Here is a 56594-nt window from a genome sequence, read left to right on the forward strand (position 1 = left end):
GCTGACGAGGCGGCAGACGAGCCAGATCGCGAACGAGATCGTGGTGACGTAGGGGCTGATCGGCAGGCCGCCGCCGAGGGCGAGCAGGATGCCGCCGACGACCGAGACGACGGCGAACGTCACGCTCAGCACGGGCACGAGCCGTGGGTTCACGGTGAGTCGCAACGCGGCCGCCGCGGGCGTCACGAGCAGCGAGAGCACGAGCAGCGCGCCGATGATCTGGACCGACACCGCGACCGACAGGCCGAGCACCAGCATGAACACGATGCCGAGGGTGCGGACGGGCACGCCGGCCGCCGCGGCGACGTCGGGGTCGACGCTGGCGAAGGTCAGGGGTCGCCAGATGACGACCAGCGTGACGATCACGACGGCGGAGATGGCGATCAGCCAGCCCAGCTGCGGGTTGTCGACCGACACGATCTGACCGGTCAGCAACCCGAACTTGTTGGCCGACCGTCCCCGGTAGAGCGCCAGGAAGAGGATGCCGAGACCCAGGCCGAACGGCATGAGCACCGCGATGATCGAGTTGCGTTCGCGGGCCCGGGTGCCGAGCAGACCGATCAGCAGGGCGGCGATCAGGCTGCCGACGAGCGACCCGCTGACGACGTTGACGCCGAGCAGCAGGGCGGCCGCGGCGCCCGCGAACGAGAGCTCGCTGATGCCGTGCACCGCGAAGGGCATGTTGCGGGTGATGACGAACGGGCCGATCAGTCCACCGACGAGGCCGAGCACGGCGCCGGCGATGACGCTGTTGCGCACGAGCACGAGCAATTCGCCGAAGTCCTGGAAGCTGAACAGCTGCGACCACAGGTCGGTCATCGGACGAGCCCTTCGTCGCCCGGGTGCTCGTCGACGTGGTGGTCGTGCCCGTCGTGGCTGCCGACGATCACGACGCGGCCCATGGTGCGGATCACGTCGACCGGGGTGCCGTAGAGGTCGCTCAGCACGTCGGCACGGAGCACCTCGTCGGGTGTGCCGATGCGGAACCGGCCGCCGGCGAGGTAGAGCACCCGGTCGACGACGTCCAGGATCGGGTTGACGTCGTGGGTGACGAACACGACCGCAGCGTTGCGTGCGCGCCGCTGCTCGTCGATCAGGCGCGTGACCTCGCGCTGGTGGCGCAGGTCGAGCGAGATGAGGGGCTCGTCACAGAGCAGCAGGGCCGGTTCGGCCGCGAGGGCCTGGCCGACCCGGGTGCGCTGCTGCTCGCCGCCGCTGAGGCTCGCGACCGGCGAGCTCGCGAACGACGTCGCGCCGACCTCTCGGACCAGGGTGTCGATGCGGGCGCGCTCGGCGGGTGACTCGCGGCGCGGCCCCCAACGGTGACCGGTGACGCCGAGCGCGATCATGTCGCGGGCGCGCAGGGGAGTGCCCGATTCCATCAGTCGTTGCTGCGGCACGTAGCCGATGCGCCGGTGGCCGCGCCCCACCGGCCGGCCGAGGAACTCGATGCTCCCGTCGGTCAGCTGTTGCTGCCCGAGGATCGTCCGCAGCATCGTCGTCTTGCCCGCGCCGTTGGGGCCCAGGACGGCCACGAACTCACCCGGCCGCACGTCGAGGTCGAGCCCCGACCAGAGCGTCCGGGCGCCGAACGAGACGCCCGCGCCGCGCAGGCGCAGCACGGCGTCGCCGCCGCCACCGGCCGAGGAGGCGCGGGTGGCGGCGGCGACGGAGGTCGCGCCGGAGGGGTCGGTCACCGGCCGAGTGCCTCCGAGATCGCGTCGATGTTGCTCTGTTGCCATGACACGTAGTCTTCCCCCTCGGGCAGCAGCTCGGTGACCGGCACGATGGCGACGCCCGCGTCGGTCGCGGCCTTCTCGACCTGCTCGGTCTCGGGGCTCGAGGTCTGCTCGTTGTAGGCGAGCAGGTCGACCTGACCGTCGGTGAACAGCTTCAGGGTCTCGTTGAGCACGGCGGGCGAGACGTCGTCGCCCTCCTCGATCGCCTCGGCGAACGCCTCGGGCGTCACGTTGACGAGACCCATCGCGTCGAACAGGTAGCCGGGCACGGGCTCGGTGTAGGCGACCGATTCGCCGTCGTGGGCCGTCTTGATCGACGCGGCCTGCGCCTCCAGGTCGGCGACCTTCTCGCCGAACGCCTCGGCGTTCGCGGTGAAGGTGTCGGCGTTCGCCGTGTCGACGCGGCCGAACTCGTCGGCCATGGCGGTGGCGAGCTTCGCCATGCTCGGGAGGCTGTAGAAGACGTGCTCGTTGAACGCAGCGTGGTCGTGGTCGGCGTGGTCGTCGTGCCCGGCCTCGGGGTCGAGGCCCGAGACGTCGACGGCGTTCACGACCGTGGCGTCGGTGCCGCTCGCGTCGACCATCGTGTCGACGAACGAGTCGTAGCCACCGCCGTTCTCGACGATCACGTCGGCCTTCGAGACGGCCAGCTGCGTGCGGGCGTCGGCTTCGTACGAGTGCGGGTCCTGAGAGGGATCGCTGATGATGCTCGTGACGTCGACGAGGTCCCCGCCGACGGTCTCGGCGATGTCGCCGTAGACGTTGGTCGACGTGACGACCGAGACCGCGCCTCCGTCGGCGGCCTCGGCCGAACCGGCATCGCTCGACGTCGCGCATCCGCTCAGGACGAGGGCCGCCGCGGCAGGCAGGACGATCAGGGTCGGCAGCGAGCGCATCTTCATGACCGCCACGCTATTGCTACTGATAATGATTGTCAAAACGAGGAGGCGCGCGCCACCCGAGCGCGCCTCCCCCGCTGCGCGACACCCCCTGTTCGGCACGACACCCCCTGTTCCGAGGGTGTGACGCGGAACAGGGGGTGTCGAGAGCGCTCAGGCCGAGGCGGACTCGCCGACAGCGGCGTCGTCGTCTTCGCGGCCGGGGGTCTTGAGGTTCCACTTCTTGATCACGAAGCTGAACAAGAAGTAGTAGACGACCGCGTAGCCCAGCCCGATCGGGATCAGCCAGATCGAGTTCTGCGAGATGTTGAAGTTCAGCACGTAGTCGATCAACCCCGCCGAGAACGTGAACCCGGTGTGGATGTCGAGCGCGTTGACCAGCATCATCGACGTTCCGGTCAGCACCGCGTGGATGAGGTAGAGCGGCCAGGCGACGAACATGAACGAGAACTCGAGCGGCTCGGTGATGCCCGTGATGAACGCGGTCAGCGCGGTCGACAGCATGATGCCGCCGATCAGCTTCTTCTTCTCGGGGCGCGCGTGACGCCAGATCGCGAGGGCCGCCGCGGGCAGGGCGAACATGAAGATCGGGAAGAACCCGGTCATGAAGACGCCGGCGCTCGGGTCACCGGCGAAGAAGCGGTACAGGTCGCCGCGCACGACCTCGCCGCCTGCGTTGGTGTAGTCACCGACCAGGAACCACACGACCGAGTTGAGGATGTGGTGCAGTCCCGTCGGGATCAGAAGTCGGTTGACGACGCCGTAGACCCCGCCGCCGATCACGTCGTTCGAGGCGACGGCCTGCCCGATGCCGGTGAGCGCGTTGTTGAACAGGGGGTAGATGAACGACATCACGACGCCGACGATCAGACCGGTGACCGCGGTGAGGATCGGCACCATGCGCCGCCCCGAGAAGAAGCCGAGGAAGTCGGGCAGCTTGGTCCGGTAGAAACGCTGCCAGATCATCGCCGACAGGATGCCCATCACGATGCCGCCGAGTACGCCGTAGTTGATCAGCTCGGGGTCGCCCGTCGCGGTCTCGCGACCGGCGAGCACGAGGGGCGACATCGCCTTGAACACCCCGTCGATCACCATGTAGCCGACCACGGCCGCCAGGGCGGTCGAGCCGTCGCTCTTCTTGGCCCAGCCGATGGCGATGCCGACCGCGAAGATCAGCGGCAACCAGGTGAAGACGGCCTGGCCGGCCGCGCCGATCACCGAGGCACCCGTCTCGAAGCCGGGGATCGCGCCGAGCAGGTCGGCCTGCCCGAGCCGCAGCAGGATGCCCGCGGCCGGCAGCACGGCGATCGGCAGCATGAGGCTGCGACCGAGGCGCTGCAGCACCGCGAACGCGGCCGAGCCCCTCTTCTTGGTCGGGGCCGACTCGGTCGTCGTCGTCATCAGGTGGTCCTCTCGTCGGTGAGCAGCCGTGGCGCGGGGTGGGTCGTGGGGGTGGGGCGGTGCAGGAGGCGCGGGTCGCGCAGAGCGCGTCCGGTCCTGTCCGGTCATGACCAGTGAGTGGTAGTTTCCTCAGACCGGCGGGTGGTGTCAACTAGGACGACACCCGCGTCGCCCCGAGCGACCGACCGATGGAGGAGAACAGCTCATGTCGAAAGCACAGGCCATGATCGACGGACTCGGCGGCGCCGACAACATCGAAGAGATCGAGGGCTGCATCACGCGCCTCCGCACCGACGTGCGGGACGTCTCGCTCGTCGACGACGCCGCCCTCAAGGCCGCCGGAGCGACCGCCGTCGTCCACGCCGGTGGCAGTGTCCAGGTGATCGTCGGCACGATCGCCGACTCGCTCGCTGAAGACATCAACGACCTGCTGCCGTGACCACGGTCGTCTCGCCGGTCGCCGGCCGGGTGACGGCGCTCGCCGAGGTGCCCGACGCCGTGTTCGCCGGGCAGCTCGTGGGCGCGGGTGTCGCGGTCGAGCCGAGCGCGCCTCCTGCCGGTGACGGCGCTGACGCCGGCGCGGGCGCTCGCGTCTTGGTCGTCTCACCGATCGCGGGCGAAATCGTCAAACTGCACCCGCACGCGTTCGTCGTCGTCGCCGAATCCGGCACGGGTGTGCTCGTGCACGTCGGCATCGACACCGTGAAACTCGGCGGCTCGGGCTTCGAACTCGCCGTCGCCGAGGGCGCGACCGTCGCGGCGGGCGACCTCGTCGTCCGCTTCGACCCGGCCGTCGTGGCCGAGGCGGGCTACTCGGCCGTCGTCCCGGTCGTCGTGCTCGACAGCGCCCCCGACAGCGTCTCGCAGCAGGCCGTCGGCACGACCGTCAACTCGGGGGAGCCCCTCTTCTACCTCTGAGGCCGACGCGGCGGGGCCAGGAGTCAGGCGGGTGACGTGCCCGACGCGACGTGCATCTGCAGCCGGTAGCGATCCGAGCGGTACCAGCTCTTGGCGTGTTCGAGCGGGACGTCGCCGGCGAACGAGACCCGGTCGAAGTACAACACCGGGGCACCCTCACGCGTGCCGAGCAGGGTCGCGACGTCGGCGTCCGCCCCCTCGGCGCTGACCGTCTGGGTCGCCCGGGTGATCGGCGTCGAGTAGTCGCCGTCGAGCGTGCGGTAGAGCGACCTGCTGAGGTCGTGGTCGAGCAGGCCGGGCAGGCGCTCGACCGGATACCAGCCGTCGTCGATGCTGACCGGCACGCCGTCGGCCAGGCGCAGGCGTTTGATGTGGAACGCCGGGGCACCGGTCTCGAGCCCGAGGGCCGCAGCCGTCTCGGTCGGGGGTGTCGTCTCGGCTTTGACCAGCACGACGGTGCTCGGCACGTGGCCCAGTTTGGTCATCTCGTCGGTGAACGAGGCGAGGTGCAGGGTCGACTGCACGACACGGTGCGCCACGAAGGTGCCCTTGCCGCGCACCCTCGTCAACCAGCCCTCGTTCACGAGCTGCCCCACGGCCTCGCGGACCGTGATGCGGCTGACGCCGTACTCGAGCATGAGCTGGCGCTCGCTCGGGATGGCCGAGCCGGGCTGCGATCCGGCCGCGAGGCGCTGCACGATGGAGCGCAACTGCTCGTGCTTCGGCACGGCTCCGTCGGTGATGTGGTCGGTCATGGGCCCTTCGTCGGTCGAACCCGAGGGTGGTCCCATCTGGTCATGACCGGTCGTCCTGCACTTGACGCTAGTGCACACCGACGGACCGGGGCGATGCCCGGGCCCCTCGCGGTGTACTTCTCAGGAACGGACGAGGAGGCGCGGCGTCAGTCGAGCAGCAGCGCCGGCTCTTCGAGGACGCTCGCGACGTCGGCCACGAACCGGCTGGCGACGTCGCCGTCGACCACGCGGTGGTCGAAGCTCGCCCCGATCGTCGTCACCATGCGCGAGCGCACCTCGCCGTCGACCACCCAGGCCTTGGGCTTGATCGTGCCGAGCGCGACGATCGCGACCTCGCCCGGGTTGAGGATCGGCGTGCCGGTGTCCATGCCGAAGACGCCGATGTTGGTGATGGTGATCGTGCCGTCCTTCATGTCGGCCGGCGTCGTCTTGCCGTCGCGGGCGGTCAGGGTCAGTTGCTCGAGGGCCTGGGCCAGTTCGAGCAGGCTCATCGACTGGGCCTCTTTGACGTTCGGCACGATCAGGCCGCGAGGGGTCGCCGCAGCGATGCCGAGGTTGACGAAGTGCCGCACGAGGATCTCGCGGTCGGTCCAGGCCGAGTTGACCATGGGGTTGCGACGCACGGCCCAGATGATCGCCTTGGCCATGATCAGCAGCGGCGAGACCTTGACGCCGGCGAACTGCGGCGAGGCCTTGAGCCGCTTGACGAACTCCATCGTGCGGGTCGCGTCGACGTCGACGAACAGGCTGACGTGCGGGGCCGTGAACGCCGAGGAGGTCATGGCTGCGGCGATGGCCTTGCGGACGCCCTTGACGGGGATGCGCTCGATGCGCTCCTCGCCCCATTCGGGCGTCTCGATGTTGCGGAAGACGCTGGCCTGCTGGGCGTGACGAATCACGTCGTCACGCGTGACCTCGCCGGCGAGACCGGTGGGCTGCACGACGGCCAGGTCGACCTCGAGGTCTTTGGCCAGCTTGCGGATCGGCGGCTTGGCGATGATCGGCAGGGCCTGGGCGGCGGGCACCGAGGTGGTGGGTCGGCGACGGGCCTGCTCGGCGACGCGCAGCTGCCGGGCGTCGACCTCGGTCTGCGAGGGGCGGCGGCGGCGGGTCGCGCCGTGACCGCCCGCGGCACCGTAGCCGACGAGCACGGCACCCGAACCCGAGTCGGCCGGGGCGTCGGGAGCGTGCTCCACCGAGCCCGTGTCGCCGTCGGCGCTGACCGCGTCGGCCGAGCGGGCCGGAGCGGCGGGCGCGGGGGCAGCGGGCTCGGCCTGGCGGGCCCGCTGGGCCGACAGCGCCTCTTCACCTCGCGACACGATCTGTGCCGTGCGGGCCAGTCCGCCCGATTCGAGCGACTCGGACTCGGCGGCTCGGCCCGACGGGGTCGCGGGCGCCGAGGAGTCGCCGACCCGGATGATCGGGGTGCCGACGTCGACCGTCGTCCCGGGCTCGACCAGGATGCTCTCGACCACGCCGGCGTAGGGGGAGGGCAACTCGACGAGGGATTTCGCGGTCTCGATCTCGACGAGCACCTGGTTGATCTCGACGCTGTCGCCCGGGGCGACCTTCCACTCGACGATCTCGGCCTCGGTCAGGCCCTCGCCGACGTCGGGCAGGGTGAATTCGCTGGTCATGTCGTGACTCCTAGTAGGCCAGGGCCCGGTCGACCGCTTCGAGCACGCGGTCGGCGTCGGGCAGGTACTGCGTCTCGAGCTTGGCGGGCGGGAAGGGGGTGTCGAAGCCGCTCACGCGGAGCACCGGCGCCTGGAGCGAGTAGAAGGCCTTCTCGGCCACGGTGGCGGCGATCTCGGACCCGACGCTGACGAAACCGGGTGCTTCTTGCGCGACGACGAGCCGTCCGGTCTTGCGGACCGACTCGAGGATCGGCCCGTAGTCGACGGGAGAGAGCGACCTCAGGTCGACGACCTCGGCCGAGACGCCCTCGGCGGCGGCGATCTCGGCGGCCTGCAGCAGCACGCTGACCATGGCGCCGTGCCCGAGCAGAGTGACCTCGGTGCCCGTCCGGACGACCCGGCTGGCGTGCAGCGGGGCCTGGGGATCGCTCAGGTCGACCTCGCCCTTGGGCCAGTACCGGCTCTTGGGTTCGAAGAACATGACGGGGTCGTTCGACGCGATCGCCTCTTGGATCATCCAGTAGGCGTCGTGCGGGGTGCTCGGGCTGACGACGCGCAGACCCGCCGTGTGGGCGAAGTACGCCTCGGGGCTCTCCTGGTGGTGCTCGACCGCGCCGATGTGCCCGCCGTAGGGCACCCGGATCACGACGGGCATGGTGACGGCTCCCTCGTGTCGGTTCGTCATCTTGGCGAGTTGCGACGTGATCTGGTCGAAGCCGGGGTAGATGAAGCCGTCGAACTGGATCTCGCAGACCGGGCGGAACCCGCCCATCGCAAGTCCGATCGCGGTGCCCACGATTCCCGACTCGGCGAGCGGCGTGTCGATGACGCGCTTCTCACCGAATTCGGCCTGCAGGCCCTCGGTCACGCGGAAGACGCCGCCGAGCGTGCCGATGTCCTCGCCCATCAGCAGCACGCGGGGGTCGTCGGCCATGGCCTGGCGTAGCCCGGCGTTGATGGCCTTGCCGAGCGGCATGGTCTGGACGGAGGCTCGGGTCGGCTCGATCGTGCCGGTCGGGTCCTCGACGGTGTCGGTCATGATGCCCCCTCGTCGGTGGTCACGGTGTCGCCCGCGCCGAAGCTCTGCTCGTAGGTCGCCAGCCACTGTTTCTGCTCGGTCATGAGCGGGTGCGGCTCGGAGTACACGTGGTCGAAGATGAGACCGCGGTCGGGGTTCGGCAGCGTGACCGTCCGCCGTCGGACGTCGGCGCCGAGATCGTCGCACTCGGTCTCGAGGTCGGCGAAGAACGCGTCACCCTCGCCGCGGCCGCGGAGGAACGCCTCGAACCGTGTGATCGGGTCACGAGCGATCCACGACTGCAGCTCGTCGTCGGTGCGGTACTTGGTGGGGTCGTCGGACGACGTGTGCGCCCCGACCCGATAGGTCAAGGCCTCGATGAAGCGGGGGCCGCCACCGGCGCGGGCGGCCTCGAGGTCGCGACGGCTGACGGCATAGCTCGCGAGCACGTCGTTGCCGTCCACCTGCGTGCCGGGGATGCCGAAGCCGCCCGCGCGGGCGACGAGGGGCGTGCGCGACTGACGGGAGACGGGCACGCTGATCGCCCACTGGTTGTTCTGCAGGAAGAACAGCTCGGGTGTCTGGAAGCTCGCGGCGAAGACCAGCGCCTCGCTGACGTCGCCCTGGCTCGTGGCGCCGTCGCCGAAGAAGGTCACCACGGCCTGGTCGACCTCGGGGTCGCCCGTGCCGCTCTTGCCGTCGAGCCCGAGGCCCATGGCGAAACCGGTCGCGTGCAACGTCTGCGAGCCGATGACGAGCGTGTAGACGTGGAAGTTCTGGTGCTCTGCCGGGTTCCAGCCGCCGTGCGTGTGTCCGCGCAGCAGACGCAGGATGTCGACCGGATCGACCCCGCGGGACAGGGCCACGGCGTGCTCGCGGTACGACGGGAAGAGGTGGTCCTGAGGGCGGGTGGCATGGGCCAGGCCGACCTGCGCGCCCTCTTGCCCGTGGCTGGGGACCCAGAGGGCGAGCTGGCCCTGACGGGCGAGTGCGGCGGCTTCGCGGTCGAAGCGGCGCGTGAGCACCATGTCGCGGTGCAGGGCGCGGAGACCGTCGTCGCCCAGGGCGTCGACGTACGGGCGGAACTCGTCGGCCGCGGCGGACTCGACCACCTCGCCCGACGGCGACAGGAGCTGGACGGGCGGCGGCGCGTCGGTCGCTTCGGAGGAAGACATGGCGTCCAATCTATTCCGCGGCATATGCCGTCACCGGGATGTGAGGTCGACGATCTGTTGGGCGGCGTGCAGCAGCTTGTCGACCGAGGACGGTTCGCCGATCGTGACCCGGACGCCCTCGCCCGCGAAGGGTCGCACGACGACCCCGTGGTCGGCGAACACCTGGGCGGCGGCGGCCGTGTGCTCGCCCGTGGCGAGCCAGACGAAGTTGCCCTGGGCCTCGGGGACCGACCAGCCCTGGTCGATCAGGGCGCGTCGCACCTGGTCGCGCAGCAGGACGATGCGATCGACCCGGCCGAGCAGCTCGTCGGCGTGGTCGAGCGAGGCGAGTGCCGCGGCGGCTCCCTGCTCGGTGACGGCGAGGGGGATGGCCGTGGCTCGCGCGGCGTCGAGCAGGTAGGAGGCGCCGATCGCGTAACCCACGCGCAGTGCGGCCAACCCGTACGCCTTCGAGAACGTGCGCAGCAAAACGAGGTTCGGGTGCAGTTCGGTGAGCGTCTCGCCGTCGACCGCGGTGCTGTCGGTGACGAACTCGGCGTAGGCCTCGTCGAGCAGCACGAGCACGTCGCCCGGCACCGCGGCCATGAACGTCTCGAACTCGCCCGCCGACACCGTGGTGCCCGTCGGGTTGTTGGGGGAGCACACGATGACGACCCGGGTGCGGTCGGTGACGGCTGCGGCCATGGCCGGGAGGTCGTGGCCGCCGTCGGCCCGCAGTGGCACCTGGACGCTCGTCGCGCCGGCCACCGTGACGAGCCCCGGATACGCCTCGAACGAGCGCCACGCGTAGACGACCTCGTCGCCGACCGACGCCGCCGCGAGCACGAACTGGGCGAGCAACGAGACCGACCCCGCGCCGACGTGCACCTCGTCGACGGTGACGCCGAAACGCGTGGCCAGGGCCGTCCGCAGGGCAGCGGCCGAGGCGTCGGGGTAGCGGTTGAGCGAGACCGCGCCGCGGACGGCCTCGACGACCGACGGGAGGGGCTCGAACGGGTTCTCGTTCGACGACAGCTTGAAGGCGTCGGGGGACGCCTGCTTGCCTTGGCGGTAGGGCGGCAGGGCGGCGATCTCGGGACGGAGTCGGACGGGAGTGGTCACGCGGCCAGCCTATGGGCCTCGGCCCGGGTCGCGTCAGGGCACCGCGCCTCCTCGGGGGATCCGGTCGGGCACTACCGCCCGTGGACGAGAGGTCGGCATGATGGGGGCATGACCCGTTTCGTCGTCAGGCTGCTCATCAACGCGGTGGCCCTGTGGCTCACCACGCTGCTCGTGTCGGGGGTGTCGGTGACGCCCTACGGCGCAGGGGGCACCCTCGAGACGATCGTGACCTTCTTGTTGCTCGCCCTGGTGTTCGGTGTGGTCAACGGCGTCGTCGGCACGGCGATCCGCGTGGTGGCGTTCCCCTTGTACATCTTGACCCTCGGCTTGATCGCGCTCGTCGTGAACGGCCTGCTGCTGCTGATCGTGGCCTGGATCTCCGGCCTCTTCGGATTCGGGTTGACCATCGACGGCTTCTGGTGGGGCGTGCTCGGTGCCATCGTCCTCGCCGTGTTCGCCTGGGCCATCGGAGTCGTCGTCCGCCCCGTGGTCGGGCGGGGTGACCGGGCACGGTGAACCGGTTCCGCATCTGCTTCGTCTGCACGGGCAACATCTGCCGCTCGCCGATGGCCGAGTCCGTGCTGCTCTCGCTCGCCGCCGACGCCGGTCTCGCGGACAGGGTCGAGGTCACGAGCGCGGGCACGGGCGACTGGCACGTCGGCGAGGGAGCCGATCCTCGCACCGTCCAGGCCCTGGAGCGCCGCGGCTACGATGGTTCGCGGCACCGGGCGAAGCAGTTCGAGGCCGACGACTTCGCGCACCACGACCTCGTGGTGGCGTTCGATCGCGGCCACGAGAGGATTCTCCGGGCCTGGGCAGGCGACGACGCCGACCGCTCGAAGGTGCAGCTGCTGCTCACGTTCGCTCCCGACGCCGCGTCGGCGGGTGGCGGTCTCGACGTCCCCGACCCGTATTACTCCGACGCAGGACTCTTCGACGAGGTGCTCGACATGGTCGAGCACGCCTGCTCGGCCCTCTTCCGCCAGATCGAACCCGCACTCCGCAAGGGACAGTCATGACGTTGCCTCCTCAGCCCCTCAGCCCGCTCGACGGCCGCTACCGCTCGTCGGTCGGCGCGTTGGGCGACCACCTCAGCGAGGCGGGGCTGAACCGGGCCCGCGTGCACGTCGAGGTCGAGTGGCTGATCGCCCAGACCGATCGGGGCGCCTTCGGCTCGACCCCCCTCGACGACGACCAGAAGCGCGCGGTGCGGGCCGTCGTCACGGACTTCGGCCAGCCCGAGATCGACGAGCTCGCCGGTCTCGAGGCGACCACCCGCCACGACGTCAAGGCGGTCGAGTACTTCGTGCGGGCCCGTCTGGCCGAGCTCGGGCTCGACGGCATCGCCGAGCTCACCCACTTCGCCTGCACGAGCGAGGACATCAACAACCTCTCGTACGCGGTGACGGTGAAGGCGGCCCTGTTCGACGTCTGGTTGCCGGCCTTCGACGCCGTCCTCGCCGCCCTGACGACCTGGGCGACCGATGCCCGTGACGTGCCGATGCTGGCCCACACCCACGGTCAGCCGGCCACACCGACGACCGTCGGCAAGGAGTTCGCCGTCTTCGCCCACCGCCTCCAGCGCCTCCGGAAGCAGATCGTGGGCACGGAGTTCCTCGGCAAGTTCAGCGGGGCCACCGGCACGTTCTCCGCGCACGTCGTCGCCGATCCAGAGCTCGACTGGCCCGAGACCGCCCGGGCCTTCGTCGAGGACTCCCTGGGGCTGACCGTCAACCCGTTGACGACCCAGATCGAGTCGCACGACTGGCAGGCCGAGCTGTACTCGCGCGTCTCTCACGCCAACCGCGTGCTGCACAACCTCGCCACCGACGTGTGGTCCTACATCTCGATGGGCTACTTCACGCAGATCCCGCAGGCGGGTGCGACCGGGTCGTCCACCATGCCCCACAAGATCAACCCGATCCGCTTCGAGAACGCCGAGGCGAATCTCGAGATCTCGTCGGCGCTCTTCGACTCGCTGGCGTCGACCCTGGTCACGAGCCGTCAGCAACGCGACCTCACCGACTCGTCCGCCCAGCGCAACATCGGCGTCGCCTTCGGCCACTCGATGCTCGCCCTCGACAACCTCCGTCGCGGTCTCGGCGAGATCGCCGTCGGTTCGGTGGCGCTCGAGGCCGATCTCGACAGCAACTGGGAGGTCCTCGCCGAGGCCATCCAGACCGTGATCCGCGCCGAGGTCGTCGCCGGGCGGTCGTCCATCGACGACCCCTACGCGATGCTGAAAGAGCTCACTCGCGGCAAGCGCGTCGGCCAGGCCGAGCTGGTCGCCTTCGTCGAGGGTCTCGACGTGTCCGAGGGGGCCAAGCAGCGCCTCGTGGCGTTGACCCCGGCGACCTATACGGGCATCGCCTCGCAGCTGGTCGACCGCCTGGCCTGAGCCGAGGAGGCGCGGGTCGGCCGACGAGGACGACCCGCCTCACCGGCGCGCCCTCGAGCAGGCGCTGGGCGGATCGTGCCGGTGTCAGTGGCCGCGGGGCTTGTCGGCGTCGTCGATCTCGTGTCGCTCGTCGTCGTTCGGCTTGGCCGCGAGGGCGAGCATGGCGATGACGACGAGCGCGACGATGAAGCCGATGCAGAGGAAGATCAGCGCCAGCTGCAGGTCGCGGGTCGTCATCAGGACGACGAGTCCGACGAACACGGCGAAGATCGCCGACAGCCCGAGGAACTCGGCGGGGCGGAACCGGTCGCGCCAGGTGGGGTGGGTCATGACGTGTGTGCCTTGTCGTCAGGGGTGTCGGCATCGGCCGGATGCCCGGTCTGCCATTTGAGCGAGAGGCCGGCGATCACGAGGAAGACGCCGACCAGGGCGCCGTAGGCGCCCAGGATGCCGACGAGCACGGTCGAGGACGTCAGTTCGCCCTCGATCTGCTCGATGCCGCCGAGCTGCTGGCTGTAGTCGGGCGGGACGACGAGGAAGACGACGGCCAGGGCCAGGGTCAGCACGCCGACGGTCGTCCAGTCGCGGGCGAGCGGGGAGCGACGCCGACGACGCAGCCCGGCCAGCAGTTCGAGGACGCCCGTCAGCACGGCCCAGGCCGTCACGAACGCGACGAGCACGGGCAGGTCTCCGTGCGAGAAGACGAGGCAGAGGGCGCCGATCACGGCCCCGACGACGCCCTGCAGGACGGCGATGGTGCGGCTCGAACGATCGGTGAGTCGCAGGGTGGACCCCACCGCGAGGACGGCGCCTCCGACCACAGCCGCCGCCCCGAAGGTCAGCAGGCCCACCTGGGGCGAATGGTCGGGGTTGAACGTGATGGCCGCGGCGGCCGCGAGGGCCGGAACGGCACGCAGCACCGGGACGGGCCAGTACGCGAAGAGCGACGGGTCGACGCCCCGGTTCGAGGGGTCGGACGACGCCACGGGGGCGGTCGCGCCGGAGTCGTGGTGCGCAGGCGACACGAGACCTCTTTCACGGGTGGGGGACCCGCAGAGTTTACCGCGCGCTCCTGAACGCCAGGCGGCGGCGGACCCAGCCGGGACCGGCGGTCTCCCGACACCTTCCCAGCCCACGCCGTTACGTTCGCACCATCTGCGGGCCACGACCGGTCCCTCCATCCGGCTGAGAAGTCGACCAGCCGCGGGAGCCCGATGACCGCCACCGTCCCCACGACCACTCGAACCGCCCACCCCCGCATCGTCCATGCGCCGGCAGGTGCGGCACCCGCCGGGTTCCGTCCCACCGTCGCCGGCCAGGTGGGCAAGCCGACCAGCACCTACTCGAGCCTGCTCAAGTCCGTGCGCGAGGCGGGTCTGCTCAAGCGTCGCACCGGCTTCTACGTCACGGTCTTCGTCGTGCTCGTGGCCTGCCTCGGTGGGGCCGCCACCGGCTTCGTCCTGCTGGGCTCGAGCTGGTTCCAGCTGTTGATCGCCGGGGCCCTGGGCATCATCCTCACGCAGTTCGCCTTCCTCACGCACGAGGCGGCGCACCGCCAGGTGTTCGAGTCGGGCACGCGCAACGACAAGGTCGGCCGCGTGCTCGCCGCCGGGGTCGTGGGCATCAGCTACGCGTGGTGGATGACGAAGCACAGCCGTCACCACGCCAACCCGAACACCAAGGGCAAAGACCCCGACATCGCGTTCGACACGATCTCGTTCCTCGAAGAGGACGCGGCGAAGCAGCGCGGAGTGCTCGGCTTCATCACGCGCCGCCAGGGGTACTTCTTCTTCCCGCTGCTGCTCGGCGAGGGCGTCAACCTGCACGTGACGTCGTTCCGCACGCTGCTCGGTCGCGACAAGATCGAGGGCCGGGCGCTCGAGATCACGCTGATCGCCGTGCGACTCGTCGCCTACTTCGGCGTCGTCTTCTGGTTCCTCCCGCTCGGGATGGCCTTCGCCTTCATCGGCGTGCAGATGGCCGTCTTCGGTCTCTACATGGGGTCGTCGTTCGCCCCCAACCACAAGGGCATGCCGATCATCCCCGAGGGTGCCAAGGTCGACTTCCTCAGCAAGCAGGTGCTCACCTCGCGCAACATCACGGGCCGGCACTCGACCGCGTTCATGGGCGGGTTGAACTACCAGATCGAGCACCACCTCTTCCCGAGCATGGCGCGACCGAACCTGCGCGCGGCCAGCGCCCTGGTGAAGGCGCACTGCGCCGAGCACGGCATCCCCTACACCGAGACGACGATCGGCAAGTCGTACGCGATCGTCATCAGGTACCTGAACCGCGTCGGGCTCTCGGCCCGCGACCCGTTCGACTGCCCGGCGGCGTACGCCCTGCGTCCGCGCTAGGCGCCGACGAACACGAGCACGAGCGCAGGAGGCGCGGGCCGGGTCAGGCTGACCGGCTCGCGCCTTCGTCGTCCTCGAAGGCGTGTCGGCGGGGCGAGCCAGGGCTCGACCTCACGCGGCTCACGTGGGCCAGGCGGCCAGCTGCCAGCCCAACCAGGGCGAGAAGGCGAAGGGGGCGGCCGCGACGGCGTCGCGGAGCTCGCCGGGCTCGACCCACGCCCACTCGGCGACCTCGTCGGGTGAGGGATCGGGCAGGCCGACGGCGCGGGCCGTGAACACCGGGCAGATCTCGTTCTCGACCACGCCCGAGGCGTCGGTGGCCAGGTAGCGGAACTCGGGCAGGATCACCTCGACGTCACGCACCTCCATGCCGAGCTCTTGGTGGGCGCGCCGCATCAGCGCCTCGGCCGGAGTCTCGCCGGGGGCGGGGTGGCCGCAGAACGAGTTCGTCCAGACGCCGGGCCAGGTCTTCTTGCTCAGCGCGCGGCGGGTGACGAGGACGCGGCCGAGGTCGTCGGTGACGTGGCAGCTGAAGGCCAGATGCAACGGCGTCGTGGCGGTGTGCACCGTCGCCTTCGCCGTGGTGCCGACGGGCGTGCCCTGGTCGTCGAGCAGCACCACGAGCTCGTCGTGCGTGCCCGCCCGGTCACCGGGCGTCGGCTGGGGATGCGTCGGGGTCTCTCGGGTCATGAGAGGTAGTCTGCCCTGGTGGACAGTGATCACCTGCACGCAGGCACGCGGGCGAGACACGATCGTGTCGACGCCGTCCTCGACGACTTCTTCGCGATGGCCAAGCGCCGCGCCGAATCGGTGGGCTGGCGTTACGTCGACCTCTGGTCGGTTCTCGAGCGGAACAGCGCCGGCGGAAAACGGTTCCGGCCCCGCATGGTCTTCACGGTCTACGACGCCCTCGGGGGTGCCGACGACGAGGCGGTCGCCCGTGTCGGCGCGGCCTTCGAGCTGCTGCACACCGCCTTGATCGTCCACGACGACGTGATCGACCGCGACTTCTCGAGACGCGGAATCCCCAACGTGTCGGGCAGTTACCGCGACACGGCGACGACGGCGGGCATCCCGACCCCCGCGGCCGAACACCGGGGCATGTCGGCCGCCGTCATCGCCGGCGACCTGGCCCTGACCGGTGCCAGCCGCATGCTGCTCGGCATCGGCTGCGCCCATCACGTCCGCACCCGCCTGCTCGATCTGCTCGACGAGGCGATCTTCGTCAGCGCGGGCGGCGAGATGGTCGACGTCGAGTTCTCGTTGGCCGCCGAACTCCCGACGGTGGACGAGATCCTCGAGATGGAGCGTGCCAAGACGGCCGTCTACTCCTTCGAGGCGCCGCTGCAGGCGGGCGCCGTCCTGGCGGAGGCGAGCGAGGCCGTCGTCACGGCCGTCGGCGACTTCGGTCGCGAGGTCGGCGTCGCCTACCAGGTGGTCGACGACCTGCTCGGGGTCTTCGGCACCGAAGAGGCCACCGGCAAGACCACGAGGGGCGACCTGCGCGAGGGCAAGCGCACGGTGCTCGTCGCCCACGCCGCGACCACCGACGAGTGGTTCTCGATCCAGCCCTTCATCGGCAAGGCCGACCTCAGCGAGGCCGAGGCCGAACACGTCCGCGGACGTCTCGAGGCCAGCGGTGCCCGTGCCTTCGCCGAGGGACTCGTCGAAGAGCACGCCCGCCGGGCGCTGGACGTGCTCGACCGCGACGAGGTGCCCGAGGCCCTGCGAGAGGCGCTGACGCCGGTCGTGCAGGACGTCCTCGAGAGGGTGCGATGACTGGTCTGTCGCTGTACGACTCCGTGGCGGACGCGACCGCGGGCGGCGTGATCCGCCACTATTCGACGTCGTTCGGCCTGGCCTCGCGCCTCCTCGGCGGTGGGGTGCGCCAGCACGTCGAGAACGTCTACGCGCTCGTGCGCGTCGCCGACGAGATCGTCGACGGCCCCGCGACCGAGGCCGGTCTGGGTGCCGAGGCGGCGGGCCGGCTGCTCGACGGCTTCGAGGCCGAGACCGAGCGAGCCCTGGTCGAGGGGTTCAGCCCCAACCTCGTCGTGCACGCGTTCGCCCGCACGGCCCGCTCCACCGGTTTCGGCGCCGAGCTCACCGCCCCCTTCTTCGCCTCGATGCGGGCCGATCTGCGTGCCCGCGAGCACGACCAGGCCTCGTTCGACGCGTACGTGTACGGCTCGGCCGAGGTCGTCGGCCTGATGTGCCTGAAGGCGTTCCTGCAGGGGCACGCCTTCCCGCCGAGCACGGTCGCCGAGCTCGAAGAGGGTGCCCGGCGCCTGGGCGCGGCGTTCCAGAAGGTGAACTTCCTGAGAGACCTGGCAGCCGACTTCGAGCAGCTCGGCCGCAGCTACTTCCCCGGGGTCGACGTGACCACGTTCGACGAGCAGACCAAGACGAGACTGGTGCGAGACATCGACGACGACCTCCGCGTGAGCGGCGAGATCATCCCCGTGCTGCCGACGAGTTCCCGTCGGGCGGTGGCGCTGGCCCACGGCCTGTTCGCCGAGCTGAACCGACGTCTCGAGGCGACCCCCGCCTCCTCGCTGGTCCGGGCGCGCGTGCGCGTACCGAACCCGGTCAAGTTGCGCATCGCGGCGGGTGCCGCCGCCGGTCGCGTCACGCGACTGCCCGAGGCCCGCGCATGAGCGGCGCATCGGCCGGTCGGGGTGCCACCGGTGCCGGCACGGGCGCGTCCGACACGTCGCACGGTCTGAGCGTCACCCGGCACGGCCGCCGCGTCGTCGTGATCGGTGGCGGCATCAGCGGCCTGGCATCGGCCGCACTGCTCGCCCGAGAGGGGCACGAGGTCACGCTCCTCGAGAAGAACGACGAGGTGGGTGGCCGCGCCGGCTCCTGGAGCCACGAGGGTTTCCGCTTCGACCTCGGTCCGAGCTGGTACCTCATGCCCGAGGTCTTCGACCACTTCTTCCGGCTGATGGGCACGTCGGCGGCCGAGCGCCTCGACCTCGTCGAGCTCGACCCGGGTTACCGGGTGCTCTTCGAGCCGACGCCCGACGACCCCGCGGCCAGCGCGCCGATCGACGTGCCGCGCGGGCTCGAGCAGAACGTCGAACTCTTCGACCGGGTAGAGCCCGGCAGCGGCGAACGCATGCGCCGGTACCTGCGGTCGGCCCGCGACACCTACGAGATCGCCAAGCGGCGGTTCCTCTACACGAGCTTCGGCAGCCTCACGCCGCTGCTGAGGGGTGACGTGCTGGTGCGCCTGCCCAAGCTGGCGCGGCTCTTGCTGACGAGCCTCGACTCGTACGCGTCCCGCACGGTCACCGACCCGCGCCTCCGTCAGATCCTCGGGTATCCCGCCGTGTTCCTCGGTTCGTCCCCCTTCGACACCCCGAGCATGTACCACTTGATGAGCACGCTCGACCTCGACGACGGGGTCCTCTACCCGCAGGGCGGGCTGATCTCGGTGATCGAGGCGATCCGCGACGTGGCCGTCGAGGCCGGGGTGACCATCGTGACGGGTGCCACCGTGACGCGCATCGTCACCCAGCCCCTCGGAGCCGAGGGAGCCGCCCTGCCTCGGGGGTCGAAGGCGACCGCCGAAGCGACCGGGGTCGACTGGGCGGATGCCGCGGGTGACGAGCACCGCGCCGACGCCGACCTCGTGGTGAGCGCCGCCGACCTGCACCACACCGAGACGCGACTGCTGCCCCGCGAGCTGCGGACGTACGACGAGACGTACTGGGCGAAGAAGAACCCCGGGCCGAGCGCCCTGCTGATGTACCTGGGCGTCGAAGGAGAGATCCCCGAGCTCGAGCACCACACCCTGCTCTTCGCCCGGGACTGGCACGAGAACTTCGAGCGGATCTTCGGTGCCGACAAGCGCATCCCCGACCCGCCGTCGCTCTACGTCTGCAAGCCGAGCACGGTCGACCCCTCGACGGCTCCGGCCGGTCACACGAACCTCTTCGTCCTGGTGCCGCTGCCCGCCGACCCGGCGCTCGGCTCCGGCGACCTCGACGGGGACGGCGATCCGATGATCGAGCGTCTCGCCGACGGTGTCATCGCCCAGATCGCCGAGTGGGCGAAGGTGCCCGACCTCGCCTCGCGGGTGGTGGTCCGACGCACCCGCGGCCCTCGTGACTTCGTCGACGACGTCAACGCCTGGAGCGGCAGCATGCTCGGCCCCGCGCACACGCTCGCCCAGAGCGCCCTGTTCCGCACGGGCAACGTCTCGACGCGCGTCGATTCGCTGTTCTACGCGGGCGGTTCGGTCCGCCCGGGCATCGGTCTGCCGATGTGCCTGATCAGCGCCGAAGTGCTGCTGAAGAACCTGCGAGGCGACACGAGCACCGAGCCGCTGCCCGAGCCGTCGACGACCGAACCGTCGCCCGCCGAGTCCGCCGCCGACTGATGGGCTTCGTCTACCTCGCGGCGTTGCTCGTGTCGCTCCTCGGCATGGTCGTCCTCGACCGGCGGTTCACTCTCTTCTTCTGGCGCGACGTGCCCCGGGCAGCGGTGACGCTGCTGGTCGGCGTCGGCTTCTTCTTGATCTGGGACATCGTCGGCATCGACCTCGGCATCTTCTTCCGGGGCGAGACCTCGTTCATGACCGGAGTCCTCGTGGCGCCCGAGCTGCCGCTCGAAGAGGTCTTCTTCCTGACCCTGCTGTGCTACCTGACCATGAACCTGCTGGCCGGGACCCGCATCCTCGCGGCGACGGTGCTCGACCGTCGCGCCCCAGGGGTCCCGGCGGACGGTGCACGGTCGTGACCTACTGGGCCGTCAACGCGGTCTTCCTGGCGATCGTCGCCGTGGTCGGCCTGCTGGCGCTGGTGACCGCAGCGGTGCGCGGGCGAGCCGTACGCGCCTCCTCGTCCCCGGCCCTGACGTCGCGGCGGCGTCGCGAGCGTCTGCTGGGGGCCGGTCTCGCGACCGGGGTGCTGCTCGTGATGACCGCGGTGTTCGACAACGTCATGATCGGCATCGGACTGGTCGGGTACGACGCCACCCGGATCAGCGGCGTCTTCGTCGGCATCGCCCCGCTCGAGGACTTCGCCTACGCCGTCGCGGCGCTCGTGCTGCTGCCGTCGGTGTGGGTGCTGCTCGGCGGTCCGAAGACGCCCCGGGTGCCCGTGACTCGGGCGGCCGCGACAGCCGAGGAGGCGCGCTCGTGACCACGGTCAAGGCCCTGTTCGTCTCGTCCCGGCCCCTGAGCTGGATCAACACGGCGTTCCCGTTCGCCGCGGCGTACGTGCTGACGTCGCTGCTCGGCGGCGGCGGTGGCGTGGACTGGACCGTCCTCGTCGTCGGCGCCCTGTACTTCCTCGTCCCGTACAACCTCGCGATGTACGGCATCAACGACGTCTTCGACTACGAGAGCGACCTGCACAACCCGCGCAAGGGCGGCGTCGAGGGGGCGCTGCTCGACCGGAGCCTGCACCGCACGACGTTGCGTGCCGCGGTGATCACGAACCTGCCCTTCCTGGTGTTCCTCGTGATGGTCGGAGGCCCCGCCAGTTGGCTCGTCCTGGCCGTCAGCGTCTTCGCCGTCATCGCCTACTCGGCCCCCGGGCTGCGCTTCAAGGAGCGCCCGTTCGTCGACTCCGTCACCTCGAGCACCCACTTCGTCAGCCCGGCCGTCTACGGGCTCGTGTTGGCCGGGGCGGCGTTCACACCCGAACTGTGGGCGCTGCTCGGCGCGTTCTTCCTCTGGGGCGTCGCGAGTCACGCGTTCGGCGCCGTGCAGGACGTGCTGGCCGACCGCGAGGGCGGCATCTCGTCGATCGCGACCGGGATCGGTGCCCGCGCCACGGTGCGCCTCTCGGTGGTCGCGTACCTGCTGGCCGGCGTGCTGCTGACCTTCACCGAATGGCCGGGCCCCCTCGCGGCCCTCTTGACGTTGCCCTACGCGATCAGCTGCGCACCGTGGTGGAACGTGACCGACGACCGGGCAGAAGAGGTCAACCGCGGTTGGCGTCGCTTCCTGGCGCTCAACTTCGTCAGTGGGTTCGTCGTGACGATGCTGATGATCTGGTGGGTGTTCCTGCGGGGCTGATGCCGCGCCTCCTGCGGTCGTCGCACGCCGCAGCCGGGTGCGGTACGAGGCTCAGAGCCCGTCGGCCCGGTCGGCCCGGTCCGTCGGGTCGGGTCGCCAGCCGAGGTTGACCGCCACCGTGCGGAGGAACCGCACGGTGGTCGCGTGGGCACCCGGCTCGGCCCCCTGGACGGCCTCGTCACGGATGCCCTCGACGACGTCGACCAGCTTGTGGTGTGCGAGGCCTCCGCGCTCGGTGAGGGTGTAGCGGCCACCACCGACTCCGTCGGTCGCGAGGCTCACCCAGCCGCTCTCGACCAGTTCGGCCAGGTGGTCGGCGCTCGACTCGCCCGTGCTCGGGTCGAGGAAGGGCGCGACGGCACCGTCGAGGGCGGCGCGCGTCGCCGGGCCGCGGTCGAGCAGGGCGAGCAGCTGCCACTGGCGGCGGGTGACCCCGTGCTCGTCGAGCACCTCGTCGAAGCGCCGGTCGATCAACCCGTCGACGAGCGTCAGCCAGAAGCCGATCGGGCGTCCCCGGCCCACGGCCAGGTCGTCGTCGACGCTGCCGAGGTCGAAGGGTGCGGGTGTGTCGTCGGCCGGCGGGGTGACCTCGCCTCCGTCTGCGGAACGTCGTCGGTCCATGGACGGCACCGTACACCGCGCGGACCTCCGCCTCGAGAGGGATCTTCCGATGGATTCACCTGCCCGAAAGCCAACGGCAAGGCCGCGGCCTTACATTCGAGCCGTGACCACCTCGAGCGCCGTCGCGCCTGCTCCACTCGCCACGCGGCTGCACCGCCGTCGAGCACGCGTGCAGGCGCATCCGCGTGGCCTGCTCTACGGCTTCGTCGCCGTCCACGCCGCCGTCTTCCTGGTGTTGACGCCACTGATGATCGGCGGCGGGGTCAGCGGCGACCTCCCCCTCTACCGCCTCTGGGCGACCGGGGCCCTGAGTGACGGCGTCTGGCCGGTCCTCGACTTCTCCTGGGTCTACCCGGCCGGGGCGATCGTGCCGATCGTGCTGCCGAACGTCTTCGGCGAGCAGCACTATCAGTTCGTCTGGCTGGCACTGTTGACCACCCTCGACGCCGTCGCGCTCTGGCTGCTGACCGACCGCGGTCGGTGGACGGTCGACAACGAGGCCGCCTGGTGGTGGCTGCTCGTGACGCTCCTGCTCGCCCCGGTGGCGTTCCTGCGGCTCGAAGGCTTCAGCGCGCCCTTGGTCGTCGCCGCCCTGATGCTGCTGTCGAGGCGTCCCCGTGTGGCCGGCCTGTTGCTGGCCGTGGCGACCTGGATCAAGGTCTGGCCGGCGGCCGTCGTCGCGGCCGTCGTCGTCGGTTCGAGACACCGCGTGGTCGTGGTGCGCGCCGGTGTGCTGGTCACCATGGTCGTCGTGTCGTGCGTCCTGCTCGGCCGTGGAACGGACGACATCACGAGCTTCGTCACGATGCAGTCGGGGCGGGCCCTCCAGCTCGAGTCGACGCTCGCGACGCCGTGGCTCTGGATGGCGATGCTGCGCGTCCCCGGCGCCTCCGTCTACCAGAACGTCGCCCTCGCCACCCGCGAGGTGATGGGACCGGGCGACACCTGGATGATCAACGACAGCACCCAGGTCATGCTCGCCGTCCTGATGCTGCTGGCCGGTGTCCTGGCCGTGGCCACCTTCGGCCTGCCCGTGTCGGGTGGGTTCCGGAGGCGCGGGCCGGCGGCGTCCGCCGGTCCCGTGACCGTCGTCGTGGCTCGTGACCGCGGCGGCGAGTTCGGCACGGTGCTGCTCGGCGCCCTGACCCTCACGCTCGCCTTCGTCGTGTTCAACAAGGTGGGCTCACCGCAGTACCTGCTCTGGATCGTGCCGATCGTCGCCGTCGGCTACTCCGCGCGCCCCGAGGCGTTCCGCACGCCGGCCGTGTTGACCGCCTGGGCCTCGGGGCTCACGACGCTCGTCTTCCCGATCCTCTACCGGCCTCTCATCGAGCTCAACCCGCTGGCGGTGCTGGTGCTCGGCGCCCGCAACAGCCTGCTCGTCGTCCTGTTCTGCTGGTGCACGGCGCGACTCGTGCGGCTGGCGGTCGTCATGGTGCGCAGCGAGGCGTTCGAGGTGCGGGTCCCCCTGGTGGCGACCAGCGCCTCCTGACGGCTGTGCCTGACGGCTGTGCCTGACCGCTGTGCCTGACCGCTGTGCCTGACCGCTGTGCCTGACGGCTCGTCCCCGGGTGTCGGGCAGGCGGTGTCGTCCCCCGGTGGCTCGCCAATCTGGGCCGTGTGCTCCGTCTCGTGCCAGCGTGGAGGGCCTACCTGCCACCACGAGCCAAGGAGCACTCATGAAAGGCAAGATCCTCTTCGTCGCAGGAGCGGCCGTCGGGTACGTCCTCGGAGCCCGCGCGGGCCGCGGCGCCTACGTCAAGATCAAGGACCAGGCCGAGAGCCTGTGGGAGAACCCGACCGTCCAGAAGGGCGTGCAGCAGGCCGAGGGCTTCGTGAAGGAGAACGCTCCGGTCGTCGCCAAGAAGGCCCAGGACGTCGCGAACGACGCCGCCCACGCGGTCGGTGCCAAGGCGAAGTCCGTCTCGGGCAAGGGCTCGGACGCCACCGACAAGGCCGCCGCCAAGGCGACCGAGGCGGCGCGCAAGGCCGCCGACAAGGTGAACGAGAAGGCCGACGACGTCACGAAGCAGACCTCGGGCACCAGCCCCGACGACGACAAGCTGCCGGGGGTGACGGTCGGTGAGTGACCTGAAAGCACCCGAACAGAGCACCAAGCGGTCACTCGGCTCGTTGATCGGCAGCCTGCCTGAGCTGATCTCGCGCCTGATCCGCGGCGAGATCGCGCTCGCCAAGACCGAGCTCGCGACCAAGGCCAAAGAAGCCGGGGTGGGTGTCGGGCTGTTGGTCGGTGCCGCGTTGTTCGGTTTCTTCCTGCTCGCCGTCCTCATCACGGCCGGCGTCCTGGGTCTGTCGACCGTCGTCGCCCCGTGGCTCGCGGCGCTGATCGTGGCCGCCGTCCTGCTCGTGATCACCGCGGTGTTGGCGCTGCTCGGCGTCAAGGCCCTCAAGAAGGGCGTGCCGCCGACCCCCGAGAAGGCCGTCGCCAGCGTGAAGGCCGACGTCAGCGCGTTGAAAGGGCAGGGCAGCCATGACCCCGAGAAACACTGACGCCGGCGGTGGGGACGCGCACGGCAAGGGCGACCGGCCCGACCCCCGTGCCGAGCTCGCCGAGGCCCGCGCGGCCGAGGAGCGCGCCGACGCCCACGGCAGCACGTCGCCCGACAAGGACGCCGAGAACGCCACCGGGCCCCGCCCCGGCGCGAGCATTCCCGAGATCGAGCTCGACCTCGCCCGCACCCGTGAAGAGTTCGCGGCCACGCTCGACGCCATCGAAGACAAGTTGAGCGTCCCCGCGCACGCCCGTCGACTGAAGGCGAGTGTCAAGCGGCGGCTCGACAGCGACCCGAAGCCCGTCGTGGCAGCTGCTGCCGCAGGCACCGTGGGCGTCGTGGCTCTCGTCGCCGGCATCGTCAAGACGATCAGGCGCTGACCGGTGGCCCAGAAGAGCACCGAACGCGAGCAACAGTCGCCCGACGAGGAGGACTCGCGCAAGCCGCAGGACCTCACCGACATCTCGAAACCGTCGTGGGGCTACCTGTTGGGCAAGACCTTCCGTGAATTCACGCGAGACCAGTGCACCGACCTCGCCGCCGCGCTCACGTACTACGCCGTGCTCGCGATCTTCCCGGCGCTGCTGGCGATCGTCTCGTTGCTCGGCGTGGTGGGGCAAGCGGATTCGACCGCCAAGACCCTGCTCGACCTCGTCTCGCAGTTCGGCTCGCCGCAGGTAGCAGACCTGCTCCGCGACCCGATCATGCAGCTCACCGGTTCGCCGGCCGCCGGGGTCGCCCTCGTCGTCGGTGTGCTCGGCGCGCTCTGGTCGGCGTCCGGTTACGTCGGGGCGTTCGGGCGGGCGATGAACCGCGTCTACGGCATCGACGAGGGGCGACCGATCTGGAAGCTCCGTCCGACCATGCTCGGCGTCACGGCGTTCACGGTCGTGCTGATCGTGGTCGCCGCGCTCATCCTGGTCATCAGCGGCCCCGTGGCCAGGACGGTCGGCGACCTCGTCGGGCTGGGCAGCACCGCGGTCTTCGTGTGGGACATCGCGAAGCTCCCGATCCTCGCGATGATCGCCATCGTGATCGTCGCGGTGCTCTATTACTGGGCGCCGAACGTCAAGCAGCCGAAGTTCAAGTGGATGAGCCTCGGGTCGCTCGTGGCGCTGGTCATCTGGACGGTCGCATCCGTGGGATTCGCGTTCTACATCGCGAACTTCTCGAACTACAACAAGACCTACGGCTCGCTCGGCGCGGTCATCGTCTTCCTGCTGTGGCTCTGGATCACCAACAACGCCCTGCTCTTCGGGGCCGAGTTCGACGCCGAGCTCGAGCGCGGTCGCGAGTTGCAGGCCGGCCTCCGGGCCGAGCGCGACATCCTGCTGCCGCCCCGCGACACCGCCCAGAGCGAGAAGAAGGCCGCGGCCCTCGCCAAGGACGAGCTCGCCGGCATGCGTCTGCGCCAGGCCGCCGCGGCGACGATCGAACGGAACGGCGACGAGGTGCCCGAGCCGGACGGCGAAGGCGGCTCCGAGGCGTCCGAGTCGGACCGCAAGAAAGACGAGCGCGCCGAAGACGAGCGCTCGAAACGCGACCGTTCGAAGGGCGACCGCGACGACTAGGTGACCTCCGCGCAGGACGCGACCCGCGCCTCCTCGGCTCTCATGAGCTCAGGAGGCGCGGGTCGTCTCTCGTGCGGCGGCATCGGTCACCCGGCTGGCACCGGTCACCGCCTGGCGAACGTCGTAGCCGGCGTGCCGAACCCGAACCGCGCGTGTGTGTCTAGCGTGCCGAACCCGACCTGCGCGTGTGCGTCGAGCGTGCCGAACCCGACCATGCGGCGGCGACACGCCGCCCGTCAGGTTCTTCGGACGGCGTGTCGTTCTCGGATGGTCGCGAATTGCACACCGGGGTGGAGGTGCCGTGCGTCGGAGGGGTGGGTCAGAACGAGAAGCCGAGCTCGGCGGGGTAGTCGCCTCGGGCGGTGAGGGTGGTGGCGGCGTCGCGCAGGTGCGAGAGCGTCAGGCCCATCGTGGTCGGACCGAAGCTGACCCGTGAGACACCGAGTTCGGCCAGGCGGGCGAGCGGAACGGAGGACGGGTTCGAGATGACGCTGACCTTGCCGTGGATCTGGTCGAGGGCGGCCATCACGAGGTCTTCGGTGCCCAGGCCGAGGACGAACGCGCAGTCGGCCCCGGCGTCCAGGTAGGCGTTGGCTCGGGTGATCGCGTCGTCGAACGAGTCGGGGTCACCTGCCAGGGCGTCGACCCGGGCGTTGATCACGATCGGCACACCGGCGCGGTCACCGGCCCGGCGGGCGGCGGCGATCTTCGAGACCTGGGTGTCGATGTCGTAGAGCGGCGCCTTGGCCTGGCCGATGCTGTCCTCGATGTTGAGGCCGGCGGCGCCTTCTTCGATGAGGCGGAAGACGTTGTCGAGCGTGCCGGCGGCATCGGTCGCGTAGGCCTTCTCGAAGTCGACCGAGACGGGAAGGTCGACCGACCGGATCACGATGCGCGCGGCGGCCAGCATGTCGTCGACGTCGAGACCCTCGCCGTCCTCGACGCCGTGCGCCTCGCTGATCGAGTGGGAGGCGGTGGCCAGTGCCTTGACGCCCGGCGCACTCGCGACGATGCGCGCGGTGATGCTGTCCCAGACGTTCGTGACGATCAGCGGGTCACCGGGGACGTGCAAGGAACGGAGGAGTTCGGCCTTCTCGGCCGTGCTGGAGATCGACATGCCCCCAGCCAACCAGCCCGGGCTGTCCGGCACCAGCCCGGGCACGCTCCCTCGAGATGTCACGACGTGCCGCTCACCTCTGAACCTGAGCGGCACGTCCTGACACCTCGCGTCTCCTCCCCACCTCTCCTCGTGCAGGGAGAACTCACAGGCGCGGTTGGCCTCCACCGGCATGCGTCGGGGGCGGCCACGCTCGAGGGGTGCCGCTCGACCTTCCTTCCCCGCTGGTGGACCGGGCGTTCGCCGTCGCCGAGGCCCGGGCGCTGGGTGTGGGTCCGGACCGACTGCGCCGGGCCGACCTCAGGGCACCCCATCACGGTGTGCGCACCCGCCGGACGGCCGTCGGCCTGGCGGATCGCTGCCGAGACCTCGTCCCCGTGCTTCCGCCGGGGACGGTCTTCAGCCACACCACGGCGTTGGCCTTGTGGCAGCTACCCCTGCCCCGGGGACTCGACGTCGAGGGAGGGCCGCTGCACGTCGAGTCGACGGGCGGCGGTCGGGTCCGCCGGGCCGGGGTGATCGGGCACATCGGGCGCGTCGACACGGTGGGCAGGTCCGAGTACCGGGTACGGGGTCTGCCGGTCGTCGACCCGCTGACGGCCTGGGCCCAGTCGGCCGTGGGTCTCCCTCTCGAAGACCTCGTGACCGTCGCGGACGCCCTGGCGGGACGGTGGTCGCCGTTCGCCCCGGCCCGGGGAATTCCCTTCGGGCAGCTGTCCGACCGCGTGACGGCCTGGGGATCTCGCCGGAACGCGTCCGTGCTGCGTGGCGCGTTGGCGCTGGCGCGCCCCGGGGTGTGGTCGCCGCAAGAGACCCGGATGCGCCTGCTGTTGGAACGAGCGGGTGTGACCGGCCTGGTGCCGAACCACCCGGTGGACGACGAGCACGACCGGCTCGTCGGCATAGCGGATCTCGCCGACGTCTCCGCCCGAGTGGCCATCGAGTACCAGGGCGACCACCACCGCACCGATCGAGACACGTACCGCAGTGACCTGCAGCGACGCGAGGACTTCGAGGACGCGGGTTGGCGGCAGGTGCAGGCCTCGGATGACGACCTCGGCCCGCGCTCGGCGGTGTTCGTGGCCCGGGTGCAGCGGCTCGTCATCGGGCGGGGCGGGAGCCCTGCAGGGGACGAGATGTCACGACGTGCCGCTCACGATCAAAGGTGAGCGGCACGTCGTGACATCTCGCGGAATGCCGCGGCGCGCGGCCAGGAACTGCTAGTCGCGGCGCAGGACGAGCTCGCTGAGGGGCAGGCGCTCGCGGGGGGCGGTCTCGCGCTCGGCGAGGGCCTCGATCAGCTTGTCGGCCTCGTCGACGACGCCGACGGCCGTGACGGTGACGGGCTTCAGGTTGTCGGTCAGGCCGAACGCGGCGACGATCTCGTCCCATTCGACGCCGGCCATCTGGTGCGTGTGGAAGCCCTCGGCGTGGGCCTGGACGCTCAGGTGGGCGATGGCCTGGCCGAGGTCGTACTCGGCCCACTGACGCACCTCGCCGTCGACGGTCGAGGTCTCGGCGACGGCGACGACGAGCGCCGACGCGTTGCCCGCCCAGGCGGCGTTGAATCCCATGAGGGCCTTGACGATGGTGTCGAACGTGGCCGTGCCGCGGCGGCCGACGACGAAGCGGCGAGGCTGCGTGTTCGCGGCGGACGGTGCCCAGCGTGCGGCCTCGAGCAGGGCGTCGAGCTGACGGTCCGAGATCTCGGCGGTCGGGTCGAACGAGCGGGGGCTCCAGCGCTCATCGAGCAGCGGCACGAGCGGCGCGCTCGTCTCGGCGGTGCGGAGGGTGGTCGGGGCGGCGGTGGTCTCGGAGATCGACATGGCGACGCTTTCTTCTCGGAACGGTGTGAGGGGTCGAGGCGCGTCATCGAGCCACGGTCAGCACAACTCCGTGTGCGCACGCATGATTCCCGTGGGGGTGACAGATCGTCAGGAGGCGCGGGTCGCCTCGGCGAGGACGGCCGCCACCCGGCCGGGCACGGTCTCGTCCTGCAGGCTCGTCGTGTCGCCGAGCGGGCGGCCGTCGACGATGTCGGCCAGCAGCCGCCGCATGATCTTGCCCGAGCGGGTCTTGGGCAGGTCGGGCACGACGAGCACGGTGGCGGGCTTCGCGATCGGCCCGATCTGGTCGGCCACGTGGGCACGCAGCGCGGGGGAGAGCGACCCCGAGAGCGGAGCCCACACCGCCGGCTCGGCGGCGTCCCCGGCGTCTCGCACCGCGCCTCCTTCCGGTCGCGCGGACGGCACCACGAAGGCGGCGATCGCCTGACCGGTGCGCGCGTCGGCCACGCCGACCACGGCCGCCTCGGCGACGGCCGGGTGCGCGACGAGGGACGACTCGATCTCGATGGTCGACAGACGGTGACCCGACACGTTGATCACGTCGTCGACCCGGCCCAGCAGCCAGATGTCGCCGTCCGCGTCGTACTTCGCGCCGTCGCCCGAGAAGAACCAGCCCTGCCGCCAGTACGTGGCCCAGTAGCTGTCGCGGTAGCGCTCGGGGTCACCCCACACGGTGCGGGCCAGCGCTGGCCCGGTCTGCTGCACGACGAGGTAGCCGCCGCTGCCGTTCGGCACGCGCTCGCCGGCGTCGTCGACCACCGCGGTCGACAGCCCGGGCAGGGCCCGCAGCGACGAGCCCGGCTTGAGGGTGTCGGCGCCGGGCAGCGGGGCCATGACGGCGGCCCCCGTCTCGGACTGCCACCAGGTGTCGACGATCGGGCAGCGGCCGCGGCCGAACTGCTCGTGGAACCACACCCACGCCTCGGGGTTGATGGCCTCGCCCACCGTGCCGAGCAGGCGGAGCGACGACAGGTCGTAGCGGTCGGGCAGCCCCTCGGGGAACCAGGACGACAGCGTCCGCACCAGCGTGGGCGCCGTGTAGTAGGTGGTGACGCCGTAGCGCTCGATGATCTCGAGGTGTCGGGCGGGGTGCGGGGTGTCGGGCGTGCCCTCGTAGATGACCTGGGTCAGGCCGTTCGACAGCGGGCCGTAGATCTCGTAGGTGTGCGCCGTGACCCAGGCGAGGTCGGCCGTGCACCAGTGCACGTCGTCGGGTTTGGCGTCGAAGACGGCCCAGTGGGTCCAGTTCGCCTGCGTCAGGTAACCGCCGCTCGTGTGCACGAGCCCTTTGGGCTTGCCCGTCGTACCGCTCGTGTACATGATGAACAGCGGCGTCTCGGCGTCGAAGAACTCGGGCTCGTCGGTGTCGGGCTGTGGGTCGACGACGTCGTGCCACCAGAGGTCGCGGCCCTCGGTCCAGGGCACGTCGGGCGTCCGGTCACCGGTCCGTCGGACGACGAGCACGTGCTCGATCTCGTTGTCACCGCTGACGGCGTGGTCGGCGTTCGCCTTGACCGGAACGGCGGCCCCGCGACGGAACTGCCCGTCGGTCGTCACCAGCAGCTTGGCGCGGGTGTCTTCGACCCGGAACTTCAGGGCCTCGCCCGAGAAGCCGCCGAACACGAGCGAGTGGATCGCCCCGAGCCGCGCGATCGCCAGCGTCACGACGATCGTCTCGGCGATGACCGGCAGGTAGACCACCACCCGGTCGCCCCTGCCGACGCCCAGCGACCGCAGGCCGTTCGCCGCCTTGACGACCTCGCGCTGCAGCTGCGCGTAGGTGATGTCGCGGCGGTCGCCGGGCTCGCCCTCGACGTGCAGGGCGACCTTGTCGCCGAGGCCTGCATCGACGTGGCGGTCGACGCAGTTCACGGCGACGTTGAGTGTTCCGTCGGCGAACCAGGTGGCCTCGGGCACCGTGAGCTCGCCGTCCGGCCCCTCGGAGACGGGTTTCCAGGTGTGGGCGACCGTCCACGGCGTGTGCCAGTCGAGCCGCTGCGACGCCTCGGCCCAGAACGCGACCGGGTCGGCGGCGGCTCGCGCGTGCTCGGCGGACGTGACGTTGGCCCCCTCGACGAGTGCAGGAGGCGCGGTGAAGGTCCGTCGCTCGTCGAGCAGGTTCGAGATGGTGTCGCTGGTGGCCATGGGTTCCACGCTACGGGCGGCACGGCGGCGGCGGCTGCCTCGCGGCAACGCTGCGTAACGCGCGCACGATCGGGAGGGTGGGGACGAGGCGCCGCGGGTCGGCCCCGGGCACCGGCCGACCTAGGATGGTCCGCGACCCGCCGCCGCCCGCCTGGAGGACCACTCGTGACCAAGGCCCCCACCGTGTACGACGTGGCCGCTCACGCCGGCGTGTCGATCGCCACGGTGTCGAGGGTGCTGCGCCGTCCCGACGACGTGCGCCCCGAGACCCGCGGACGGGTGCTCGAGTCGGTGCGGGCGCTCGGTTACGTGCCGAGCGGCGCGGCCCGCGGTCTCGCCGGTCGACGGACGGGCGTGCTCGGGCTCTTCCTGCCGGGCCACGACGGCATCGACGGCCCGGAGCCCGACTGGGCGCGGGTGGCCGACGCGACCCGCATCCCGCTGATCGACGACCGTGAGGGAGCGGGGGCGTCCCACCCCACGCAGGCGCGTCCCGGTGTGACGACCCACGCCGCGCCTCCAGGGCCGGACCACGGCTCGAACCCGGCGAACCTCTATTTCGACGAGGTGCTCCGCGGCGCCGAGGTCGAGGCCTGGCGGCGTGGTTTCGCCCTGATGGTGGCCGCCGGCCGCGGGTCGAGCCGTGAGGTGATGGTGAACGACATCGCAGGCCGCGTCGACGGGCTCGCCGTGTTGGCCCAGACCGTGCCGGGCGACCTGCTCGCGCACGTGTCGCGGCGCATCCCCGTCGTGGTGTTGGCCGATTCCCGCCCGGGCGACGAGCTCGACCACGTCGGCGTCGACAACGTCGCCGGCATGCACGCCCTGACCGACTTCGTCCTCGGCACGCACGGGGCACGAGACGTGGCCTACGTCGCCGGCCCGTCCGACTCGCCCGACGAGCTCGACCGTCACGCCGGTTTCGACCGGGCCCTCGCGGCCCATCGGGAGTCGGGCGCGCGCGTCGCCGCCCGGGTCGAACCGGGCGAGTTCTCCCGCGCCGGTGGTCGCCGGGCGGCGGCGGCCCTGCTGGCGGCCGGAGAGCTGCCGCGGGCCGTCCTCTGCGCGAACGACCAATCGGCCCTCGGCGTCCTCGACGTCTTCGTCGAGCAGGGCGTCGACGTCCCCGGCCGCGTGCTCGTGACGGGTTTCGACGGTATCGACGCCGGCCGGTTCTCCCGACCCCGCCTGACCACGGTGCGTCAGCCGATGGGTGAGCTCGGCCGTCTGGCCGTGCGGGCGGTCGTGCAGCGCCTCACCGACCCCGGCGCGCCCCCGCAGCGAATCACGCTGCCGGTCGAGGTGTTGCTGCGCGAGAGCTGTCCCGCGCTCTGAGTGACGCCCGCCCGCGGTCGCCGCGCCGCGCCTCCTGCCTGGCGAGATGTCACGACGCGCCGCTCACGTCTGGAGGTGAACGGCACGTCGTGACAGCTCGGCAGCCCTACCGGAGCCCGCCCTGCCCGGTGTCGGCCCCGGTGACGCTGCCGTCGTCGGGCCCGAAGACGAAATAGTGCACACGGTCGGCGTCGACCCCGTGGCCGATCAGGGCCGCGCGGGCGATCGCCATGAACGGCAACGGCCCGCACAGGAACACCCGGTGCGACGCGGTCAGGTCGACCCGGGCGAGGTCGATCGGGTCGAGGTAGACGCCCGGCCCGTCGATGGAGGCCGCGGCCAGCGCGCTGAGTGCCGAGAGCGCCCCCTGTGTGTAACTGACCCGCAGCGTCGCGTTCGGCATCGACGCGACCAGCGCCTCGAGCTCGACCCGGTGGGCGTGCCGCTCGGGTGTGCGCTCGAAGTGCAGGGCCGTCACGACGCGGTCCGGCTCGGTGCGGGCCAGGTGGTCGAGCATGCCGAGCACGGGGGTGCAGCCGATGCCGGCCGAGACGAAGAGCAGCGGGGCGTCGTCGAGGTCGTCGATCGTCAGTGAGCCGATCGGGGGCGAGACGCTCACCACGTCGCCCACCCGCAGCTCGTGCATGAGGTGCGACGAGACCTCGCCGTCGGGCGCGGGCGGTTCGCCGGCCAGCAGCCGGGCGCTGATGCGCCACTGCTCGTCGTGCCCGCCGCGCAGGCTGTACTGCCGGATCTGACGCGCACCGTCGGCCAGCCGCACCTGCACCGACGCGAACTGGCCGGCACGGTACCGCGGCAGCGCCTCGCTGTCGGCCGAGACGAGGGTGAGCGCGACGACGTCCTCGGCCTCGACTCGGTGCTCGGTGACGAGGGCCTCGCGCCACTCGTCGCCGGGCTCGAGGTCGGACTGCCGGTAGATCGCCTCGACCGTCGTCGCCATCTCGTCGCGGGCCTGGTGGTACACGGCCGCCCAGGCGTCGGCCACCTCGGGCGTCAGGTCCGGGCCGAGAGCCTGCGCGAACGCCTCGCCGAGATGCCGCTCGAACAGGTCGTACTCGTCGCGCGTCACGCCGAGCGCCGCGTGTCGCTGTGCCAGCCGCGAGACGATCTCGCCGGGTGTCGCGGGAGCCAGGGTCGGCGCACCGGCCTGGCGGGCGGTGTCGACGCCGGACGGCCGGCCACCCGAGGAGGCGCGGTGCCGGTCGGTGCCCGCCTCGCGCCCCGACCCCGGGGCCGCGTCGAGCACGGCCTCGGCCAGGGCCACGATCGTCCGGGCGAGTTCGCGTTGCTGCCTGCCCTGCGCGAGGTCGCCCCGGTTGAATCGGTCGCGCAACAGGTCGGGTCGTGAGGCGAACAGGCGGCGGTAGAAGTCGTCGGCGATGTCGTGCGCCCGCTCGGCGACCGCGGGCACGGAGGCGCGCAGCGCTCGCAGCTGGGTCGTGCTGGCCATGCGGGTCCCTCCGGTCGGCCGCGGCACCGCGACCGGTGCCCGACGCCGATTCTGGCGTGCGGGCCCTGGCATCCCCTGACGGTTGGCTCGGCGTCGAACGATCTCGCGCCTCCTCGTCCGGCCTTCTGCTTGCGCAGCGGTTATGTATGCGCTTACAGTGGGCCCAGCTCACCTCGACGACGAATGAGAGAACGTGGCGATGACGCACGCGAAACCCCCTCGGCGACACCCGCGCCGACGCCTCCGCACCCTCGGGGCCCTGGCAGCCGCCACGGCCGCCGTGCTCGTGGCCACCGGCTGCAGCATCCAGATCCGCAGCCAGCCCGACCCCAGCATCGGGGCCGACACCATGCTGATCAACGCCGACAAGGGCAACCCGCAGTTCGAGCGCAACTTCAACCCGTTCCTCACGAACAAGCGCACGGCCTCGACCTGGATCTACGAGCCCCTGCTCGAGATCAACCCGCTCGACGGCGAGATCACGCCCTGGCTCGCCAGCGAGACCGTCCTGCCCGACGCACGCACGATCGACATGACGATCCGCGACGGCGTCGAGTGGTCCGACGGCACGCCGATGACCCCGGCCGACGTCGTCTACACCTTCGACCTGATCAAGGCCGACCCGACGCTCGACCTCAAGGGTGCCTGGCAGCACATCGACACGATCGAGCAGCAGGGCGAGCACGTGGTCTTCCACCTGCAGACCGACGACGTCCCGGCGATGGAGATCATCGGCCAGACGACGATCGTCCCCGAGCACCTGTGGAAGGACGTCGACGACCCCACGACCTTCCGCAACCCCGACCCGGTCGGTACCGGACCGTTCACACTCGGCAACTACTCGCCGCAGCAGTACTCGATGGACAAGAACCCGACCTACTGGCAGGCCGACGAGATCGAGATCGGGCATCTGATCCTGCCCGCGACGAACAATCAGCTCGACACCGTCACCCGCGGTTACGACTGGTCGTACTCGTTCATCAGCGACGTCGAGGGGACCTGGGGTGCCGCCAGCCCCGACAACCAGTTCTGGTTCCCGCCGGGCGGCGTGATCGGGCTCGTGCCCAACCTCACCAAGGCGCCCTTCGACGACGTCAACCTGCGTCGCGGCATCGCGCTGGCCCTCGACCGGGGCCCCATCGCCGAGTCCGCCACCGAGGGTTACCTCGAGCCGGCCGGTCAGACCGGGCTCATCCTGCCGAACCAGCAGGACGACCTCGACCCGTCGATCCCGAACGCCGGCGTGATCGAACAGGACGTCGACGGTGCCCTCGCGGCGTTCGCCGAGTCGGGTTACACGCAGCAGGGCGACCGGCTCGTCGGCCCCGACGGGCAGCAGCTGAAGATCACCATCTTGACCGCCAACGGGTACACCGACTGGCTGCGAGCCGTCCAGGAGGTGCGGAGCCAGTTGGGTGCGATCGGCATCGACGTGCAGATCCAGGCTCCTCAACCTGCCGGTTACCAGTCCGCCATCGCGAACGGTGAGTTCGACATGGCGATGGGCGGCATGGGCAACGGCAACGTCTACCAGGCGTACAACAACCTGCTCAACAGCCAGTTCGCGACCCCGGTCGGCGAGACCACGGCGGCCAACTTCGAGCGGTTCAGCGACCCGGCGGTCGACCGGTTGCTCGACGACTGGAAGGCCACGACCGACCCCGAGCAGCAGAAGCAGTACGCGTACCAGCTGCAGAACGTCGTCTACGACCAGCTGCCCGTGATCGGCCTGTACTACGGCGGTCTCTGGGGCCTGTTCAACGACTCGAAGTTCACCGGCTGGCCCTCCGCCGAGAACCCGTACATGGCCCCGCAGAACTACGACCAGGCCCCGCTGCTGATCTTCACGAAGCTCAAGCGCGTCTCGACCGAAGGGGACGACAAGTGAAGTACGCAGCCCAGAAGCTCGGCCTCTTCGTCCTCACCCTGTGGGCGGCGGTCACGCTGAACTTCATCCTGCCGCGGCTGATGCCCGGGAGCCCGACCGACGCCGCCATCGCCAAACTGTCGCAGAACGGTCCCGTCAGCGACGCGACCCGCGCAGCGATCGAGGCCCAGCTCGGGGTGCCGAGCGGCAACGTGCTGCAGCAGTACGTCAGCTACCTCGGTCAGGTCGTGCGTCTCGACTTCGGCACGAGCTACACGTTCTTCCCCGAGACCGTCGGCCACCTGGTCGGCCAGGCCCTGCCGTTCACGCTGATCCTGGTGGGGGTCTGCACGATCATCGCGTTCGTGCTCGGCACCCTGATCGGCGTCGCGGCGGCCTGGAAGCGCGGCACCTGGCTCGACTCCCTGCCGACCCTGTCGGGCAGTTTCATGAGCACCTTCCCGTACTTCTGGACGGCCCTGCTGTTGCTCTTCTTCCTGGGCTACGTCCTGCACTGGTTCCCGACGACGGGCGCCTACGGCGCGACGACCACGCCCGGCTTCACACCCGCCTTCGTCGGCGACGCGCTGCAGCACGCGGTGCTGCCGGCCATCACGATCCTGCTGACGAGCCTCGGCGGCTGGATCCTCGGCATGCGCAACGCGATGATCTCGACCCTCGGCGACGACTACGTCACCTTCGCCGAGGCCAACGGTCTGAAGGGCCGCACGGTCGCCGTCCGCTACGCCGCGCGCAACGCGATCCTGCCGAACCTGACCGGCTTCGGCCTCGCCCTCGGTGGCGTGGTCGGCGGTTCGATCCTCGTCGAGCAGGTGTTCGGCTACCCCGGCATCGGCTACCTGCTGTTCAACGCCGTCATCGGCCAGGACTACCCCCTGATGCAGGCCCTCTTCCTGATGATCACGGTCAGCGTGCTCGTCGCCAACTTCCTCGTCGACATCTTGTACGGCGTGCTCGACCCAAGGACCCGCCGATGACCTCCACCGTGTCCGTCCACCTGCCAGAGGGCGCGCCCCCCACCGGCCCCGCCGAGCAGAAGGCGCCCAGCCGTTGGCTCACCATGGGCCGCATGGCCGCGACCATCTGGTCGAACCCCAAGGCGAAGATCGGCGTCGTCATCTTCGGCCTGTTCGTCCTGGTCGCGATCTTCGCCCCGCTGTTGGCCCCCTACGGCGGCAGCGAGAACGGCTTCGAGCGCAACGCCGACGCGAGCTGGGCCCATTGGATGGGCACGACCGCGGCCGGTGAGGACGTCCTGAGCCAACTGATCTACGGCGCCCGCATCAGTGTCTTCGTCGGCGTCGTGGCCGGTGTGCTGTCGACCCTCGTCGCCGTCGCGATCGGACTGAGCTGGGGCTACATGAAGGGCTTCGGCGGTGACGTCGTCGGGTTCGTCGTGAACCTGTTCCTGGTGATCCCGGGGCTGCCCCTGATGATCGTCATCGCGGCCTACCTGCAGAACGGCGGCATCGCGGTCATCCTCGCGGTGATCGTCATCACCGGCTGGGCCTGGGGTGCGCGCGTCCTGCGCAGTCAGACGCAGTCACTGCGCTCACGTGACTTCGTCACCGCGGCGCGGTTCTCGGGCGAGAGCTCGGGGCGCATCGTCTTCCGCGAGATCCTGCCCAACATGACTTCGCTCATCACCGGGTCGTTCTTCGGCGCGGCGACCAGCGCGATCCTCGCCGAGGCCGGCCTCGAGTTCTTGGGGCTGGGCGACTCGTCCATCGTGAGCTGGGGCACGATCCTCTACTGGGCGCAGAACTCGAACGCCCTGCTGACCGGCCAGTGGATACTCCTCTTCGCACCGGGCCTCTGCATCGCCCTGCTCGCGATGAGCCTGACCTTGATCAACTTCGGCGTCGACGCCGTCGGCAACCCCCGACTTCGTGAAGGCGCGAAGCAGAAGAAGGAGGCGCGCAAGTGACCGCCACGGACCTCACCGACCAGCCCACCGCCTCCTCGGCCTCGTCCTCCGCCGGCGACGTGCTGCTGGACGTCCGCGACCTCAGCGTCGTCTACGAGAGCGCCGGCGCCACGCCGGTGCAGGCGGTCGACCACGTGTCGTTCCAGCTGAAGCGCGGCGAGTTCGTCGGCCTGGTCGGCGAGTCCGGCTCGGGCAAGTCGACGCTCGGCTACGCGCTGACCCGGCTGCAGAAGCCTCCGGCACGCACCAACGGCGGCAGCATCTGGTTCGACGGCGCCGACGTGCGCGACCTGGGCGCCGAGGCCCTGCGTCAGCAGCGGCAGGGCGGTTTCGCGATGGTGCTGCAGTCGGGCATGAACGCGCTGAACCCGGTGCGCACCATCCGCAACCACTTCGTCGACGTCTTCAAGGCCCACGGCCACGTGCCTCGCGATCGCTGGCACAGCCGCGCCGCCGAGCTGGTCGCGAAGGTCGAGCTCGACCCGGGCGTCCTCGCGCGGTTCCCCGGCGAGCTGTCCGGCGGCATGCGTCAGCGCGTCTCGATCGCCCTCGCCTTGTCGCTCGAGCCGCAGCTGATGGTCTTCGACGAGCCGACCACCGCCCTCGACGTGCTCGTGCAGCACGCCGTGATGGACACGATCATCTCGCTGCAGCAGAGCGAGGGCTTCACGGCCGTGCTGATCAGCCACGACCTCGGCATCGTGCTCGAGTCGGCACAGCGCGTGCTCGTGATGCACGAGGGGCGCATCGTCGAGGACGGTCGCTCGGCCGACGTGCTCGCCGACCCGCAGGACGACTACACGCGCATGCTGCTGTCGCACTACGCCGACCCGCGCGCCGAGGTCGTCTCGCTGCCCGGCTTCGAGGACCGCTCGGTCCGTCGGGCCCGGGGTGACCGCCGCGTCGACACGACGACCTCGGTGCCGACCGTCGCCACGCGTGGCCGGCGCACGGCGCAGCACGCGATCACCGTGAGCGGCGTGACCAAGACCTACGCGCCTCCTCGTCGGGGGGACGACCCCGTGCGAGCCGTCCGCGACGTGTCGTTCACGCTCGAATCGGGTCAGTCGCTCGCCCTCGTCGGGCAGAGCGGGTCGGGCAAGAGCACGATCGCGAAGCTCGTCACCGGCGTCGAGAAGCCGACCAGCGGCAGCGTCACGTTCGGCGACACCGACGTGACCCGCCTGCGCGGCCGCGCCCTGCGCAGCTTCCGCAGCGACGTGCAGATGGTCTTCCAAGACCCCTACGCCGCGCTCAACCCGCTGCACACGGTCGAGTACACACTGACCCGACCGGTCGTGAACTACACGGGCCTCGAGGGTCAGGAGGCGCGGCGCCGGGTGCTCGAGCTGCTCGAGACGGTCGGTCTGACGCCGGTCGAGCAGTTCGCGGCCAAGCTGCCGCACCAGCTCTCGGGTGGGCAGCGGCAGCGTGTCGTGATCGCCCGGGCGCTCGCGAGCGACCCGCAGGTGATCATCGCCGACGAGCCGGTGTCGATGCTCGACGTCTCGCTGCGGGCCGGTGTGCTCGCGTTGCTCGAGGACCTGCGCGAGCAGTGGGGCGTCTCGATGCTCTACATCACGCACGACCTGCTGAGTGCGCGCCTGATCACCGACGACATCATGGTGCTGAACCAGGGCGCCGTGGTGGAGCGGGGGCACACAGCCGAGGTGCTGCAGCGGCCGACCGACCCCTACACGGTGAGGCTGCTCGACGCCGTGCCGAACCCGCGCCGCTCGCACCGCGCCTCCTGACACCCCCTCTCGCTCCATCCGAAAGGAACCATCCTGTGCTGACCTTCCCCGACGGCTTCCTGTGGGGTGCCGCGACCGCGGCGCACCAGATCGAGGGCAACAACGTCAACAGCAACTGGTGGGTGCACGAGCACACGCCGGGCACGACCATCGTCGAGCCGAGCGGTGACGCCGCCGACAGCTACAACCGCTTTCGCGACGACATCCGGTTGCTCGCCGAGCTGGGGCTGAACAGCTACCGGTTCAGCATCGAATGGGCCCGCATCGAACCGGAGCGCGGTGTCGTGAGCAAGGCGCAGATCGCGCACTACCGCCGCATGGTCGAGACCTGTCACGAGTTCGGCATCGAGCCGATCGTCACGCTGATGCACTTCACCGTGCCGCGCTGGTTCGAGCGCGACGGCTTCTGGCGGGCACCCGACGCCGCCGACCTGTTCGCGCGCTACACCGAGCTCGCCCTGCCGGTCGTCGCAGAAGGCGTCGAGTACGTCTGCACGATCAACGAGCCGAACATCGCCGCGATGCTGGCCGGCGGTGAGGACGCCTCGAACCTGGTCGCCTACGGGCTGCCGAACCCTGACCTCGAGGTCGCCGATGCTCTGCTCGCGTCGCACAAGCGCAGCCGTGAGGTGCTGTCACAGCTGCCGCGAATCAAGTCGGGTTGGACCGTCGCGACCCAGGCGTTCAAGGCCGTCGACGAGCCCGGTGCCGCCGAGAGGACGCGCGAGTACGGCTACGTGCGCGACGACTGGTACAGCGAGATGGCGGCGGGCGACGACTTCGTCGGCGTGCAGGCCTACACGCAGACCTTCGTCGGGCCCGAGGGTCCGCGGCCGGTCGCCGAGGGGCTCGAGACGACGCTGACCGGCTGGGAGTTCTACCCGCCGGCCGCCGCCGAGGGCATCCGCAGCGCGTGGGAGCTCTCGGGCCACGTGCCCGTGATGGTCACCGAGAACGGCATCGCCACGGCCGACGACACCCGCCGTATCGCTTACACGCAGGGTGCCCTCGAGCACGTCCACGACACCATCGACGAGGGCATCGAGGTGCTGGGGTACCAGCACTGGAGCGCCCTCGACAACTACGAGTGGGCCAGTGGGTTCCGCCCGACCTTCGGCCTGATCGGCTGGGACCGCGAGACCTTCGAGCGCACCCCGAAGCCGAGCGCGCACTGGTACGGCGGGGTCGCCCGGGCGAACGGACTCGAGCGGGCCTGAGCCTGCTGCCGAGATGTCACGACGTGCCGCTCAACGGTGAAGGTGAGCGGCACGTCGTGACGTTTCGGCGGGGTGCGCGTCCTAGAAGTAGGTGATGCCGTGCAGCGGGCGATCGGGCAGCAACATGGCTCGGAGCTTCTGCACGGCGCCCTTGCGCCGCTCGCGCACGAGGCCCGCGGCGGCCAGCGTGACCGGGTCGAACCCGCCGAGCCAGAGCGAACCGAGCGTCGCGACGTCGAGCTCGAGGTCGGCCCGGCGCACGGCCGCCTTCTTGACGGTGGCGTCGCCGCCCTCGCTCGTCACCCGATAGGTGCCGGACGCATGGCCGAGCGCGTCGCCGATGGCGATCGTGACGACGCCGTCGGCCGCCCAGGGACGTGCCTGCAGGGCGGCCACCGGGTCGAGGACGCGGAACCACAGGTGGTCCTCGTCGTGGCTGATCGTCAGGGCTCGACCGTCGACCAGGGCGTGGGACAGCGGGTCGTGTTGCGGGGCGTTCGAGTACCGGACGACCTGGACCAGGTCGACCGCGAGCAGCAGCTGCCAGAGGCCGAGGTAGGCGTCGTCGGTTGCGGCCACGAGGTCGACGACGACGAGGACCTGTGTGCCCGGGGCACCCGGCCCCCCGCCCGCCGACTCGACCCGGTAGGTGACGTAGCCGTCGACGGTGCCGGTCGCGTCGCGGTGCACGGCGGCCCGGACGCCGGGGTCGGGGGTGCCGTCGGCGCGCGCCCGACCGAGCGCGTGGTCCCAGGCGCCTTCGTGGCGGTCGATCGAGCCGGGGTTGCGGACGTGGAACCGGGCGAAGACCTCGGGTGCCACGTCGGCCAGTGACGCGAGGGTGACGAGGTCGGTGCTGCCCTCGGGCTCGCTGAGCAATCCGCCGGCACGCCGCACGTCGACCTCGATCGTGCGTTCGCGGACCCCCACGCCGAAGCCGAAGCGACGGTAGATCGACGCCTCGCTCGCGGTGAGGGCGGCGACCGGGGTGCCGGCGGCCTTGGCGCGGGCGAGGTCGTCGGTCATCATGCGGCGGAGGATGCCCTTGCGCCGGTGGGTCGGCTGGACGGTGACGCCGGCGACCAGGTCGGCCTCGACCAGGCGGCCGCCACCGACGTGCAGGGTCTTGTCGAACGAGGCGAAGGTGGCCACGGGGCGACCTTCGGCGTCGAGCGAGCCGGGCTGGGCCTCGCGACGGTACACGCCCGTGAGGCGTCGGCCGTCGGCGTCGAGTCGGCGGGCGGCACGGCCGAGGGCGGCCTCGTCGGAGGACGCCTCGTGGAAGCCCATCGACTCGGCGGCGAGCCAGCCGGCGGTGTCGCCGTCGGCACGGGGCGCCTCGGCAGACGCCTCGGGGTCGAGCGCGGCCGCGAACGTGCGGAGGTCGTAGTCGTCGTCGAGGGTGGTCACCCGATCAGCCTACGGAGGACCGCCGACCTTGTCGTCGTCCGCAGGGCGGAGACGTGACGGCCCGGTCGTCAGTCGATCGCGCGCTGGACGGCCTTGACGGGCAGCATGAGCACGAGCCCGGCGAGCAGCACGAGCGCGATGCCGACGATCCCGAACCGGGTGTCGCCCGTGGCGCTGACGAACAGGGTGAAGAGTCCCGGTGCCAGGAAGCTCACCGCTCGCCCGGTCGTGGCGTAGAGCCCGAAGATCTCGCCCTCGCGGCCCGGCGGCGTGATGCGGGCGAGGAACGACCGGCTGGCCGACTGGATCGGTCCGACGAACAGGGCCAGGGCCAGGCCGAACACCCAGAAGAGGTTCGTCGCCGTGCCGATGGCGAGCACGGCGAAGGCGGCGGCGACGAGACCGAACAACGACCCGACGATGATCGCCTTCGCCCCCAGCCGGTCGTCGAGCCAGCCGCCGACGAACGTGCCGACCCCCGCCACCAGGTTGGCCCCGACGGCGAAGTAGATGACCATGCTCGGCGAGAAGCCGAACACCTGCGCGGCGATGATCGCGCCGAAGGTGAACACGGCGGCGAGGCCGTCGCGGAACACCGCGCTCGCGACGAGGAACAGCAGCACCTGACGGTTGGTGCGCCACAGCCTCGCGATGGTGGAGCCGAGGAGGCGGTACGAGCGCCACAGTCCCACCCGCGCGCGTGCGGCGGTGGCGGGCAGCTCGGGCACCGACAGCAGGACCGGCACGGCGAACACGGCGAACCACACCGCGGCGACGACGATCGCGAGGCGGACGTCCCACGCGCCTCCCGCCGTTCCCGTCGGGACGCCGAACACGCCCCCACGCCCGGCGACCCCGAAGCTCTGCAGGAACGCGACGAGCAGCAATAGCAACAGCACGATGCCGCCGACGTAGCCGAGACCCCATCCGAAGCCCGACACCTTGCCGATCGTCTTCGGGGTCGAGACCTGCACGAGCATGGCGTTGTAGTTGACGCTCGCGAACTCGAAGAAAAGGTTGCCGACGGCGAGCAGGGCGGCGCCGAAGACGAGGAGGTCGGGCACCGGTGCGACGAACACCATCGCGACCATGGCGAGCACGACCAGGCCGGTGTTGACGGCGAGCCAGAGCTTGCGTCGGCCCGACCCGTCGCTGCGCTGGCCGAGCACGGGGGCGAGCAGGGCGATCAGCACGCCCGCGATCGTGAGGGCCGTCGAGATGACGGTCGCGTTGTCCGCCTTCGCGAGCACGAGCGCGGGGTTGCGGGCGTCGTCGCCGGCGGCTGCCACGACGGCCGGGTCGACGAACGCGCCGCTCGCCAGGTAGGTGCTGAAGACGAACGAGGTGACGACGGCGTTGAAGGCTGCCGAGCCCCAGTCCCAGAGGGCCCACGAGACCACGCGGCGGCGCGGGATCGGGTCGGTGTCGGCGAGCGTCTGCGCTGCGGTCATGGGGGTCAACTTAGTGGGCGTCCGTGACGGATCGGCGCCGCGCCTCCTTCGCGGGCCCGGTGCTGCACCCCCCGTCCGGGACTTGAGTCATTCTGGCTCAACTTTCAGCTTCACAGCTTGACCTCTGCGTGCTGGTGAGTAAAGTTGAGCCAGGCCGACTCAAGGCCGGCCCCCAAGGCTTTCGTCACACCGCACCACGAAGGAGAAATCGCACATGGCACGTGCAGTAGGAATCGACCTCGGTACCACCAACTCGGTCGTCAGCGTCCTCGAGGGCGGCGAGCCCACCGTCATCGCGAACGCCGAGGGTCTGCGCACGACCCCCTCGGTCGTCGCCTTCACGAAGGACGGCGAGGTGCTGGTCGGCGAGACCGCCAAGCGCCAGGCCGTCACCAACGTCGACCGCACCATCGCGTCGGTCAAGCGTCACGTCGGCACCGACTGGAAGGTCGAGATCGACGACAAGAAGTACACGCCGCAAGAGATCAGTGCCCGCATCCTGGGCAAGCTGAAGCGTGACGCCGAGCAGTACCTCGGCGAAGAGGTCACCGACGCGGTCGTGACCGTCCCCGCGTACTTCAACGACTCCGAGCGCCAGGCCACGAAAGAGGCCGGCGAGATCGCGGGCCTCAACGTCCTGCGCATCATCAACGAGCCGACGGCCGCCGCTCTGGCCTACGGCCTGGACAAGGGCAAGGAAGACGAGCTCATCCTGGTCTTCGACCTCGGTGGCGGAACGTTCGACGTCTCCCTGCTCGAGGTGGGCAAGGACGAGGACTTCTCGACGATCCAGGTGCGCAGTACCTCGGGTGACAACCGCCTCGGTGGCGACGACTGGGACAACCGCATCGTCGACCACCTCATCAAGAAGTTCAAGGACGCCCACGGCGTCGACCTGTCGACCGACAAGATCGCCAAGCAGCGCCTCAAAGAGGCTGCCGAGCAAGCCAAGAAAGAACTGTCGTCGAGCACCTCGACCAGCATCCAGCTGCCGTACCTCACGCTGACGGCGGACGGCCCGCTCAACCTCGACGAGACGATCTCGCGCTCGCAGTTCGAGCAGTGGACGAGCGACCTGCTCGACCGCACCAAGAAGCCGTTCAACGACGTCATCAAAGAAGCGGGTGTGAAGGTGGGCGACATCGCCCACGTCGTCCTCGTCGGTGGTTCGACCCGCATGCCGGCCGTCACCGAGGTCGTCAAGCAGCTCACCGGTGGCCAGGAGCCCAACAAGGGCGTCAACCCCGACGAGGTCGTGGCCGTGGGTGCCGCTCTGCAGGCCGGTGTCCTGAAGGGTGAGCGCAAGGACGTCCTGCTCATCGACGTCACCCCGCTGAGCCTCGGCATCGAGACCAAGGGTGGCGCGATGACCAAGCTCATCGAGCGCAACACCGCGATCCCCACCAAGCGCAGCGAGACCTTCACGACGGCCGACGACAACCAGCCGTCCGTCGCGATCCAGGTGTTCCAGGGCGAGCGCGAGTTCACGCGGGACAACAAGAACCTCGGCACCTTCGAACTCACCGGCATCGCACCGGCTCCGCGTGGTGTGCCGCAGATCGAGGTCACGTTCGACATCGACGCCAACGGCATCGTGCACGTGTCCGCGAAAGACAAGGGCACCGGCAAAGAGCAGTCGATGGTCATCTCGGGTGGCTCGTCGCTGTCCAAGGACGACATCGAGCGCATGGTCCGCGAGGCCGAAGAGAACGCCGCCGAAGACAAGGCGCGTCGCGAGGCCAACGAGACCCGCAACTCGGCCGAGCAGCTCGTCTACTCGATCGAGAAGCTGATCAAGGAGAACGACGAGAAGCTTCCCGCCGACGTCAAGTCCGAGGTCCAGGCCGACGTCGACTCGCTCAAGTCGGCTCTCGCCGGTGACGACGAGTCCGCCGTCAAGCCCGCGTTCGACAAGCTGAACGAGAGCCAGCAGAAGCTCGGCCAGGCGATCTACTCGCAGAGCCAGGCCGACCAGGCCGGCGACACGGGTGCCGCCGGTGGAGAGGGTGCTCCCGCCGACGGTCAGGCCCAGGGCGACGACGAGGACATCGTCGACGCCGAGGTCGTGGACGACGACGACAACGACAAGAAGTAGAGGCGGTCGGCATGACTGACGAGAACAAGAAGCCCGACGACGAGCCGCGTCCCGCGACTCCGTCCGAGGACGGTGGCACGGCCGACGTCGTCGACCCCGACGAGCTCATCGACGCCGAGGCACCCGATGTCGAGACCCCGGCCGACGCCGAGGCCCCGGCCGGGGCCAAGGCCGCGGCAGACGAGATGGCCGATGCACCCCAGGGCACCGAGACGCTCAGCGCCGACGACGAGGCCATCCTCGACGCGGCGAGTGCCGATCTCGTCGCCGACATGCGTCAAGACATGCTGCGTGCCCAGGCCGAGCTGGTGAACTTCCGGAGGCGCGTCGAGCGTGACCGCGAGGCCAACCGCGAGGCCGTGGTCGCCGAGGTCGTCCGCTCGCTCCTGCCGGCGCTCGACGACCTGGCCCGTGCCGAACAGCACGGCGACCTCGCCGAGGGCCCGATGACCGTCATCGCGCAGAAGATCCGAGGGGGGCTCGACAAGTTCGGCCTGACGCAGATCGGTGCCAAGGGCGACGTCTTCGACCCCAGCAAGCACGACGCACTGGTCCAGCTGCCGAGCGCCGACGTCACGGTCAACACCGTCGCCGACGTCATCGAGCCGGGCTACACGATCGGCGACCGGGTCATCCGGGCCGCCAAGGTCGCGGTGCACACCCCTCAGTGACACCCCGGTGACGGGCGGCCCACGGTCGCTCGTCACCGCCCCCGCGACGTGAGTCGCGACCGGCGGTGGGCTCCTCGACGAGGTGCCCACCGCCTCCCCCGTTCTCTTCCGGTCGCTGCCAGGCAGCGACCTCCAGTCAAGGAAGGAGGTGCCGCATGGCGAGTCAGGACTGGTTCGACAAGGACTTCTACGCCGTCCTCGGTGTCTCCAAAGACGTCACGCCCGCCGAGCTCAAGAAGGTCTACCGCAAGCTCGCCCGCAAGTACCATCCCGACTCCAACCCGGGCGACGCGGCCAGCGAGGCCCGGTTCAAAGAGATCAGCGAGGCCAACTCGGTGCTCTCCGACCCCGAGCAGCGTCGCGAGTACGACCAGGTGCGGGCCATGGGAAACGGCGCGCGGTTCACGGCCGGCAGCGGCGGTGCCGGTGCGGGCGGCGGCTTCGAGGACGTCTTCGGCGGCATGTTCAACCAGGGTGGCCAGCGCACGCAGTTCCGGCAGGGCGGTGGCGGTGGCTTCGACGACATCTTCGGCGGCATGTTCGGTGGTGGCGGCTTCGGTCAGACCAGCGGCGGGTACCGCGGCTTCGGTGGGCCTCAGAAGGGCCGTGACATGACGGCGACCACGACCCTCGACTTCCAGACCGCGATCGTCGGCGAGACGATCTCGCTGCAGTCCTCGAACGGCAAACCGATGAAGGTCCGCATCCCCGCGGGGGTGCACGACGGCCAGAAGATCAAGCTGCGCGGCCGGGGCGAGAAGAGCCCCGACGGCGGCGAAGCCGGCGACATGGTGCTGACCGTCGCCGTCCGCAAGCACCCCGTGTTCGAACTGGACGGCAAGAACCTTCGGCTCGACGTGCCCGTCACGTTCGCCGAGGCGACCCTCGGCGCGACCATCGAGGTGCCGACGCTCGGAGGCGACCCGGTGCGACTGCGCGTCGCACCGGGCACCCCCTCGGGACGCGTGCTGCGCGTCAAGGGGCGCGGCGTGCACGCGAAGGACGGCGTGGGTGACCTGCTCGCCACCGTCCAGGTCGCTGTGCCCGCCCACCTCAACGAGAAGGCGCGCGAGGCCGTCGAGGCGCTGGCCGCCGCATTGCCGTCCGAGAACCCCCGCGACGACCTGATCGCCCGGGCGCGGGCCTGACGAGACCGACCCGACCAGCGCCTCCCCGGCGGCAGGTCACGAGCGACGAGACAGGAGACGAGATGGACCGACCGGACCCCACCCAGTGGCCGATGGACGAGCACTCGCCCCTCTTCGCCATCGCGACGGCCGCCGAGCTCTCGGGCCTGCACGCGCAGACCCTGCGGCAGTACGACCGGCTCGGCCTGGTCGTACCGCAGCGGACGGCGGGCAAGTCGCGCCGGTACTCGATGCGTGACGTCGTGCAGTTGCGCGAGATCGCACGGCTCGGTGGTGAGGGCATCTCGCTCGAGGGCATCAAGCGCATCCTCGAGCTCGAGAACCAGGTCACCGCGCTGCAGTCCCGCGTGCGTGAACTCGAACGGGCTCTGGCCGACGAGATGGTCAACCGTCCCGGCGCCCGGATCTTCGCCGCCGGTGAGAGCGGCGTCGTCCCGCTGCGCCACGGCACCCGTCCGTCCCGTCAGACCTCGGTCGTCGTCTGGCGTCCCCTCCGCTGACGCGAACGGCCGGCCCCGAGACGTGTCTCGACGTGCCGCTCACCGTCGGCGGTGGGCGGCACGTCGTGGCTCGTCCCGTCGCCCGGCTAGCGTTGCCGGATGATCGACTTCGAGCAGCTGCGCCGGTGGCCCGACATCGAGGCCCCCGAACTCGTCGCGCACGACGCCACCGACCGTCTGCTGCTCGACACCGCGGACGAGGCGCTCCCCGCCCACCCCGATGCCGTCACCGTGATCGGTGACCGCTACGGCGCCCTGACTCTCGGGGTCGCGACCCTGCTGCCCGGTGCGCGCATTCGAGTGCACCAGGACGCCCTCTCGGGCGAACTCGCGCTCGACGCCAACGCCGAGCGCCTCGGGGTGGTCCCGACGTGGTCGCACCACGGGCTCGACGCGGCCCTGCTCGAGGGCGCCCGGACGGTGCTGCTGCAGTTGCCCCGAGGGCTCGACGCCCTCGACGAGATCGCCGGCCTCCTCGCCCGACACGCGCACCCCGACGTGCGCGTCTATGCCGGGGGACGCGTCAAGCACATGACGCTCACGATGAACGACGTCCTCTCGCGCCATCTCGGCGAGGTGTCCGCCGGCCGAGCCCGCCAGAAGTCGCGGATTCTCACCGCGACGCACCCCACACGAGGAGGCGCGCTCGGCTGGCCGCGCACGTCGCGTCACGGCGACGTGGTCGTCGTCGCACACGGTGCGGCGTTCGCGGGCACCTCGATCGACGTCGGCACCCGAGCGCTGCTGGCCGTCCTCGATCGTGCGGCACATGCGGCTCGCGACGTCGTCGACCTGGGGTGCGGCACGGGAGTGCTCGCCGCTTCTTTCGCACTCGCGCGACCGGGGGTGCGGGTGGTCGCGACCGACCAGTCCTGGGCAGCGGTCGAGTCCGCGCAAGCCACGATGCGGGCCACCGGCGTAGCCGATCGTGTGACGGTGTCGCGCGACGACGCCGGTTCGTCGCTGCCCGAGGCCTCGGCCGACGTCGTGCTGTTGAACCCGCCGTTCCATGTCGGGGCCACGGTGCACACGGCGATCTCCCGCAAGCTCTTCGAGGCGGCAGCTCGCCTGCTGCGCCCGGGTGGTGAGCTGTGGTGCGTGTGGAACTCACCGCTCGGTCATCGACCGGTGCTCGAGCGCGTGGTGGGGGCGACCACCCAGATCGCTCGTGACCCGAGGTTCACGGTCACACGGTCGATCCGTCGGGGCTGACGAGGCCCCGGCTCGTCAGGGGGCGTCGGCCTCGTCGAGGCGCAGGGAGGCGTCGATGTAGGCGAGCAGCGCCTGCGCGTAGGCGTCTTCGGCGCCGGAGGCGCGGTGCCGGTGGTCCATGTCGGCCCCCGTGGGCCGGGTGACCACCTCGTAGACGGTTCCGCCTCCGTCGTCGTCGACGTGTCGGATGAGCCCACGGAACACCGGGCCGAGCAGGTCGCGCAGCTGATCCTCTCGGGGCAGCCAGAGGCTGTCGTCGGCGGCGACCGAGTCGAGCGCCCACTCGGTGGTGCCGTTGAAGCCGAGCACGGTGCCGGTGGGGTACTCGTGGGCTTCGATGGTCATCTCGCTGAGCGTGAAGACATCGCCATCGAATCCGGGGGTCTCGATGACGAAGCGGTCGCCGGTGCGGGGTCGCCAGCGCAATCCGGCGTCGCGCAGGCGGCGGGCGAGGACGTGGTCGAGCATCGGCCCATGATGCACCGTCGAGGTGGGAACGGCCGTCGTGCGGCCGTCCCACCCGACGGGTCACTCCGCGGCGGGTTCTGCCGCCGCGGTGACGGTGTTGTCCTGGCCTTGATCGTCCACGGTCGGGGCCGGGCCGGCATGAGTGACGGTGTCGTGGTCGCCGGCAAGTTGCACGCTCTCGACGTCCCGGACCGAGACGGTCACGTCGGTGCCCTCGATGACGAGCGTGCCGACCTCGTCGAGCACGACGGTTCCGGATGTCCCGACGATCGAGACGAGGTCGCAACTGCTCGTGTCGAGCGGGGGAGCGGCGTCGTCGGTGCTGCCGAGGTCGATCAGCATGAATCCGTCGTCGCAGGTGCCCACGGTGGCGGCGTCGACGGTGTCGCTGGCCGTCGGGCTGGGCGTCCGATCGGTCTCGGTCGAGGAGCAAGCCGACATCAAGAAGATGGCCGCGACGGCGGAGAGGGCTGCGGGGGTCGTACCGCGTCGGAGGAGAACGCTGACCATCAGCGGGCCGTGACGGTGTTGTCGGCGGTTCCGTTGTCGTTGACGACCGGTTCGGCACCGGTGTGGCTGACGGTGTTGCCGTCGCCGGCGAAGTCGACGGTGCCGACGCTGCCGGCCGTGACGGTGATGCCGGTGCCCTCGACGACGAGATGGTTGACGTCGGTGAGGGTGACGGTGCCGCCGCTGCCGATGACGTCCACGCTGTCGCACGCCTCGCTGAAGGTGACGTCGGTGGTCTTCTCGTCGAGGACGACGGAGGCGTTGCCGTCGATGCAGGTCTCGGTGACGAAGGGGCTGGTCGTCGACTCGGCGAGCGGGGTGCTCGAGTCGGACGCGTCGGGCGTCGTGTCGGAGTTGCTCGTGCAGCCGGCGACGCCGGAGGCGAGGGTTGCGCCGACCAGGGCGGCGAGAGCGGCGGCGCGGAGGCGAGGCGCGTGCATGGGGAGCCTTTCGGATTGGGGGCGGGGTGGGCCGCCGAGCCCGGGTGGGCTGTGTGGTCGTCCCGGGCTCGGCGGCGTGGTGGTGGTGTTAGTTGCCGCTGCTGTTCCAGGAGAAGCCGGTGATGGGGGTGCCGGTCTGGCCGTCGAGGGCTTTCTGGGTGATGTTCAGCGAGTAGTGGTGGTTCGGACCCCAGGTGCGGGTGAAGGACCAGTTGCCCTGGGCGTCGGCTTCGACCGTGCGGTAGACGGTCGTGCTCTTGGCGGAGCTGACGGTCACCCGCGCGTAGGGGGTGGCGGTGCCGGTGAAGGTGGCCGCTACTCCGTTGTCGTAGGTGTCACCGATCGCGGGGCTCGTCAGGACGAGGGGGGCGAAGACGGGTGCCATGACGGTGACCGTGGTGGTGCTGGTGGTCTTGTCGGGGTTGGTCTGGGTGACCTTGATGGCGTAGTCGTTCGAGGGCCCCCAGTTGCGGGCGGGGAGCGCCCAGGTGCCGTCGGCCGTGACCTTCGTCTGCCCCATGGGGACGTTCCAGTTGTTCTTCGCGTTCACGGCCTTGATGGTGGCGCCGGGGGTGCCGGTGCCGGTGAGGATGTTCTTGCCGGGACGGTAGGTGGCGCCGTCGCTGTGGCTGGTGACGGCGACCGGGACGTTGACGACGGCAGGCTTCAGGTGGACCGTCGTCCGCTGGGTCTGGGTGCCCTTGGTGGCGACGAAGGTGATGTCGTAGCCGGCGCCCGTGGGCCCGAGGTAGCGGTCGAAGGACCAGGTCGTGCCGAGACCGGTCTCGGCGCGACCCATCGGGGTGCCCCACTGGTTCGTGGCGGTGATGGTGGTGCCGGGGGCTGCGGTGCCGGTGAACGTGGTGGTGCCGACGGCGTAGGTGCTGTTGTTCTTGGGGCTCGACACCTGGAAGGCGAGGGTGCCGGCGTAGACGAGCTTCAGCGACACCGTCTGCGGGGCGCCGGTCGGGGGCGTGGCGACGAAGGTCAGGTCGTAGCCGGTCGTGGTGGGGCCGAGGTTGCGGTTGAAGGACCAGGTGCCGTCGGTCGCGGTCGTGGCGCCCATGACGGTGCCCCACTGGTTCGTGGCGCGGATCGTGGAGCCGACGGGGGCGGTGCCGCGGAACGTGGTCAGGCCCGGGGCGTAGGTCTGCCCGTTGACGTGGCTGGTGACGCTCAGGGGCTGCTCCACCGCGACCCGGGTGATCGTGTGGGTCACGGTCTGGACGTCGTCGCCGGCGGTCTGGGTGACGACGAGGGTGCTGACGCCCATTCCGAGGCCGCGGGTCGGGGTGATGGTCCATGTGCCGTCCTTGACGACGCCGGTCCCGATGACTTTCTTCGCGTTGTAGCCGATGGTGACGGTGGCGCCCTCTTGGCCGGTACCGCTGAAGGTGGGGCGGCTCGTGGTGACGGTGCTGCCGGCCGCAGGGCTCACGACCGTCGGTGCGACGATCACCGGGAGCTTTTCGTTGTCGGGGTTGAGGGTCACCGTGGAGCGGGTGGTGTTGTTGCCCTTGCCGCTCTGAGTCACTTCGAGGACGCGCTTGCGGTTGTTGACGTTCGTGGTCTTCAGGGTCCAGGCGCCGTTGGTGGGAACGGTCGTGGCGCCGAGGATCGTCTCGGTGCCCTGCTCGCGGACGGTCACGGTCGCGCCGGCCTCGCCCGTGCCGGTCATCGTGACGGGACCGGTGTCGTGTGCGGCGCCGTCGACGGGGGACGTGATCGACACGGCCGGGCCGTAGGCGACGGCCAGGCTGATCTCACCGGCGGCCGTGCCGTCGATCTCTTGCTGGATCGTGACGGGGTGGTCCCCACCCGCGTTCGGGGCGGGGATCTCAGCCGTCCACGTGCTGTCGCCGCTCGCCGATGCTTCGGTGCGAGCGATCTCGGTGCCGGCCGCGTCACGAACCACGATCGTCGCCCCCGGTTCTGCCGTGCCGGACACGACGGCGTTCTGGGTGTGATCGGCGGGGAACGACACCGATGCCATGAGAGAGGCGACATCGAGCTTCGCATCGACGTAGATCGGTTCGGTCGTGGTGCCGTCTTTCCGCGCCTCGACCCGGAACAAGTTCGATCCGGGCTCGAGGCCGGTCACTTTCGCCGACCAGTACCCCGTATCGTCGGCATACCCCGACGGCAAGTAGTTGACCAGGATGGTCGAGCCGGGCACGGCGTGTCCAGAGATGACAGCGCTGCGGGTCGAGGAGTCAACGGATTCGACATGAGCCGAGAAGGGAGCGGCGAGGGCAGTGATATTGAGTGCCCCTTGTGCAACGAAGCCGCCGCCGAATTCTGGTGCGCGACGAACCGTCAGCTGACCCCCGGTCAGTTTCGTTCCCGGCACGACCGTGGAGGCGACGCGAAGCCTGAACGCGAGGTAATAGCCCTCTGTGCCCCAATGCAAGTTGTCACCCGATGCGCTCGTTCCCCATGCCTGCAAGGACTTCTTGTCCGAGGCGATCCGGATGCGGCTCGTCCTCGCTTCATCGCGTGCGCCGGTCGAGCTGTCTCGGATCTCGGCATCTTCGATCGTGGTGCCGACGGGTGCCGTCAAGTAGCCGATCCCGTGCACGTCCGTCCCGCGGAACTTCATGGCGATCCAGGTGGAAACGGTGCCGACATAGACATTTGTCGGCGATGCCGCGCCCGGGGCTTGGGGCACGGTGATCGCGTTGGTACCATCGGCGGCTGGCGGGGTCGCAGCTGTCGCGGCTGGGCCGAAGGCGAGGCCCGTCACGATGGTGGCTGCGGCGAGCCCGAAGGCTCCAGTGGTCTTGAGGGTCTTCTTCATGAAGTGATTGGTCCTTACAGGTGGGGCATGTGTCACGATGTTCATGCTCTGTGAAATACAATACATGAAATGTAGACGACACGGCCTGTGACTGCATCTCGCGCTGCCGCACCGTGTGTCGCTGGGTCGCCGAGCCCGGGCGTGCTGTGTGGTCGTCCCGGGCTCGGCGGCGTTGTGATGGTGCGAGGCGTGACGTGACCGTGCTCGTCTCGACCGCCGGGTGGTGTCAGTTGCCGCTGCTGTTCCAGGCGAAGCCGGTGATGGGGGTGCCGGTCTGGCCGTCGAGCGCTTTCTGGGTGATGGTCAGCAGGTAGTCGTGGTCGGGGCCCCAGGTGCGGGTGAAGGACCAGTTGCCTTGGGCGTCTGCTTCGACCGTGCGGAAGGTGGTGTCGCTCGTGGCAGAGCTGACGGCTACGGTCGCGAAGGGGGTGGCGGTGCCGGTGAAGGTCGCCGCCACGTCGTTGTCGTAGGTGTCACCGACTGCGGGGCTCGTCAGGACGAGGGGAGCGAAGACGGGTGCTGTGACGTTGACCGTGGTGGTGCTCGTGGTCTTGTCGGGGTTGGTCTGGGTGACCTTGATGGCGTAGTCGTTCGACGGGCCCCAGTTGCGCTCGGGGAGCGCCCAGGTGCCGTCGGCGTCGACCTTCGTCTGCCCCATGGGGACGTTCCAGTTGTTCTTCGCGTTCACGGCCTTGACGGTGGCGCCGGGGGTGCCGGTGCCGGTGAGGATGTTCTTGCCGGGGCGGTAGGTGGCGCCGTCGGCGTGGCTGGTGACGGCGACCGGGACGTTGGTGAGGGCGGAGTTCAGGTGCAGCGTCGTCCGCTGGGTCTGGGTGCCCTTGGTGGCGACGAAGGTGATGTCGTAGCCGGCGCCCGTGGGCCCGAGGTAGCGGTCGAAGGACCAGGTCGTGCCGAGACCGGTCTCGGCGCGACCCATCGGGGTGCCCCACTGGTTCGTGGCGGTGATGGTGGTGCCGGGGGCTGCGGTGCCGGTGAACGTGGTGGTGCCGACGGCGTAGGTGCTGTTGTTCTTGGGGCTCGACACCTGGAAGGCGAGGGTGCCGGCGTAGATGAGCTTCAGCGACACCGTCTGCGGGGCGCCGGTCGGGGGCGTGGCGACGAAGGTGATGTCGTAACCGGTCGTGGTCGGGCCGAGGTTGCGGACGAAGGACCAGGTGCCGTCGGTCGCGGTCGTGGCGCCCATGACGGTGCCCCATTGGTTCGTGGCGCGGATCGTGGAGCCGACGGGGGCGGTGCCGCGGAACGTGGTCTTGCCGGGGATGTAGGTCTGCTCGCTGGCGTGGCTGGTGACGCGCAGGGGCTGCTCGGCGGCGACCCGGGTGATCGTGTGGGTCACGGTCTGGACGTCGTCGCCGGCGGTCTGGGTGACGACGAGGGTGCTGACGCCCATGCCGAGGCCGCGGGTCGGGGCGATGGTCCATTTCCCGTCCTCGACGACACCGGTTCCGATGATGCTCTTCGCGTTGTAGCCGATCGTGACGACGGCGCCCTCTTGGCCGGTACCGCTGAACGTGGGGCGGCTCGTGGTGACGGTGCTGCCGGCCGCAGGGCTCACGACCGTCGGTGCGACGATCACCGGGAGCTTTTCGTTGTCGGGGTTCAGGGTCACCGTGGAGCGGGTGGTGTTGTTGCCCTTGCCGCTCTGAGTCACTTCGAGGACGTGCTTGTAGTCGTCGAGGGTCGTGGTCTTCAGCGTCCAGGTGCCACCTGCCGAGGCGGTCGTGGCACCGAGGATCGCCTCGGTGCCCTGCTCGCGGACGGTCACGGTCGCGCCGGCCTCGCCCGTGCCACTCATCGTGACGAGACCGCCGTCGTGGGCGGCACCGTCGACGGGGGACGTGATCGACACGGCCGGGCCGTAGGCGACGGTCAGGCTGAGGTTGCCGTTCGGCTCGCCGTCGACTTCCTGGTGGGCAGTCAGGGTGTACTTGCCGCCGACACCGGGCGCGGTGACGGGGGTCGACCACGTGCCGTCCGTGGCGGTTGTGGTCCGGGCGACCTCGTGGCCCGAGGTATTCGTGAGGACGACTTGCGAACCCGCCTGGGCGGTGCCCGACGCGATGACCTCCGCGTCGATCTCAGCGGGCATCGAAACCGTACCGCCGAGAGGCGCGACACGGAGGTCGACGTTGATCACGGCCGAGTCGGTCTTGAGGCCGTTCGCGAACTGCTCGACGGTCACCGGGTTCGAGCCCAGGGTGAGGCCGCCGACGGTCGCCGTCCAGACGCCGTCGTCGCCGACCAGGGTCTCCGTCTTGCCGTTGAGCACGATCAACGAACCGGGGTCTCCCTGGCCGGTCAGTTGCGACGAACGGCCGGGGATGTCGATGGTGGTCGGGGTGGCGGACATGCCGGCCGTGAAGACGGGGACGTCGGTACGGTCCTGCGTGATCCCGAGAACTCCGACGATGGTCAGGTCGCCGCCGCTCAGTTCGGACTGAGGCGGTGCCGTCGGCGAGACGCGCAGTTTCACCTTCAGGTAGAGCCCGTTCGATCCCCAGAAGAGAGACGTGGGGGCGAGCCACTCCCGCGATTTGATCGTGGCGGTCCTGCCGTTGTTCGCGATGCGGACGGAGTCCTCGAGGACGTCGTTCTTGTTCCAGCGCGCTTCGATGGCTTCGATGGTCGTGCCCTCTGGCGCGGTGAACGATCCGTAGCCAAGCAGGGTGGGATACGTCAACTTGACGTCGATCCAGTCGGAGACGTCACCCGGGCGGGTCGGGCTCCCGGTGATGGCCGCACTGTTCGTGTACGTCGTCGTGGCAGCTCTCGAGTTCGGGGCCGTCGGTGTGAGAGGCGCCTCGGCAGGCGCAGGCGCAGTCGCAGGTGTCGGCGAGGCGGGTGCCTCGGAGGGGTCGCGCTCGTCGGAATCGTCGTCGGCCCTCTGCTCGGCCGGGGCCTCTTCGAGGGGGCCTCGCTCGGTGGTGTCGTCGGCGGGGGTCGGTGTGGCGGGTGCCTCGGTGGACACGGATGCCGGGGCGGGTGCGGCCATGCTGGGGGAGCTGGTGGCCACGGTGCCGAGCGCTGCCGCTGCGG

Annotated in this window: 53 protein-coding genes (2 of these 53 only partly in view); 29 read left to right on the top strand and 24 right to left on the bottom strand. The window is 70.3% G+C overall.

Translation table 11 applies throughout. From position 1 onward, the window contains the following. The 4 genes from HRF36_RS14605 to HRF36_RS14620 form a co-directional block, all read right to left on the bottom strand. Positions 1-819, bottom strand: the 5' portion of a protein-coding gene (locus tag HRF36_RS14605) for a metal ABC transporter permease (protein WP_173211135.1). The gene continues 72 nt to the left of window position 1, outside the view; 819 of the gene's 891 nt are visible here — the first part of the coding sequence; its start codon is at positions 817-819; its stop codon lies beyond the left edge, outside the window. Beyond that, positions 816-1697 carry a metal ABC transporter ATP-binding protein gene (locus HRF36_RS14610; protein WP_371740213.1) on the bottom strand — a complete coding sequence of 294 codons (882 nt, stop codon included), beginning with the start codon at positions 1695-1697 and terminating at the stop codon, positions 816-818. The genes HRF36_RS14605 and HRF36_RS14610 overlap by 4 nt, the downstream gene beginning before the upstream one ends. Further along, on the bottom strand, positions 1694-2641 hold the full coding sequence (locus HRF36_RS14615) for a metal ABC transporter solute-binding protein, Zn/Mn family (RefSeq protein ID WP_173211139.1): 948 nt from the start codon (positions 2639-2641) through the stop codon (positions 1694-1696). The genes HRF36_RS14610 and HRF36_RS14615 overlap by 4 nt, the downstream gene beginning before the upstream one ends. A gap of 150 nt (positions 2642-2791) precedes the next feature. Beyond that, entirely contained in the window at positions 2792-4039 is a 1248-nt protein-coding gene (locus HRF36_RS14620) for a PTS transporter subunit EIIC (RefSeq protein WP_173211141.1), read from the bottom strand. A 205-nt stretch (positions 4040-4244) separates the two neighbouring features. Between HRF36_RS14620 and HRF36_RS14625 the strand changes: the two genes are divergently transcribed. After that, positions 4245-4478 (top strand): glucose PTS transporter subunit EIIB, encoded by a 234-nt coding sequence (locus HRF36_RS14625; protein ID WP_043594109.1) that lies wholly within the window; start codon positions 4245-4247, stop codon positions 4476-4478. After that, positions 4475-4957, top strand: a complete 483-nt coding sequence (locus HRF36_RS14630) for a PTS glucose transporter subunit IIA (protein ID WP_173211143.1) — start codon at positions 4475-4477, stop codon at positions 4955-4957. Before HRF36_RS14625 ends, HRF36_RS14630 begins: the two co-directional genes overlap by 4 nt. Positions 4958-4980: 23 nt before the next feature. Here the strand turns inward: HRF36_RS14630 and HRF36_RS14635 are convergent, their stop codons facing one another. From HRF36_RS14635 to HRF36_RS14655, 5 genes are all read right to left on the bottom strand, one after another. After that, positions 4981-5712 (bottom strand): GntR family transcriptional regulator, encoded by a 732-nt coding sequence (locus HRF36_RS14635; protein ID WP_173211145.1) that lies wholly within the window; start codon positions 5710-5712, stop codon positions 4981-4983. A 146-nt stretch (positions 5713-5858) separates the two neighbouring features. Then, on the bottom strand, positions 5859-7349 hold the full coding sequence (locus HRF36_RS14640) for a dihydrolipoamide acetyltransferase family protein (protein ID WP_173211147.1): 1491 nt from the start codon (positions 7347-7349) through the stop codon (positions 5859-5861). Positions 7350-7359: 10 nt separating this feature from the next. Continuing rightward, positions 7360-8388 carry an alpha-ketoacid dehydrogenase subunit beta gene (locus tag HRF36_RS14645; RefSeq protein ID WP_254281386.1) on the bottom strand — a complete coding sequence of 343 codons (1029 nt, stop codon included), beginning with the start codon at positions 8386-8388 and terminating at the stop codon, positions 7360-7362. Further along, a complete protein-coding gene (locus HRF36_RS14650) occupies positions 8385-9542 on the bottom strand; it encodes a thiamine pyrophosphate-dependent dehydrogenase E1 component subunit alpha (protein WP_173211149.1) in 1158 nt (385 codons plus the stop codon). The genes HRF36_RS14645 and HRF36_RS14650 overlap by 4 nt, the downstream gene beginning before the upstream one ends. 30 nt (positions 9543-9572) lie before the next feature. Beyond that, entirely contained in the window at positions 9573-10643 is a 1071-nt protein-coding gene (locus tag HRF36_RS14655; RefSeq protein ID WP_173211151.1) for a histidinol-phosphate transaminase, read from the bottom strand. A gap of 108 nt (positions 10644-10751) precedes the next feature. Between HRF36_RS14655 and HRF36_RS14660 the strand changes: the two genes are divergently transcribed. Genes HRF36_RS14660 through purB form a run of 3 tightly spaced genes read left to right on the top strand, consistent with a single transcriptional unit; the run spans position 10752 to position 13041 of the window. Further along, complete coding sequence (locus HRF36_RS14660) at positions 10752-11159, top strand: phage holin family protein (protein ID WP_173211152.1); 408 nt, start codon at positions 10752-10754, stop codon at positions 11157-11159. 50 nt (positions 11160-11209) lie between these two features. Further along, a complete protein-coding gene (locus HRF36_RS14665) occupies positions 11210-11662 on the top strand; it encodes a low molecular weight protein-tyrosine-phosphatase (RefSeq protein WP_173211318.1) in 453 nt (150 codons plus the stop codon). Next, positions 11659-13041, top strand: a complete 1383-nt coding sequence (gene purB, locus HRF36_RS14670) for an adenylosuccinate lyase (RefSeq protein WP_173211154.1) — start codon at positions 11659-11661, stop codon at positions 13039-13041. Before HRF36_RS14665 ends, purB begins: the two co-directional genes overlap by 4 nt. 84 nt (positions 13042-13125) lie before the next feature. On the opposite strand, the gene HRF36_RS14675 is transcribed toward purB, so the two are convergent. Both HRF36_RS14675 and HRF36_RS14680 read right to left on the bottom strand, forming a co-directional pair. Beyond that, positions 13126-13371, bottom strand: coding sequence for a hypothetical protein (locus HRF36_RS14675; protein WP_173211156.1), 246 nt, complete (start codon positions 13369-13371; stop codon positions 13126-13128). Then, positions 13368-14066: a DUF308 domain-containing protein gene (locus HRF36_RS14680; protein ID WP_371740214.1), complete on the bottom strand. Its 699-nt coding sequence runs from the start codon at positions 14064-14066 to the stop codon at positions 13368-13370. The genes HRF36_RS14675 and HRF36_RS14680 overlap by 4 nt, the downstream gene beginning before the upstream one ends. A gap of 189 nt (positions 14067-14255) precedes the next feature. Between HRF36_RS14680 and HRF36_RS14685 the strand changes: the two genes are divergently transcribed. Beyond that, entirely contained in the window at positions 14256-15398 is a 1143-nt protein-coding gene (locus HRF36_RS14685; RefSeq protein WP_173211160.1) for an acyl-CoA desaturase, read from the top strand. A gap of 120 nt (positions 15399-15518) precedes the next feature. Here the strand turns inward: HRF36_RS14685 and idi are convergent, their stop codons facing one another. Then, the gene (idi, locus tag HRF36_RS14690) at positions 15519-16088 is read right to left on the bottom strand and encodes an isopentenyl-diphosphate Delta-isomerase (RefSeq protein WP_173211162.1); all 570 of its coding nucleotides are present in this window, start codon (positions 16086-16088) and stop codon (positions 15519-15521) included. 18 nt (positions 16089-16106) lie between these two features. On the opposite strand from idi, the gene HRF36_RS14695 reads away from it, so the two are divergent. From HRF36_RS14695 to HRF36_RS14720, 6 genes are read left to right on the top strand one after another with little or no spacing between them, the layout of a single operon-like run. Continuing rightward, positions 16107-17177, top strand: coding sequence for a polyprenyl synthetase family protein (locus HRF36_RS14695; protein WP_371740215.1), 1071 nt, complete (start codon positions 16107-16109; stop codon positions 17175-17177). After that, a complete protein-coding gene (locus tag HRF36_RS14700) occupies positions 17174-18055 on the top strand; it encodes a phytoene/squalene synthase family protein (protein WP_173211163.1) in 882 nt (293 codons plus the stop codon). The genes HRF36_RS14695 and HRF36_RS14700 overlap by 4 nt, the downstream gene beginning before the upstream one ends. Continuing rightward, positions 18052-19785, top strand: coding sequence for a phytoene desaturase family protein (gene crtI, locus HRF36_RS14705; protein ID WP_173211165.1), 1734 nt, complete (start codon positions 18052-18054; stop codon positions 19783-19785). Before HRF36_RS14700 ends, crtI begins: the two co-directional genes overlap by 4 nt. Further along, positions 19785-20144, top strand: a complete 360-nt coding sequence (locus HRF36_RS14710) for a lycopene cyclase domain-containing protein (protein ID WP_173211167.1) — start codon at positions 19785-19787, stop codon at positions 20142-20144. The genes crtI and HRF36_RS14710 overlap by 1 nt, the downstream gene beginning before the upstream one ends. Next, positions 20141-20548 (top strand): lycopene cyclase domain-containing protein, encoded by a 408-nt coding sequence (locus tag HRF36_RS14715; RefSeq protein ID WP_173211169.1) that lies wholly within the window; start codon positions 20141-20143, stop codon positions 20546-20548. The genes HRF36_RS14710 and HRF36_RS14715 overlap by 4 nt, the downstream gene beginning before the upstream one ends. Next, entirely contained in the window at positions 20545-21429 is an 885-nt protein-coding gene (locus HRF36_RS14720; RefSeq protein ID WP_173211171.1) for a prenyltransferase, read from the top strand. Before HRF36_RS14715 ends, HRF36_RS14720 begins: the two co-directional genes overlap by 4 nt. A 51-nt stretch (positions 21430-21480) precedes the next feature. On the opposite strand, the gene HRF36_RS14725 is transcribed toward HRF36_RS14720, so the two are convergent. Further along, positions 21481-22050, bottom strand: a complete 570-nt coding sequence (locus tag HRF36_RS14725; protein ID WP_173211173.1) for a MarR family transcriptional regulator — start codon at positions 22048-22050, stop codon at positions 21481-21483. A 103-nt stretch (positions 22051-22153) separates the two neighbouring features. On the opposite strand from HRF36_RS14725, the gene HRF36_RS14730 reads away from it, so the two are divergent. From HRF36_RS14730 to HRF36_RS14750, 5 genes are all read left to right on the top strand, one after another. Next, positions 22154-23542 (top strand): glycosyltransferase 87 family protein, encoded by a 1389-nt coding sequence (locus HRF36_RS14730; protein ID WP_173211175.1) that lies wholly within the window; start codon positions 22154-22156, stop codon positions 23540-23542. Positions 23543-23729: 187 nt separating this feature from the next. Beyond that, complete coding sequence (locus tag HRF36_RS14735; RefSeq protein WP_173211176.1) at positions 23730-24140, top strand: YtxH domain-containing protein; 411 nt, start codon at positions 23730-23732, stop codon at positions 24138-24140. Next, the gene (locus tag HRF36_RS14740) at positions 24133-24561 is read left to right on the top strand and encodes a phage holin family protein (RefSeq protein WP_173211178.1); all 429 of its coding nucleotides are present in this window, start codon (positions 24133-24135) and stop codon (positions 24559-24561) included. Before HRF36_RS14735 ends, HRF36_RS14740 begins: the two co-directional genes overlap by 8 nt. Further along, entirely contained in the window at positions 24542-24943 is a 402-nt protein-coding gene (locus HRF36_RS14745; protein ID WP_173211180.1) for a DUF3618 domain-containing protein, read from the top strand. Before HRF36_RS14740 ends, HRF36_RS14745 begins: the two co-directional genes overlap by 20 nt. A gap of 3 nt (positions 24944-24946) precedes the next feature. After that, positions 24947-26134: a YhjD/YihY/BrkB family envelope integrity protein gene (locus HRF36_RS14750; RefSeq protein WP_173211182.1), complete on the top strand. Its 1188-nt coding sequence runs from the start codon at positions 24947-24949 to the stop codon at positions 26132-26134. Positions 26135-26453: 319 nt separating this feature from the next. On the opposite strand, the gene HRF36_RS14755 is transcribed toward HRF36_RS14750, so the two are convergent. Next, positions 26454-27251 carry an isocitrate lyase/phosphoenolpyruvate mutase family protein gene (locus HRF36_RS14755; RefSeq protein WP_173211184.1) on the bottom strand — a complete coding sequence of 266 codons (798 nt, stop codon included), beginning with the start codon at positions 27249-27251 and terminating at the stop codon, positions 26454-26456. Positions 27252-27451: 200 nt separating this feature from the next. On the opposite strand from HRF36_RS14755, the gene HRF36_RS14760 reads away from it, so the two are divergent. Next, positions 27452-28420, top strand: coding sequence for a hypothetical protein (locus HRF36_RS14760; RefSeq protein WP_173211185.1), 969 nt, complete (start codon positions 27452-27454; stop codon positions 28418-28420). 51 nt (positions 28421-28471) lie between these two features. Here HRF36_RS14760 and HRF36_RS14765 read toward each other — a convergent pair whose 3' ends face one another. Together HRF36_RS14765 and acs are read right to left on the bottom strand one after the other, a co-directional pair. After that, the gene (locus HRF36_RS14765; protein WP_173211187.1) at positions 28472-29077 is read right to left on the bottom strand and encodes a nitroreductase family protein; all 606 of its coding nucleotides are present in this window, start codon (positions 29075-29077) and stop codon (positions 28472-28474) included. A gap of 108 nt (positions 29078-29185) precedes the next feature. Beyond that, the gene (acs, locus tag HRF36_RS14770) at positions 29186-31243 is read right to left on the bottom strand and encodes an acetate--CoA ligase (RefSeq protein WP_173211189.1); all 2058 of its coding nucleotides are present in this window, start codon (positions 31241-31243) and stop codon (positions 29186-29188) included. Positions 31244-31408: 165 nt separating this feature from the next. On the opposite strand from acs, the gene HRF36_RS14775 reads away from it, so the two are divergent. Continuing rightward, positions 31409-32578: a LacI family DNA-binding transcriptional regulator gene (locus tag HRF36_RS14775; RefSeq protein WP_173211191.1), complete on the top strand. Its 1170-nt coding sequence runs from the start codon at positions 31409-31411 to the stop codon at positions 32576-32578. Between the two features lie 106 nt (positions 32579-32684). Here HRF36_RS14775 and HRF36_RS14780 read toward each other — a convergent pair whose 3' ends face one another. Then, positions 32685-34049 (bottom strand): globin domain-containing protein, encoded by a 1365-nt coding sequence (locus HRF36_RS14780; protein WP_173211193.1) that lies wholly within the window; start codon positions 34047-34049, stop codon positions 32685-32687. A gap of 199 nt (positions 34050-34248) precedes the next feature. Between HRF36_RS14780 and HRF36_RS14785 the strand changes: the two genes are divergently transcribed. Genes HRF36_RS14785 through HRF36_RS14805 form a run of 5 tightly spaced genes read left to right on the top strand, consistent with a single transcriptional unit; the run spans position 34249 to position 40835 of the window. Next, positions 34249-35937, top strand: a complete 1689-nt coding sequence (locus HRF36_RS14785; RefSeq protein WP_173211195.1) for an ABC transporter substrate-binding protein — start codon at positions 34249-34251, stop codon at positions 35935-35937. Next, positions 35934-36914, top strand: coding sequence for an ABC transporter permease (locus HRF36_RS14790; protein WP_173211213.1), 981 nt, complete (start codon positions 35934-35936; stop codon positions 36912-36914). Before HRF36_RS14785 ends, HRF36_RS14790 begins: the two co-directional genes overlap by 4 nt. Beyond that, positions 36911-37864, top strand: coding sequence for an ABC transporter permease (locus tag HRF36_RS14795; protein WP_173211215.1), 954 nt, complete (start codon positions 36911-36913; stop codon positions 37862-37864). The genes HRF36_RS14790 and HRF36_RS14795 overlap by 4 nt, the downstream gene beginning before the upstream one ends. Then, a complete protein-coding gene (locus HRF36_RS14800) occupies positions 37861-39618 on the top strand; it encodes an ABC transporter ATP-binding protein (protein ID WP_173211216.1) in 1758 nt (585 codons plus the stop codon). Before HRF36_RS14795 ends, HRF36_RS14800 begins: the two co-directional genes overlap by 4 nt. A 35-nt stretch (positions 39619-39653) precedes the next feature. Further along, positions 39654-40835 carry a family 1 glycosylhydrolase gene (locus tag HRF36_RS14805; protein ID WP_173211218.1) on the top strand — a complete coding sequence of 394 codons (1182 nt, stop codon included), beginning with the start codon at positions 39654-39656 and terminating at the stop codon, positions 40833-40835. Between the two features lie 81 nt (positions 40836-40916). Here HRF36_RS14805 and HRF36_RS14810 read toward each other — a convergent pair whose 3' ends face one another. Next, a complete protein-coding gene (locus HRF36_RS14810) occupies positions 40917-42245 on the bottom strand; it encodes a GNAT family N-acetyltransferase (protein ID WP_173211220.1) in 1329 nt (442 codons plus the stop codon). Positions 42246-42313: 68 nt separating this feature from the next. Beyond that, positions 42314-43696: an MFS transporter gene (locus HRF36_RS14815; protein ID WP_173211222.1), complete on the bottom strand. Its 1383-nt coding sequence runs from the start codon at positions 43694-43696 to the stop codon at positions 42314-42316. A gap of 214 nt (positions 43697-43910) precedes the next feature. On the opposite strand from HRF36_RS14815, the gene dnaK reads away from it, so the two are divergent. The 5 genes from dnaK to HRF36_RS14840 all read left to right on the top strand — a co-directional run bounded on the left by dnaK (position 43911) and on the right by HRF36_RS14840 (position 49322). Further along, complete coding sequence (gene dnaK, locus HRF36_RS14820; RefSeq protein ID WP_173211224.1) at positions 43911-45791, top strand: molecular chaperone DnaK; 1881 nt, start codon at positions 43911-43913, stop codon at positions 45789-45791. Between the two features lie 11 nt (positions 45792-45802). After that, on the top strand, positions 45803-46462 hold the full coding sequence (locus HRF36_RS14825) for a nucleotide exchange factor GrpE (RefSeq protein WP_173211226.1): 660 nt from the start codon (positions 45803-45805) through the stop codon (positions 46460-46462). Positions 46463-46617: 155 nt separating this feature from the next. Then, on the top strand, positions 46618-47610 hold the full coding sequence (locus tag HRF36_RS14830) for a DnaJ C-terminal domain-containing protein (protein ID WP_173211228.1): 993 nt from the start codon (positions 46618-46620) through the stop codon (positions 47608-47610). Positions 47611-47702: 92 nt separating this feature from the next. Continuing rightward, positions 47703-48110, top strand: a complete 408-nt coding sequence (locus tag HRF36_RS14835; RefSeq protein ID WP_173211322.1) for a heat shock protein transcriptional repressor HspR — start codon at positions 47703-47705, stop codon at positions 48108-48110. Positions 48111-48209: 99 nt separating this feature from the next. Further along, positions 48210-49322: a class I SAM-dependent methyltransferase gene (locus HRF36_RS14840; RefSeq protein WP_173211230.1), complete on the top strand. Its 1113-nt coding sequence runs from the start codon at positions 48210-48212 to the stop codon at positions 49320-49322. Positions 49323-49337: 15 nt separating this feature from the next. Here HRF36_RS14840 and HRF36_RS14845 read toward each other — a convergent pair whose 3' ends face one another. The 5 genes from HRF36_RS14845 to HRF36_RS14865 all read right to left on the bottom strand — a co-directional run. Further along, positions 49338-49790, bottom strand: a complete 453-nt coding sequence (locus tag HRF36_RS14845; protein WP_173211232.1) for a pilus assembly protein CpaE — start codon at positions 49788-49790, stop codon at positions 49338-49340. A 60-nt stretch (positions 49791-49850) separates the two neighbouring features. Further along, positions 49851-50300 (bottom strand): DUF3060 domain-containing protein, encoded by a 450-nt coding sequence (locus tag HRF36_RS14850; protein WP_173211234.1) that lies wholly within the window; start codon positions 50298-50300, stop codon positions 49851-49853. Then, positions 50300-50740 carry a DUF3060 domain-containing protein gene (locus HRF36_RS14855; protein ID WP_173211236.1) on the bottom strand — a complete coding sequence of 147 codons (441 nt, stop codon included), beginning with the start codon at positions 50738-50740 and terminating at the stop codon, positions 50300-50302. Before HRF36_RS14855 ends, HRF36_RS14850 begins: the two co-directional genes overlap by 1 nt. 88 nt (positions 50741-50828) lie before the next feature. Next, positions 50829-53537, bottom strand: coding sequence for an Ig-like domain-containing protein (locus tag HRF36_RS14860; protein WP_173211238.1), 2709 nt, complete (start codon positions 53535-53537; stop codon positions 50829-50831). 226 nt (positions 53538-53763) lie between these two features. After that, a protein-coding gene (locus HRF36_RS14865) for an Ig-like domain-containing protein (protein WP_173211240.1) crosses the window boundary here: on the bottom strand, positions 53764-56594 show its 3' portion. It continues 43 nt past the right edge of the window; the window shows 2831 of its 2874 coding nt (coding positions 44-2874); the start codon falls outside the window, past its right edge — the gene reads right to left on this strand; it ends in the stop codon at positions 53764-53766.

Source organism: Frigoribacterium sp. VKM Ac-2836, from assembly GCF_013248995.1.
Taxonomy (GTDB): Bacteria; Actinomycetota; Actinomycetes; order Actinomycetales; family Microbacteriaceae; genus Frigoribacterium.

Bases quoted from the DNA above. Each gene is read 5' to 3' on its own strand.
- HRF36_RS14615 (WP_173211139.1), bottom strand. From the start codon at position 2,641: ATGAAGATGCGCTCGCTGCCGACCCTGATCGTCCTGCCTGCCGCGGCG.
- HRF36_RS14620 (WP_173211141.1), bottom strand. From the start codon at position 4,039: ATGACGACGACGACCGAGTCGGCCCCGACCAAGAAGAGGGGCTCGGCC.
- HRF36_RS14625 (WP_043594109.1), top strand. From the start codon at position 4,245: ATGTCGAAAGCACAGGCCATGATCGACGGACTCGGCGGCGCCGACAAC.
- HRF36_RS14635 (WP_173211145.1), bottom strand. From the start codon at position 5,712: ATGACCGACCACATCACCGACGGAGCCGTGCCGAAGCACGAGCAGTTG.
- HRF36_RS14640 (WP_173211147.1), bottom strand. From the start codon at position 7,349: ATGACCAGCGAATTCACCCTGCCCGACGTCGGCGAGGGCCTGACCGAG.
- HRF36_RS14645 (WP_254281386.1), bottom strand. From the start codon at position 8,388: ATGACCGACACCGTCGAGGACCCGACCGGCACGATCGAGCCGACCCGA.
- HRF36_RS14650 (WP_173211149.1), bottom strand. From the start codon at position 9,542: ATGTCTTCCTCCGAAGCGACCGACGCGCCGCCGCCCGTCCAGCTCCTG.
- HRF36_RS14660 (WP_173211152.1), top strand. From the start codon at position 10,752: ATGACCCGTTTCGTCGTCAGGCTGCTCATCAACGCGGTGGCCCTGTGG.
- HRF36_RS14665 (WP_173211318.1), top strand. From the start codon at position 11,210: ATGGCCGAGTCCGTGCTGCTCTCGCTCGCCGCCGACGCCGGTCTCGCG.
- purB (WP_173211154.1), top strand. From the start codon at position 11,659: ATGACGTTGCCTCCTCAGCCCCTCAGCCCGCTCGACGGCCGCTACCGC.
- HRF36_RS14675 (WP_173211156.1), bottom strand. From the start codon at position 13,371: ATGACCCACCCCACCTGGCGCGACCGGTTCCGCCCCGCCGAGTTCCTC.
- HRF36_RS14685 (WP_173211160.1), top strand. From the start codon at position 14,256: ATGACCGCCACCGTCCCCACGACCACTCGAACCGCCCACCCCCGCATC.
- idi (WP_173211162.1), bottom strand. From the start codon at position 16,088: ATGACCCGAGAGACCCCGACGCATCCCCAGCCGACGCCCGGTGACCGG.
- HRF36_RS14700 (WP_173211163.1), top strand. From the start codon at position 17,174: ATGACTGGTCTGTCGCTGTACGACTCCGTGGCGGACGCGACCGCGGGC.
- crtI (WP_173211165.1), top strand. From the start codon at position 18,052: ATGAGCGGCGCATCGGCCGGTCGGGGTGCCACCGGTGCCGGCACGGGC.
- HRF36_RS14710 (WP_173211167.1), top strand. From the start codon at position 19,785: ATGGGCTTCGTCTACCTCGCGGCGTTGCTCGTGTCGCTCCTCGGCATG.
- HRF36_RS14725 (WP_173211173.1), bottom strand. From the start codon at position 22,050: ATGGACCGACGACGTTCCGCAGACGGAGGCGAGGTCACCCCGCCGGCC.
- HRF36_RS14735 (WP_173211176.1), top strand. From the start codon at position 23,730: ATGAAAGGCAAGATCCTCTTCGTCGCAGGAGCGGCCGTCGGGTACGTC.
- HRF36_RS14745 (WP_173211180.1), top strand. From the start codon at position 24,542: ATGACCCCGAGAAACACTGACGCCGGCGGTGGGGACGCGCACGGCAAG.
- HRF36_RS14755 (WP_173211184.1), bottom strand. From the start codon at position 27,251: ATGTCGATCTCCAGCACGGCCGAGAAGGCCGAACTCCTCCGTTCCTTG.
- HRF36_RS14765 (WP_173211187.1), bottom strand. From the start codon at position 29,077: ATGTCGATCTCCGAGACCACCGCCGCCCCGACCACCCTCCGCACCGCC.
- acs (WP_173211189.1), bottom strand. From the start codon at position 31,243: ATGGCCACCAGCGACACCATCTCGAACCTGCTCGACGAGCGACGGACC.
- HRF36_RS14780 (WP_173211193.1), bottom strand. From the start codon at position 34,049: ATGGCCAGCACGACCCAGCTGCGAGCGCTGCGCGCCTCCGTGCCCGCG.
- HRF36_RS14785 (WP_173211195.1), top strand. From the start codon at position 34,249: ATGACGCACGCGAAACCCCCTCGGCGACACCCGCGCCGACGCCTCCGC.
- HRF36_RS14795 (WP_173211215.1), top strand. From the start codon at position 36,911: ATGACCTCCACCGTGTCCGTCCACCTGCCAGAGGGCGCGCCCCCCACC.
- HRF36_RS14815 (WP_173211222.1), bottom strand. From the start codon at position 43,696: ATGACCGCAGCGCAGACGCTCGCCGACACCGACCCGATCCCGCGCCGC.
- dnaK (WP_173211224.1), top strand. From the start codon at position 43,911: ATGGCACGTGCAGTAGGAATCGACCTCGGTACCACCAACTCGGTCGTC.
- HRF36_RS14825 (WP_173211226.1), top strand. From the start codon at position 45,803: ATGACTGACGAGAACAAGAAGCCCGACGACGAGCCGCGTCCCGCGACT.
- HRF36_RS14830 (WP_173211228.1), top strand. From the start codon at position 46,618: ATGGCGAGTCAGGACTGGTTCGACAAGGACTTCTACGCCGTCCTCGGT.
- HRF36_RS14835 (WP_173211322.1), top strand. From the start codon at position 47,703: ATGGACGAGCACTCGCCCCTCTTCGCCATCGCGACGGCCGCCGAGCTC.
- HRF36_RS14840 (WP_173211230.1), top strand. From the start codon at position 48,210: ATGATCGACTTCGAGCAGCTGCGCCGGTGGCCCGACATCGAGGCCCCC.
- HRF36_RS14845 (WP_173211232.1), bottom strand. From the start codon at position 49,790: ATGCTCGACCACGTCCTCGCCCGCCGCCTGCGCGACGCCGGATTGCGC.
- HRF36_RS14850 (WP_173211234.1), bottom strand. From the start codon at position 50,300: ATGGTCAGCGTTCTCCTCCGACGCGGTACGACCCCCGCAGCCCTCTCC.
- HRF36_RS14855 (WP_173211236.1), bottom strand. From the start codon at position 50,740: ATGCACGCGCCTCGCCTCCGCGCCGCCGCTCTCGCCGCCCTGGTCGGC.
- HRF36_RS14860 (WP_173211238.1), bottom strand. From the start codon at position 53,537: ATGAAGAAGACCCTCAAGACCACTGGAGCCTTCGGGCTCGCCGCAGCC.